36 protein-coding genes are annotated in these 42755 nt (G+C 69.9%); 16 read left to right on the top strand and 20 right to left on the bottom strand.

The annotated features are described in order from the left end of the window. Both VGC13_RS30930 and VGC13_RS30925 read right to left on the bottom strand, forming a co-directional pair. On the bottom strand, positions 1 to 1393 hold a 1393-nt coding region (locus VGC13_RS30930), incomplete at its 3' end, for an Ig-like domain-containing protein (protein WP_331129211.1). A 408-nt stretch (positions 1394 to 1801) separates the two neighbouring features. Further along, positions 1802 to 3622, bottom strand: a complete 1821-nt coding sequence (locus VGC13_RS30925) for a methyl-accepting chemotaxis protein (RefSeq protein WP_331129210.1) — start codon at positions 3620 to 3622, stop codon at positions 1802 to 1804. A gap of 430 nt (positions 3623 to 4052) precedes the next feature. On the opposite strand from VGC13_RS30925, the gene bla reads away from it, so the two are divergent. The 12 genes from bla (at position 4053) to VGC13_RS30865 (ending at position 18385) form a co-directional block, all read left to right on the top strand. Continuing rightward, complete coding sequence (gene bla / locus VGC13_RS30920; protein WP_331129209.1) at positions 4053 to 4970, top strand: subclass B3 metallo-beta-lactamase; 918 nt, start codon at positions 4053 to 4055, stop codon at positions 4968 to 4970. A 651-nt stretch (positions 4971 to 5621) separates the two neighbouring features. Then, a complete protein-coding gene (locus tag VGC13_RS30915; RefSeq protein ID WP_331129208.1) occupies positions 5622 to 7385 on the top strand; it encodes a DUF885 domain-containing protein in 1764 nt (587 codons plus the stop codon). Positions 7386 to 7863: 478 nt separating this feature from the next. After that, on the top strand, positions 7864 to 8631 hold the full coding sequence (locus VGC13_RS30910; protein ID WP_331129207.1) for a hypothetical protein: 768 nt from the start codon (positions 7864 to 7866) through the stop codon (positions 8629 to 8631). 338 nt (positions 8632 to 8969) lie between these two features. After that, positions 8970 to 10778 carry a DUF4153 domain-containing protein gene (locus tag VGC13_RS30905; RefSeq protein ID WP_331129206.1) on the top strand — a complete coding sequence of 603 codons (1809 nt, stop codon included), beginning with the start codon at positions 8970 to 8972 and terminating at the stop codon, positions 10776 to 10778. A gap of 76 nt (positions 10779 to 10854) precedes the next feature. Next, a complete protein-coding gene (gene meaB / locus VGC13_RS30900) occupies positions 10855 to 11922 on the top strand; it encodes a methylmalonyl Co-A mutase-associated GTPase MeaB (RefSeq protein WP_331129205.1) in 1068 nt (355 codons plus the stop codon). Between the two features lie 14 nt (positions 11923 to 11936). Beyond that, positions 11937 to 13673 (top strand): methylmalonyl-CoA mutase family protein, encoded by a 1737-nt coding sequence (locus VGC13_RS30895; RefSeq protein ID WP_331129204.1) that lies wholly within the window; start codon positions 11937 to 11939, stop codon positions 13671 to 13673. Between the two features lie 88 nt (positions 13674 to 13761). After that, positions 13762 to 14316, top strand: coding sequence for a Uma2 family endonuclease (locus VGC13_RS30890; protein WP_331129203.1), 555 nt, complete (start codon positions 13762 to 13764; stop codon positions 14314 to 14316). 15 nt (positions 14317 to 14331) lie between these two features. Then, positions 14332 to 14529 (top strand): type II toxin-antitoxin system HicB family antitoxin, encoded by a 198-nt coding sequence (locus VGC13_RS30885; RefSeq protein WP_331129202.1) that lies wholly within the window; start codon positions 14332 to 14334, stop codon positions 14527 to 14529. An 88-nt stretch (positions 14530 to 14617) separates the two neighbouring features. Further along, positions 14618 to 15355 carry a class I SAM-dependent methyltransferase gene (locus VGC13_RS30880; protein ID WP_331129201.1) on the top strand — a complete coding sequence of 246 codons (738 nt, stop codon included), beginning with the start codon at positions 14618 to 14620 and terminating at the stop codon, positions 15353 to 15355. 136 nt (positions 15356 to 15491) lie between these two features. Further along, positions 15492 to 16991, top strand: coding sequence for an acyl-CoA synthetase (locus VGC13_RS30875; protein WP_331129200.1), 1500 nt, complete (start codon positions 15492 to 15494; stop codon positions 16989 to 16991). A 308-nt stretch (positions 16992 to 17299) separates the two neighbouring features. Next, positions 17300 to 17704 (top strand): hypothetical protein, encoded by a 405-nt coding sequence (locus VGC13_RS30870; RefSeq protein WP_331129199.1) that lies wholly within the window; start codon positions 17300 to 17302, stop codon positions 17702 to 17704. 81 nt (positions 17705 to 17785) lie between these two features. Further along, positions 17786 to 18385 carry a M23 family metallopeptidase gene (locus tag VGC13_RS30865; RefSeq protein WP_331129198.1) on the top strand — a complete coding sequence of 200 codons (600 nt, stop codon included), beginning with the start codon at positions 17786 to 17788 and terminating at the stop codon, positions 18383 to 18385. 13 nt (positions 18386 to 18398) lie between these two features. On the opposite strand, the gene VGC13_RS30860 is transcribed toward VGC13_RS30865, so the two are convergent. The 10 genes from VGC13_RS30860 to VGC13_RS30815 all read right to left on the bottom strand — a co-directional run bounded on the left by VGC13_RS30860 (position 18399) and on the right by VGC13_RS30815 (position 26443). Then, on the bottom strand, positions 18399 to 18800 hold the full coding sequence (locus VGC13_RS30860) for a hypothetical protein (protein WP_331129197.1): 402 nt from the start codon (positions 18798 to 18800) through the stop codon (positions 18399 to 18401). Between the two features lie 51 nt (positions 18801 to 18851). Beyond that, positions 18852 to 19145: a hypothetical protein gene (locus tag VGC13_RS30855; protein ID WP_331129196.1), complete on the bottom strand. Its 294-nt coding sequence runs from the start codon at positions 19143 to 19145 to the stop codon at positions 18852 to 18854. A 64-nt stretch (positions 19146 to 19209) separates the two neighbouring features. Further along, complete coding sequence (locus VGC13_RS30850) at positions 19210 to 20397, bottom strand: pyridoxal phosphate-dependent aminotransferase (RefSeq protein WP_331129195.1); 1188 nt, start codon at positions 20395 to 20397, stop codon at positions 19210 to 19212. Positions 20398 to 20858: 461 nt separating this feature from the next. Next, positions 20859 to 21707, bottom strand: coding sequence for a polyphosphate kinase 2 family protein (locus tag VGC13_RS30845; RefSeq protein ID WP_331129194.1), 849 nt, complete (start codon positions 21705 to 21707; stop codon positions 20859 to 20861). Positions 21708 to 21785: 78 nt separating this feature from the next. Beyond that, a complete protein-coding gene (locus VGC13_RS30840; protein ID WP_331129193.1) occupies positions 21786 to 23201 on the bottom strand; it encodes an amidase in 1416 nt (471 codons plus the stop codon). After that, a complete protein-coding gene (locus VGC13_RS30835; RefSeq protein WP_331129192.1) occupies positions 23194 to 23439 on the bottom strand; it encodes a hypothetical protein in 246 nt (81 codons plus the stop codon). Before VGC13_RS30835 ends, VGC13_RS30840 begins: the two co-directional genes overlap by 8 nt. Positions 23440 to 23590: 151 nt before the next feature. Next, positions 23591 to 24823 (bottom strand): hypothetical protein, encoded by a 1233-nt coding sequence (locus tag VGC13_RS30830; RefSeq protein ID WP_331129191.1) that lies wholly within the window; start codon positions 24821 to 24823, stop codon positions 23591 to 23593. An 81-nt stretch (positions 24824 to 24904) separates the two neighbouring features. Then, complete coding sequence (locus VGC13_RS30825) at positions 24905 to 25357, bottom strand: RES family NAD+ phosphorylase (protein WP_331129190.1); 453 nt, start codon at positions 25355 to 25357, stop codon at positions 24905 to 24907. Next, the gene (parS, locus tag VGC13_RS30820; RefSeq protein ID WP_331129189.1) at positions 25354 to 25779 is read right to left on the bottom strand and encodes a type II toxin-antitoxin system Xre/ParS family antitoxin; all 426 of its coding nucleotides are present in this window, start codon (positions 25777 to 25779) and stop codon (positions 25354 to 25356) included. The genes VGC13_RS30825 and parS overlap by 4 nt, the downstream gene beginning before the upstream one ends. Before the next feature lie 70 nt (positions 25780 to 25849). Next, a complete protein-coding gene (locus tag VGC13_RS30815; RefSeq protein ID WP_331129188.1) occupies positions 25850 to 26443 on the bottom strand; it encodes a hypothetical protein in 594 nt (197 codons plus the stop codon). Between the two features lie 249 nt (positions 26444 to 26692). On the opposite strand from VGC13_RS30815, the gene VGC13_RS30810 reads away from it, so the two are divergent. The 3 genes from VGC13_RS30810 (at position 26693) to VGC13_RS30800 (ending at position 32147) form a co-directional block, all read left to right on the top strand. After that, complete coding sequence (locus VGC13_RS30810; protein WP_331129187.1) at positions 26693 to 28630, top strand: beta-propeller domain-containing protein; 1938 nt, start codon at positions 26693 to 26695, stop codon at positions 28628 to 28630. 428 nt (positions 28631 to 29058) lie between these two features. Next, a complete protein-coding gene (locus VGC13_RS30805) occupies positions 29059 to 30330 on the top strand; it encodes a hypothetical protein (protein ID WP_331129186.1) in 1272 nt (423 codons plus the stop codon). Between the two features lie 509 nt (positions 30331 to 30839). After that, positions 30840 to 32147 carry a hypothetical protein gene (locus tag VGC13_RS30800; RefSeq protein WP_331129185.1) on the top strand — a complete coding sequence of 436 codons (1308 nt, stop codon included), beginning with the start codon at positions 30840 to 30842 and terminating at the stop codon, positions 32145 to 32147. A 93-nt stretch (positions 32148 to 32240) separates the two neighbouring features. Here the strand turns inward: VGC13_RS30800 and VGC13_RS30795 are convergent, their stop codons facing one another. From VGC13_RS30795 to VGC13_RS30770, 6 genes are all read right to left on the bottom strand, one after another. Further along, a complete protein-coding gene (locus VGC13_RS30795; protein WP_331129184.1) occupies positions 32241 to 33788 on the bottom strand; it encodes a hypothetical protein in 1548 nt (515 codons plus the stop codon). A gap of 90 nt (positions 33789 to 33878) precedes the next feature. After that, positions 33879 to 35210 carry a hypothetical protein gene (locus VGC13_RS30790; protein WP_331129183.1) on the bottom strand — a complete coding sequence of 444 codons (1332 nt, stop codon included), beginning with the start codon at positions 35208 to 35210 and terminating at the stop codon, positions 33879 to 33881. Positions 35211 to 35561: 351 nt separating this feature from the next. After that, positions 35562 to 36188, bottom strand: coding sequence for an HAD hydrolase-like protein (locus tag VGC13_RS30785; RefSeq protein ID WP_331129182.1), 627 nt, complete (start codon positions 36186 to 36188; stop codon positions 35562 to 35564). Between the two features lie 313 nt (positions 36189 to 36501). Next, positions 36502 to 36765 (bottom strand): hypothetical protein, encoded by a 264-nt coding sequence (locus VGC13_RS30780; RefSeq protein WP_331129181.1) that lies wholly within the window; start codon positions 36763 to 36765, stop codon positions 36502 to 36504. 104 nt (positions 36766 to 36869) lie between these two features. Then, positions 36870 to 38156, bottom strand: a complete 1287-nt coding sequence (locus VGC13_RS30775; protein WP_331129180.1) for a hypothetical protein — start codon at positions 38154 to 38156, stop codon at positions 36870 to 36872. A gap of 236 nt (positions 38157 to 38392) precedes the next feature. Then, positions 38393 to 39142: a hypothetical protein gene (locus VGC13_RS30770; protein ID WP_331129179.1), complete on the bottom strand. Its 750-nt coding sequence runs from the start codon at positions 39140 to 39142 to the stop codon at positions 38393 to 38395. Between the two features lie 115 nt (positions 39143 to 39257). On the opposite strand from VGC13_RS30770, the gene VGC13_RS30765 reads away from it, so the two are divergent. After that, positions 39258 to 39527: a DUF2442 domain-containing protein gene (locus VGC13_RS30765; RefSeq protein WP_331129178.1), complete on the top strand. Its 270-nt coding sequence runs from the start codon at positions 39258 to 39260 to the stop codon at positions 39525 to 39527. Positions 39528 to 39531: 4 nt separating this feature from the next. On the opposite strand, the gene VGC13_RS30760 is transcribed toward VGC13_RS30765, so the two are convergent. Both VGC13_RS30760 and VGC13_RS30755 read right to left on the bottom strand, forming a co-directional pair. Then, a complete protein-coding gene (locus VGC13_RS30760) occupies positions 39532 to 40026 on the bottom strand; it encodes a hypothetical protein (protein ID WP_331129177.1) in 495 nt (164 codons plus the stop codon). A gap of 63 nt (positions 40027 to 40089) precedes the next feature. Further along, complete coding sequence (locus tag VGC13_RS30755; protein ID WP_331129176.1) at positions 40090 to 42297, bottom strand: GAF domain-containing protein; 2208 nt, start codon at positions 42295 to 42297, stop codon at positions 40090 to 40092. Positions 42298 to 42755: the final 458 nt, after the last annotated feature.

Genomic DNA, 42755 nt, shown 5'->3' with positions numbered 1-42755 from the left:
CGGTGGGGGTGGTGAAGCGCACCTCCAGCGAGTCCAGCAGCACCGCGCCCGCCGTGCCCGTCTGCGCCGCCCCGCCCGTGCGGGTCAGCACGCCGCTGGCGACCGCCGTGGCCGTGAAGCCCGCCGCCGGGAGCGTGCCGGACGTGGCGGACGCGGTCTGCGCCGCGCCCAGGCTGGTGCCCAGCGTCCACGCCGCGCGGGCGATGCCGTCCGTGCCCGTGGTGCGCGTCGCGGGCGAGACGGATCCGCCGCCGCCCGCGCTGAAGGCGACGGTGGCGCCGGGGACCGGGTTTCCGTGCGCGTCCGTCACCCGCACCGCCAGCGAGTCCGCCAGCGCCACGCCCGGCGCCCCGGTCTGCGCGTCGCCGCCCACCCTGGCGATGGCGGCGGGCGCGCCGGCGTTCGCGGTGGCGGTGAAGGCCAGCATCTCCGTCGCGCCGGAGAGGTTGGCCGTCGCCTGGTAGGTGCCCGCCGCGGTGGGGAGCCGCCACGCGGTGCGCGCGTAGCCGTTCGCGTCCGTCGTGGAGGTGGCGGGCGCCAGCACGCCGGGGCCGGCCCACTGGATGACGGCGCCCTGGATCGGCGCGCCGGTGGGGGTGGTGAAGCGCACCGCCAGTGAGTCCAGCAGCAGCGCGCCCGCCGTGCCGGTCTGCGTCACGCCGCCCGTGCGGGCCAGGGTTCCGCCGGCGACCATCGTCGCCGTGAAGGGCGCCGCCGCCAGGGTGCCGAAGGTGGCGGACACCGTCTGCGGCGTGCCCAGGGCGGTGCCCAGCGTCCACGCGGTGCGGGCGAAGCCGTCCGCGTCCGTGGTGCGGGTAGCGGGCGAGACGGAGCCTCCGCCCGCCGCGGAGAAGGCGACGGACTGGCCGGAGATCCCGTTGCCGTGCTGGTCGGTCAGCCGCACCGCCAGCGAGTCCGCCAGCGCGACGCCCGGCGCCCCGGTCAGCGTGCCGCCCAGCACCCGGACCAGCGAGGCCGGCGCGCCGGGGGTGGCGACGGCGCGGAAGGTGGCAAAGACCAGCGCCTGCCCGGTGGCGGGATGGACGGCGCGCGCCTCCACCTTCTGCGTGTCGCGCGCGGTGGTGCCCAGCGTCCAGCGCTCCTGCGCCCGGCCGTCCTCGTTGGTCAGCGCGGTGCCGGCGAACACGGAGCCGCCGCCGGTGACCACGACGAAGTTGACCACCTGCCCCTCGACCGGCTTCCCCTTGTCGTCCGTGACCTCCACCACCAGCGGCTGCGGCAGCTCCGTGCCGGCGGTGGCGGTCTGCAGGTCGCCGGAGACGATGTCCAGGCTGGCGGGCGGGCCGGCCGGGTCCGGTCCCGTGCCGTCGCACGCCATCAAGCCAAGGCCGGCCAGGGCGAGCAGAACGGAGCGGATCGATGAAAGGCGCATGTCTACATGGAGGCTGGTGTGGCGGGATTCCGACGGATGAAACCTATCGGTCGTGGAGGCGCAGGGTAAGCCGCGGGCTGCAAGGGGCCATGCCGTTCCGCCTCGCCGTGCGTCTTTGGCGTGGCGCGCGATTGCGTCCGCTCCCGGCCGCGGCGTCGCATCCCCCGATTCCGCCACAATGCAAACGACAATGAAGGCCGCACGCAGAAACGCGGAGGATGCGGAGAGAAGCTTTTCTCCGCGTCCTCCGCATCCCCGCGTGATCCCGAATCCGGGAAAACAACCCCTTCACAGGTACAGAGGAACAGAGTCAGACAGAGGAGCCCGGATGGAATTCATCTCGCTTTCTCTGTCTGACCCTGTTCCTCTGTACGATTGTTCTTTTTCAGGAGCCGGACGAGTCCCCGATCAAGCCGCGGCCACCAGTACGGGAGTGCCGGCGCGATGAGGGGCGGGCTGCCGCGGCGCCTCGTCCTGCAGGCGGAACGAGGCGGCCAGGGCGTGCAGCCGCGCCGCCAGGCCGTTCAGCGACTCGTCCGCGCCGTCGGCGGGGGCGTGGCCGGAGCCCGCGAGCGCGGCGATGGTGGCCAGGGCGACTTCCAGCTGCTCGGCCAGGGCCGACATCTCCTGCGCGGCGGCGGCGTTCTCTTCGGCCACGGCGGCCACGGATTCCAGCATGGCCGCCGACCCGTTCACCTGCCCGGCGATGCTGCGCGTTTCCCCCGACAGCATCTGCACCAGCGACTCGCTGTTCTCCAGCGCCTGGAAGATGGTGTCGAGCGCCTGGCCCACCTCGGTGGCGCGCGCGGCGGTCGCCTGCACGCCGGCCGCGCTGTGCTCCATCTCGGCGACCGTCTGGTCCACGTCGCGCCGCAGCTCTTCCACCACCACCACCGTGCGCCGCGCGGCCGCCGCCGCGCTCTCCGAAAGCGCCCGCACCTCCGCCGCCACCACGGCAAAGCCGCGCCCGGCGTCGCCCGCGCGCGCGGCCTCGATGGCCGCGTTCAGCGCCAGCAGGTTGGTCTGGCTGGCGATCCCCGTGATGGTCTGCGCGAACTCGGCGATCTGGGCCGAGTGGCGCTGCAGCCGGCGCACGCTCTCCACGTTCCCGGCCACCACCTGGCCGGCCTCGGCGGTGCCGCTGGCCACCGCGCGCACCCGGCCGCCGCCCTCCCGGGCCGTGGCCACGGACTCGCGCAGCGCGCCCGACATGCGCTCCGCCCCTTCGGCGATGCTGGCCACCGAGGCGGACATGGCGCCGGTCTGGTGAAATGCCTCCTGCGCGGCGGCCGCCTGCTCCTCGGCCCCGGCGGTGATCTGCCCCAGGGCCTCGGTCAGGTGCTGCACGGAGTCGCGCGTCTCGCCGGAAAGCACGGTGAGCTCGGCCGCGTGGCCGGCCAGCGCGCCGCCCGCGCCCTGGATCTGCCCCATCACCCCGCGCAGGTCGCCGGTCATGCGGTTGAAGGCGCGCGCCATCTGCCCCACCTCGTCGTCGCCGGCCACGTGCACGTCCTCGCCCGTCAGGTCGCGGGCGGCGATGCGCTCGGCGCGGGCGGCCACGCGCTCCACCGGCCAGGTGACGGCGCGGTTCATGGCCCTCGCCACCGCCAGCCCCGCCACCAGCAGCGCCGCCAGCAGCAGCAGCCCGGTGAGCTGCGTGGCCGATTCGCCCGTGTCGACCGCGGCCGTCAGCTGGTCCGCGGCGGCGTGGTGCCCGTCCTCCAGCGTCCCCAGCGGCTCGCGCAGGGCGTCCAGCTGCCGCACCATGGCGGCCAGCTCGCCCTCCACGTCCGCGGTGCCGGGCGCGGCGGCGGCCACGCGCGCGGCGATCCGCGCGCCGGCCGCGGCGTAGGCGTCGCGCGCCTGCGCGGCTTGCGCGGCCATCGCCCGGCGCTCGGCCGAAAGGCCGGGAAGGCGGCCGTACTCGGCCATGCGGTCGCGGACCTGCCCCGCGTTCTCGGCATGGAAGTCCAGCCAGTGCGTGCGCTGCGCCGCGTCGCCGGCGCGGGCGGCGTGGTGCAGCGCCACCAGCATCTGGTACGCGTCGCGGTCCACGTTCAGCACCAGCGCCAGGCCCGCCATCTCGCGCCCGGACAGGTCGCGGGTCAGGGACTGGGTGCGGTTCGCGTACAGCAGCATGCCCGCCACGCCCACCGCGGTCACCAGCACCAGGGTGAGCATGGCGCCGCGCAGCTTCCACGCAAAGGACCAGTCACGGATGGCCCGCATGCGTGCGCGCGGCCGCGGAGCCGTGTCGCGCGGGGGAGAAAGAGACTGCATCGGATGATTGGACGGCTGGAGGGGGCGGCGAAAGACGGACGCGCGCCGGACCTGCGTGCCTGAACGCAGCGGCGCGAACGGGATGGTCACTGACGCGGTGAGCGCGCGGCGTGGGCACTGCTGCCGTCCGCGCGCGCTTGATTTGTGTCTCGGAGTGCTACGAAAATAGTCGCACCGCCCGGTTCCGGCAAGGTGTCGGCATCCGGGAGGCGACAGGGATTGTCCAGACAGCGGACACGTGGCCGTCCGGCTCGGGAGCGCCGCCGAGGCGCCGCGGGTGGACGCGCACGCACGCTCGCGGCACTGGCCGGCCGTGCGTATCTTTCACCCTCCTGGCCAGTCGAGTCGGCCTTTTCCATCACGTCAGCCCCGACTCCGCATGACATCCGTCTCCGTCCGCACCCTCGCCACCGCCGGCGCGGCGCTCCTGGCGCTCTGCGGCACCCCTGCCGCCGCGCAGGCGGGCGATCCGCTCACCCGGCCGTATTCCGCCGCGGATTGTCCCAGCTGCGCCGAGTGGAACGTGCCCCACGCGCCCGTCCGGCTGCACGGGAACACCTACTACGTCGGCACGCACGGGCTGACGGCGCTGCTGATCACCTCTCCCCAGGGCCACGTGCTCATCGACGGGGCGCTGCCGAGCTCCGCGCCGCTGATCCTGCGGAACGTCCGGGCGCTGGGGTTCGACGTCCGGGACATCCGGCTCATCCTGAACTCGCACGTGCACTATGACCACGCCGGCGGGCTGGCGGCGCTGCAGCGGGCCTCGGGCGCGCGGGTGGCGGCGAGCGTGGCCAGCGCGCCCGTCCTGGAGCGGGGCACCTCGATGGAGGGCGATCCGCAGCACGGCATCCTGCTCGATTTTCCGCCCGTGCGCGACGTGCGGCGCTTCGCGGACGGGGAAACGCTCCGCGTGGGCCCCATCGCCGTGACGGCGCACCTTACGCCGGGCCATACGCAGGGCGGGACCACCTGGACGTGGCGCTCCTGCGACGCCGCGGGGTGCGTGGACGTCGTCTACGCCGACAGCCACTCTCCCATCTCCGCCGACGGCTTCCGCTACTCCGACAGCCGCGCGTACCCCTCGGCCGTGGCCGACTTCGAGCGCGGCTTCAGGACGCTGGAGGCGCTGTCCTGCGACATCCTGGTCACCCCGCATCCCAGCGGCTCCTCGCTCTGGGAGCGCCTGGAGCGGGGATCCCGGGGGCTGATCGACCGGGACGCGTGCAAGCGGTACGCGGCCGCGGGACGCCAGCGCCTCCAGCGCCGGCTTGAAACCGAGCGCGGAACCCGCTGAGCGGCGCGGGTCCGAGTCCGCAAGAAGGTTGATCTCACGCAGAGGAAACAGGGGCCGCAGAGAACGGCTCCGCTTCCCTCTGCGGCCTCTGTGTCCTCTGTGTGAGAAATTCTTTTGCGGAGCCGGATTGATGGCGCAGGTGCTTCCGCGCACATCTGTGCGGCGGATGCTTCTCAAGATCGCGCATCAGGGGGTGCCGACTGCCTGTTTCCGTGCGCTGCGGAGATGATCCGACGATCCGCATCCCTCTCCAAAAAACGCGGATGGCTCCCTGCCGCATTCCATCTCTTTCTCGTTCCCGACACCCCACGCCGGCTCGTGCCTCGTCGACGTGCGCGCCATGCCTCCGCTCACTACGGATCAGCGGTTCCGACACGGAGCGCAGAGGAAACGGCACGAGAAAACTCCGTTGACTCCGTTGACTCCGTGTGAGGCCCATCTTTTTTGCGCGCCTGGTATGATTCCCCGCCATCTCCGCGCATCTTGCGCTGAGTGCGCTTTGCCAGCACCCTGATGCGCGCCGACCCATGATTCCAGCCGCACTCACGCACTCACGCACTCACGCACTCACGCACTCACGCACTCACGCACTCACGCACTCACGCACTCCCGCACTCCCGCACTCCCGCACTCCCGCACTCCATCACGCCCATGACCTCCATCCGCCACCTTCTCCTTCCCCTTGCCGCCCTGGTGCTGGCCGTGCCCGCGGCGGCGCAGCAGACCGCTTCCGAGCGGCTGCGGCAGCTGATGGAGGACGAATGGGAGTTCCGCCTGCGCGAGAATCCCACCTACGCCACCGCGGTGGGCGACACGCGCTACAACGCCCTGCTGGACCGCGTGGCCCCCGCCGACGTGCAGCGGCAGGCGGCGCAGAACCGCGAGTTCCTGCGGCGCCTGGCCGCCATCCCCCGCGATTCGCTGTCGCCCGCGGAGCGCATCAACTACGACATCTTCGGCCGCGGCCGGCGCGACGCCGTGGCGGACGTGGAGCTGGGGCTGCACCTGATCCCCATCACCAACCGCGAGGGGTTCCACACCTGGTTTCCGCAGTTGGCCGACGACGTGCCGCTGGCCACGGTGGCGGACTACGAGAACTACGTGGCGCGGCTGGCGGCCTTTCGCGGCTGGGTGGGCCAGCACGTGGAGCTGATGCGCGAGGGAATCCGCACGGGGATGGTGCTGCCCGGCGCGTCGGTGCAGGGGATCGAGGGCACGCTTCAGCCCCACATCGTCGCCTACCCCGCGCAGAGCATGCTGTGGAAGCCGTTCGCCGACTTTCCGGCCGCCATCGGCCCGGCGGACCGGGCGCGGCTGTCGGCGGCGGGGCGGCAGGCCATCGAGCAGTCGGTGGTCCCCGGCTTTCGCGACTTCCTGGCCTTCATCCGCGACGAGTACGTCCCCGCCGCGCGCACGGGGATCGCCGCCTCGGAGCTGCCCAACGGCCGCGCCGTGTATGCGCACCTGGTGCGCGGCTACACCACGCTGGACCTGACGCCCGACCAGGTGCACGAGACGGGGCTGCGCGAGGTGGCCCGCATTCGCGCGGCCATGGACACGGTGATCGCCTCCACCGGCTTTACGGGCACCTTCGCCGAGTTCATCCACTTTCTGCGCACGGACCCGCGCTTCTACGTGCAGACGCCGGACGAGCTGATGCAGCGCACGGCACTGGTGCTCAAGCGGATGGACGGCGAGCTGCCGCGGCTGTTCGGGCGGCTGCCGCGCATGTCGTACGGCATCAAGCCCATCCCCGACTACATCGCGCCGCGCACCACCACCGCGTACTACTCGCGCCCGGCCGGCGACGGCACGCGCAGCGGCACCTACTGGGTAAACCTGTACGACCTGCGCAGCCGGCCCACGTACGAGATCGAGGCGCTGTCGTTCCACGAAGCCGTCCCCGGCCACCACCTGCAGATCGCGCTGGCGCAGGAGATGGAGAACATGCCGCCGCTGCGGCGCTTCGGCTCGTTCACGGCGTTCGTGGAGGGGTGGGGGCTGTACGCGGAGCGGCTGGGATACGACGCCGGCTTCTACACCGATCCGTACAGCCGCTTTGGGCAGCTGAGCTACGACATGTGGCGCGCGTGCCGGCTGGTGGTGGATACGGGGATGCACTGGAAGGGGTGGACGCGGCAGCAGTCCATCGACTTCATGGCCCAGAACAGCGCGCTCACGCTGCTCAACATCACCAACGAGGTGGACCGCTACATCGCCTGGCCCGGGCAGGCGCTGGCCTACAAGACGGGGCAGATGAAGATCAGCGACCTGCGCGCCGAGGCCGAGGCGGCCCTGGGCGGCCGCTTCGACATCCGCCGCTTTCACGACGTGGTGCTGGGCTCCGGCGCGGTGCCGCTGACGGTGCTGGAGGAGAACGTCCGCGGGTGGATCGCGGAGGAGCGGGCGCGGTAGGGCGGGGGAGTGCGGGAGTGCGGGAGTGCGTTAGTGCGGGAGTGCGTTAGTGCGGGAGTGCGGGAGTGGGTGATGTCGACTCCGCAAAAGGAATGGCCTCACACGGAGTCAACGGAGTCAACGGAGTTTTCTCGTGCCGTTTCCTCTCGCCCCTGCGTGATTTCAAGTGAGCGGAGGCATGGCGCTCCAGTCGACGAGGCACGAGCCGGCGTGGGATGTCGGGAACGGGAGAGGGGTGGAAGCGCGGCAGGGGGCCATGAGAATTTTTTTGGGGACGATGCGGATCGGTGGATGATCTCCGGAGCGCGCGGAAACCGGCCGCCTGCACCACCTGATGCGCGATCTTGAGAACCTTCCGCCCATGCCGCCGCCGGGGGAGCGACACCGTTTCTGAACCCGGGATGAAGATGTTTCCTTGCGCCGGGCGGTGTGGCGGATGATCGTATTCGATCCATCCATCCTTTCTCCATCCCCGATCATGCACACACATCTCCTGGGCCGGCTGGGGCGTGCGGCGGCGGGTGCGGCGCTGGTGCTGCTGGGCGCGTGCGCCCCCGCGATGGCGAACCCCGGCACCCGCCCGGCGCCCTCGACCGCGCAGGCGCAGTATGCGCGCGCCCTGGCCGAGGCCGCGCTCTACGAGCCGCGCAACGTGCTCCCGCTCAAAGGCGTGGACGCGGACCCGGACGGAACGGTCCTGGTGGTGACCCTCAAGGCGGGCGCATGGCCCCAGCGGGACACCACCCTCGCCAGCGAGGTGTGGGTCACCGTGGTGCCCGAGGTGCGCGATTCGTGCGACGACTGGGCGGACGAGGACAAGGCCATGCGGCTGCGCCAGCTGCTGGGGCTGCAGCCCACCCAGCCCGTGGCGTACTTCATGGAGATGCGCGTCCCCGCCGCCAGCATGTTCCGCCCCGCCGCCGATCCCGCCATCCACACCGACACCCTGTGCGACGTCGCGGCGAACCCCGACTGCGCGCTGCGCTTTCCCGACGGCGTGGACGCGGCGCACGTCCAGTGGATGGCCAACCAGATGCTTTCCGCCTGGAAGCTGCCCAACGGGTACCCCGGCGAGAACGCCGGCCAGTGGCGGCAGCTCGGCTACCCCTGGACCCGTCTGGGGTACACCTACAACTGGCACCCCGGCTCGCCCCGCTACGGCGCGTCGGAGTACGTGGTGCGCCCCGGCACGCGCGCCGTGGTGACGCGGGTGCTCCCCGTCGCCGACTACTGCCGCCGCGCCTGAGAGGGTGTTGCTAAACCTCGCCCGGTAATTGACTTCCTGAGGGAGGCGCCGCTCCTCGATCTGCGCACACGAAAAGCCATGGCGCCGACCGAAGGATCTCGCCGGCACAACCGGAGGGCCGGCTCCCGCGCCCGGAGGCCAGCCCCTTCGCGGAGGCGGACGAGATCCTTCGGTCGCGCACAAGCGGTTGTGTGGCTTACGGTTACCCGTGGCGCGCTCCCTCAGGAAGTCACCGCTTCGTTGTGAGTTCGAGGGTTGGCAACACCCTCTGACGCAGTGCTCCGCCCGGGGCGCCGGCCTTCGCCGCGCGCCCCCCTCTCCCCTCCGCCGACACACCCGTGCCCAACCCGCTGAGCCGTACCCTGCGCGCGTACGCCGCCGACGCGCGCGCCGCCTTTTCCGCCGCGCCGGTGGAGGTTGCGCTCGGCGTGTTCCTGGCCGTCATGCTCTCCATTCAGGTGCGCAACGAGGGCTTTACCGAAGACGATTTCGCCCGCATCGCCGCGTCCGTGGCGCTGGCGTTTCCGCTGGTCTTCGGGCTGAGCGTGCTGCGGGCGCGCGGCGTCGTCTCCGCCGCCGCGCGCTGGGCGGGGACGCTGGGGATCCTGATCGCCTCCGCCGCGTTCGGCTACCTGGCGCTGGACACGGACCGCGAGGCCGAGGGGTGGCGGTGGTTCCTGCTGGCCGCCGCCGCCGTGCTGCTGCTGACGATGACGCCGTCGCTTCCCTGGCGCACCCGCGACCGGCGGGCGTCGTGGGCGTTCGCGTGGCGGCTGGCGGTGCGGGTGGTGGGGATCGGGCTGTACTCCGCGGCGCTGTACGCGGTGCTGGCCGGCGCGGTCGCGGCCGTCATCTCGCTGTTCGACCTGGGCAGGCCGGAGCACCTGTACACGGACCTGGCCGGCGCGGTGTTCTTCGCCTTCGCGCCGTGGATCCTGGTGGGCGGCATCCACCGGCTGTTCGCGCCCGCGGAGCCCGGCGTGCCGCTGGCCGTCAGCCGGCTGGGCCGCTGGCTGTACACGCCGGTGCTGGTCATCTACCTGCTGATTTTGTACGCCTACGCCGCCAAGGTGCTGGCCACGGGCGAGCTGCCCCGCAACCTGGTGTCGCCGCTGGTGATCGCGGCCGGGCTCATCGGCCTGCTGGGCGCCGTGCTGCTGGAGCCGGCGCACGACGACGATGAGCACCGCGGCGTCTCGCTGCTGGCGCGCGCCGTCCCCGCGCTGCTGCTGCCGCTGGTGCCGCTGGCCGCGTGGGCGCTGACGGCCCGGCTGGGGGAGTACGGATGGACGGAGTTCCGCTACGTCCGCCTGGCCGCCGTCGCCGCCATCGGCATCCTGGCGGTGCTGGGGACCATTCGCCTGGTCCGCCGCCGCCCGCCGCTGCTGACCACGGTGCCGGCGGTGTTCGCCGCCGTGCTGCTGCTCTCCGCGGTGGGCCCGTGGAGCGCGCCCGCCGTTTCGCGCCGCGACCAGACGGCGCGGCTGCGGGCCGCCTTTCGCGAGGCGCGCGTGGACCCGAAGAACCTGCCGCGCGACACGGTGACGGTGGACAGCGCGTTGTTCGAGCGCATCAGCTCCGGCGCGCGCTACCTGGTGGACGCGCACGGCATCGGCGCGCTGCAGGCGGTGGTGCCCTCGCTGCCGGACAGCACGCGGGCCACCTACGCCATGGCGGCCGCCCTGCGCATTCGCGGCGGGTGCAGCGCCGGCCGGCTGGTGTCCGCCGACCTGGCGTGGCAGGGCGGCGTGCCGGTGATCGGCGGGGCCGCGCACGAGGTGCACCTGGTGGAGGGCGATTCCCTCGCGGTGAGCATCGGCGCCGTGGGCCTGCGCGTGTGGCTGGACGGCGACCGCCTGGTGGCCGCCGCGCCCGCCTGGCGCGCCGCCGCGGACCTGTCCGCGGCCCGGCGCGCGCTGGAGCCGCGCTCGGTGGAGTGCGACGCCGAGTGGCGGGGCACGCCGACGCCCCTGCCGCCCGCGCAGGCGGTGCTGGCCGTGCGCGACTCCGCCGGCGCGCTGATGGGGCAGCTGCTGGTGACGCAGCTGAGCGTGGGCGGGCCGCAGCCCGGCAAGGGCCCGTCCCCGCCGGGGATCCGCGTCCGCGGCGTGCGCGGCCTGCTGGTGCTTCCCCAGCCGCGTCCGTAGCAGGGCGGGGGCGAACGGTTTCGAACGGCCGTTCGCTCGCTTGACAGAAACCAGGCGCGGCGGGCACTTTCACCCCATGATCTCGCAAACCACCGCCGCCCCGCCCGACGACCTGCTGGAGCGGTTCCGCGCGGGGCAGCGCACCGCCCTGGCCCGCGCCATCTCCATCGTCGAAGACGGGCGCGCCGGCTTCGAGCGCCTGCTGCACCAGCTGCACGGGCAGATGGGCCGCGCGCACCGCATCGGCATCACCGGGCCGCCGGGGGCGGGAAAGAGCACGCTGACCAGCAAGCTGGCGCTGGAGTTCCGCAAGGCGGACGAGCGCATCGGCATCGTGGCCGTCGATCCCTCGTCGCCCTTTACCGGCGGCGCGCTGCTGGGCGACCGCATCCGCATGACCAACATCTCCACCGACCCGGGGATCTTCATCCGGTCGATGGCGGCGCGCGGGCACCTGGGCGGCCTGGCCACCACCACCAAGGAGGTGGCCGACCTGCTGGACGCCTACGGCTACGACCGCGTGGTGCTGGAGACGGTGGGCGTGGGGCAGAGCGAGCTGGAGATCGCCGGGACGGCCGACACCTCGGTGGTGGTGCTGGTGCCGGAATCCGGAGACTCCATCCAGGCCATGAAGGCGGGGCTGATGGAGGTGGCCGACGTGTTCGTCATCAACAAGTCCGACCGCCCCGGCGCCGACCGGCTGGCGCAGGAAATCGAGCTGATGCTGCACATGCGGCTGGGCGAGGCGCCGTCCAACGCCGGCCACCACGGCGTCAGCCTGAAGTCGGTGCAGAAGGCGGCGCGCGAGGGATTGAAGTCCCGCGCGGACGAGACGGGCGGCTGGGCCATCCCCGTGCTCAAGACGGTGGCGCAGAACGGCGAGGGGCTGGACGAGCTGGCCCGAACGCTGGACCGGCATCGGGTGTATCTGCACGATTCCGGCGAGCTGAGCCGGCGCAGGCAGGCCCGGCTGGCCGAGCGGGTGCGCGCCGTGGTGGAGCGCCGGTTGCAACGGCTCGTCTGGCGCATGGGGCCCGGCGAGGAGATCCTGGCCGGGTCGCTGGCGGAGCTGGAGTCGGGCGAGCTTTCGCCCTACGCCGTGGCGGACCGGATCGTGGCGGAACTTGGGGTTCACCCCCGATAAGCGAGATTCATACGATGAGCGTCGTCGAGCGTAACGTGCCCACCGCGGAACTGCTGGAGCGCATCCGCGAAAAGGAAAAGGAGCTGGAAAGCCTGCGCGCCGGCCTGGCCGCGTGGGAGGGCGCGTACGAGCGCACCGGCCAGCGCGACACGGGGTTCACCACCGTGTCGGGCGTGGAGGTGGAGCCGCTCTACACGCCGCTGGACCGGCCCGTGCCGTCGGCCGAGGAGGCCGCGTACCACAACGCGGCGCTGGGGATGCCCGGCGAGTTCCCGTTCACGCGGGGGCCGTACGGCACCATGTACCGCACGCGGCTGTGGACCATGCGCCAGTTCGCCGGCTTCGGCACGGCGGAAGAGACCAACGCGCGCTACCACTTCCTGCTGGGCCGCGGGCAGACGGGCCTGTCGGTCGCGTTCGACTTTCCCACGCTGATGGGCTACGACAGCGACCATCCGCGCTCGCTGGGCGAGGTGGGCAAGTGCGGCGTGGCCATCAGCTCGCTCGACGACATGGAAACCCTGTTCGACGGCATTCCGCTCGACCAGGTGTCGGTGTCCATGACCATCAACGGGCCCGCGATCATCCTGTTCTGCTTCTACATGGTCGCGGCCGAAAAGCAGGGCGTGCCGTTCCACAAGCTGCGCGGCACGGTGCAGAACGACATCCTCAAGGAGTACCAGGCGCAGCACGCCTGGGTGTTCCCGCCCGAGCCGGCGCTGCGCCTGATCGTCGACATGTTCGAGTGGGCCTCGAAGGAGGCGCCCAAGTACAACCCCATCTCCATCAGCGGCTACCACATCCGCGAGGCGGGGTCGACGGCCGCGCAGGAGCTGGCGTACACGCTCAAGAACGGGCTTGAGTACGTGCGCCGCGGGGTCGAGCGGGGGCTGGACGTGGACGACTTCGCGCCGCGCCTCTCGTTCTTCTGGGACGTGCACAACGACTTCTTCGAAGAGATCGCCAAGTTCCGCGCCGCCCGCCGCATCTGGGCGCGCCACCTGCGCGACGACTTCGGCGCGAAGAACCCCGAGAGCTGGCGCCTGCGCACGCACGCGCAGACGGCGGGCGTCACGCTGACGGCGCAGCAGCCGGAGAACAACATCGTGCGCGTGGCCTACCAGGCCATGGCGGCGGTGCTGGGCGGCACGCAGTCGCTGCACACCAACTCCATGGACGAGACGCTGGCGCTGCCCACCGAGCGCGCGGTGCAGATCGCCCTGCGCACGCAGCAGGTGCTGGCGTTCGAGACCGGGGTGCCCAACACCATCGACCCGCTGGCGGGCTCGTACTACCTGGAGTCGCTCACCGACCAGATGGAGGCCCAGGCCGAGGCCATCTTCGCCGAGATCGACACGCTGGGCGGCGTGGTGCCGGGGATCGAGGTGGGCTACTTCCAGCGCGAGATCGCCCGCAGCGCCTTCCGGCAGCAACTGGAGATCGAGCGCGGCGAGCGCACCATCGTGGGCGTCAACGAGTTCACCGTCGAGGGCGAAGAGCTGCAGATCCCGCTGCTCAAGATCACCGAAGAGGCCGAGCTGCGGCAGCGCGAGCGGATGGCCGCCATGCGCGCCCGCCGCGACCAGGCGCAGGTGGACGCCACCCTGGAGCGCCTGAAGCAGGCCGCGCGGACCACCGAGAACGTGGTGCCCGCCATGCTCGACGCCGTGCGCGCCTACGCCACGCTGTACGAGATCCGCGCCGCGATGGAAGAGGTCTTCGGCGCCTACCAGGAGCCGGTGTTCTTCTGATCCCGTGCCGGGACGATGACGACGATCAGGACGGCCTCGCGTTGTTTCGCGGGGCCGTCCTGCGTTCTGGATCGGAGGTCACCGCGAGATGACAGCCTCACCTCGGTCGCGGCCGGTCACGGTCGATGAGCTGTGCGCGATGCCGGACGACGGCCTTCTGCGCGAACTGGTGGACGGAGACGTGTGGGTCACGCCGGTGCCGGGGGAAGAGCATGGCCTGATCGCGGCGGAGATCCTGATTCGCCTCGGAAGCCACGTCCTGGCGCATGATGCTGGCAACGTGTACGCAAGAACGGGCTTCCGTCTCTCGTCCGCGCCGGATACCTTGATGGCGCCGGACGCCGCGTTCGTAAGCCGGGAGCGGATCGAGCGTGCGGCGATCGGACGCGGATACCGCGCGGGCGCTCCGGACCTGGCGGTGGAGGTGGTGTCGCCGGGCGATTCGTTCGTGGAGGTGGAGGCCAAGGTGACGCGATGGCTGGCGGCGGGGTGCCGGATGGTCGTCGTGGTCAACCCGGCCCGGCGCGCGGCGACGGTCTACCGCTCCCGCGACGACATCGCCCTGCTCACCGAGGGCGACGTGCTGGACGGCGGTGACGTCGTCCCCGGGTGGACGCTTCCCCTGCGCGAGCTGTTCGTCTGATCTGGAGCGTCTAAATTGCGAGTCATCGTCCATGAGGCGGAAGAGGGCGGGTACTGGGCCGAGGTGCCCGCCATCCCCGGCTGTGCCACGCAAGGCGATACCTTCGAAGAGCTGCTGAGCAACCTCTACGAAGCGGTAGAAGGCTGCCTCTCGGTCGATGTAGATGAGCCGGAGCAGGGAACGGGCTCGCGCGTGCTGGAGATCGCCGTGTGAGGCCCTTGACGGGCAAGGAGATGTGCCGGCCAATCCAGCCTTCTGAAGATTGCGGGGATCGATCCCGAGAGCGTTTGATCCGCGTCGTGTGACGACATCGACGGCGCCCGGCCTGCTGGACCTGTGGCGGGAGACGGGGGACGGCTGGTTTCCGCTCCTTTGTGAGCCGCTGCTGCGGATTGCGCTGGGCCACCTGCAGGAAGGGCTGTCCCCGGGCGCCGTGGTGCTGGACCTGGGCTCGGGGCGCGGATACCTGACGTCGGCGCTGGCGCGGTACGGCGCGCGGGCGGTGGGGGTGGATGCGAGCCCCGCGGAGCTGCGGCAGAGCCGCGCGCGCTATCCCTCCGGCCGCTACGTCGCCGCCCTCGCCGAGGCGCTGCCGCTGGACGACGCCAGCGTGGATGCGCTGCTTTCCGTCAGCATGCTGCAGTACACGGACCGGGCGCGCGCCCTGGCCGAATGCCGCCGGGTGCTGAAGCCCGGCGGCCGCTTTGCGGTGGTGGAGAACCTGTACGGCAGCCCGTGGGCGCGCACGTACCGCCTGGCCGAGCGGATCGCCCGGCCCTCCGCGCAGCCGCGCAGCCACCTGTCGTGGCAGGGGCGCCATCTGTACGAGGCGTACTTCGGCGAGGTGCGCTACCGGCCGTTCCACCTGCTGTCTCCGGGCCTGCTGACCTGGACGGGGATCCACCGCCACCCCGGCGGCGCGGCTGGGCGAATGCTGCGCGCCCTGTCGCGCGGGGTGCAGCGGGTGGACGATGCCCTGCTCACCGTCCCCGCGCTGCGGCCGCTGGGATGGCTGGTCCTCATCCACGGCACCCGCTGATCTCCGCACCAGGTCGCACGATCGCGGCCCGGCGGACCTCCGCGGGCGTCCTGCTTTTGATGCGGCCGGGCCGGCTCGGGATTAGGTTGTCCGCAGTGCCCCGCCGCTCTCAGGCCTCCACCGCCGAGTCCCGCCGATGTCCGCCCGCAACCCAGACCTGCCGATCGTCGCCCGCGCCCGTGAGCACGCGGCGCGCACCGCCGTGGTGGCGCCGGAGGGAACGTTCACGTACGCGGAGTTGCTGGACGCCTCCGCGCGGGTGGCGGCGGCGCTGCTGGCGGGGGGCGACGACCTGCGCGAGGCGCGGGTGGCGTTCCTGGCGCCGCCGGGGTGGGACTACGTGGCGGTGCAGTGGGGCGTGTGGCGCGCGGGCGGCATCGCGGTGCCGCTGGCCGTCTCGCATCCCCCCGCGGAGCTGGAGTACGTGGTCCAGGACGCGGATGCGGAGATCGTCGTCGCGCACCCGCAGTTTGCGGACGTGCTGGCGCCCATCGCGGAGCGGAACGGGCGGCGCTTCCTGCGGACGGAGGATGCGCTGGCCGGGGAGCCCGTGGCGCTGCCGTCGATCGACGAGGCGCGGCGGGCGATGATCGTCTACACCAGCGGCACCACGGGAAAGCCCAAGGGCGCCGTTACCACGCACCCCAGCCTGCGCGCGCAGGTGGCCGCGCTGGTGGAGGCATGGGGATGGACGGCGGACGACCGCATTCTCCTGGTCCTGCCGCTGCACCACGTGCACGGCATCGTCAACGTGCTCGCCTGCGCGCTCTGGTCCGGCGCCGTCTGCGAGATCGTCCCGCGCTTCGACGCCGGCGAGGTGTGGGAGGTGATCGAGAGCGGGCGCCTGACGCTGTTCATGGCCGTCCCCACCGTCTACGGCCGCCTGATCGGAGCGTACGACGCGGCGGACGAGGAGCGGCGCGAGCGGATGTCGGCGGGGTGCCGGCGGATGCGGCTGATGGTGAGCGGATCCGCCGCGCTGCCGGTGCAGACGCTGGAGCGCTGGCGGCAGATCAGCGGCCACGTCCTGCTGGAGCGCTACGGGATGACGGAGATCGGCATGGCCCTCAGCAACCCGCTGCACGGCGCGCGGCGCCCCGGCTTCGTGGGGGTGCCGCTGCCGGGCGTGCGCGCGCGGCTGGTGGACGAGGACGGCGCCGAGGTGGAGCCCGGGACGCCGGGGGAGATCGAGATCGCCGGGCCCGCCGTGTTCCTGGAGTACTGGCGCCGGCCGGAGGCCACGGCCGGGGCGTTCCGCGACGGCTGGTTCCGCACCGGCGACGTGGCGGTGGTGGAGGATGGATCCTACCGCATCCTGGGCCGCCGCAGCGTGGACATCATCAAGACCGGCGGCTACAAGGTCTCCGCCCTGGAGATCGAGGAGGTGCTGCGCACGCATCCCGGCATCCTCGAGTGCGCCGTGGTGGGGGTGGAGGACGTGGACTGGGGCGAGCGCGTCTGCGCGGCGGTGGAGGCGCGCGACGGGGCCGCGCTCTCGCTGCCGGAGCTGCAGGCGTGGGCGCGCGATCACCTGGCCCCCTACAAGCTCCCCCGCGACCTGCGCACCGTGGATTCGCTCCCCCGCAACGCCATGGGCAAGGTGCTGAAGCCCGAGGTCGCGAAGCTGTTTCTTTGATCTGCCCACGACTGAAATGGCCTCACACAGAGTCAACAGAGTTAGCAGAGTCAGACTCTGTTGACTCTGCTGACTCTGTGTAATCGTGATGCCTTCTCCGGAAAAACAACGGCTTTAAGGGTACAGAGGTACAGAGTCAGACAGAGGAACCAGGATGATATTTCAACTCGCTTTCTCTGTCTGACTCTGTTCCTCTGTACGATTATTCTTTTTCAGGATTTGGGTATGAGAATGAGGCCAATCAGCCCTGCCTGCTACCCACTACACTCCCGATATCTTGATGCCGCCTCCTTTACCCGGGCGGTGGGATGACGATGGGTCACAGGGACGATCCCCGCGTGCGGGTTCGCGAGACGCTGACGCTACCCGTGTGCGACGTGTGTGGTGACATGGCGCTGAACGCGGAGAACACGGAAGCGCTCGAGGCGGCGCTGGAGCGGTCGTACCGGCGCAAGCGGCTGCGGCAGCAGCGGGCGCTGATCAACGATCTGCGGCGCGCGGGGCTCTCGCAGGTGCAGATCGAGCGATTCGCCAACCTGTCGCCCGGCTACGTCTCCAAGCTGCGGAAGGGAAAGCTCGCCTCGGGGGCCACGTTCCGGCTGCTGTACCTGCTGCATGCGTTTCCCGCGGAGGCCATGCGCGCGGTGAGCCGGCTTGATCCCACGCTGAGAGAGGCGTGGGCGAAGCTGGAATTCAGCCTTCCCGCCAGCTGACGTTCCGACCGCCGCGCAGCCGCCGGGTCCGCTTCGTGCTCCCAGGAAGTGGGTTCATCCCTCGAAAGCACTGGAGATCGGATGCGGCGGCCACGCCTGTCGTTCCGGAACGTCGTCATCGCGGCCGCGCTGGTGCAGGCGGGGCTGCTGCTGGGGCTGTTGATCTACCTGGCGGCGTCGGACCGGGCGCTCGTCGTCTCCATCCCCTCGCGCGAGGAGCGGTGGCGCGCGGAGGCGTCGGCGGGGCTGGTGATTCCGGTGGCGGGGGTGCGGGCGGCGGAGCTGAAGAACACGTACGGGGCGGCGCGCTCCGGCGGACGCGCGCACAAGGGCGTCGACATCTTCGCGGCGAAGGGCACGCCGGTTGTCGCGGCGGCGGCGGGCGTGATCGTGAAGCGCGACTCCAACGCGGTGGGCGGGGTGTCGGTGTACCAGCGCGACCTGGACGCCCGCACCATCTACTACTACGCCCACCTGAACGGCTGGCGCGCCGGCCTCAAGGAAGGCGACCTGGTGCGCCAGGGCGAGGTGATCGGCTACGTGGGGAGCACGGGCAACGTAAGCGGCAGCCCGCACCTGCACTTTGCCGTCTTTACCGTCACCGACCCCAACCGATGGTGGAAGGGGCGCGATCTGAACCCCTACACGCTCCTGCGCCCGCCCGCCTCGGCCGCGCGCTGATCGCCGGGCCGGGCTACTGCCGCTGAAAGGTGTACGCGTACCCCGCCGGCACCCGCAGCGTCAGCCGGCCATCTTCCTCCAGGGCATACACGAGGGGGACGGGCTCGGAGCCGTCGTCCATCTCCAGGAACAGCGTGTCGCCCTCTACTCGATACGTTCCCGTGGCCTGCCGGTGCTCGATGCGGACGTGGTCCCCCATGCTCGTCTGCAGCGCGAACGTGTATCCGCCGTCTTCCCCGAGCAGGAGCGCGGCGGCGTGCACGGTCACGTTGTCCTCGTCCGGCGACGGCGCGGGGAGCACCCGCCCCTCCAGCTGCGTAAGCGTGTACGCACCCTGCACCTGCACCTGTGCGGCGGCGGGAACGGCGGGCGTGAGCGCCAGGAGGGTGAGCAGGAGCAGGCAGATTCGGCGCATCGTGTACCTCGGGATGAAAGTGGAGAGGGCACGCGGTTTCGGGTAGAGCCGCTACGCGCCGGGAAGAAAGCGCGAGCGGGCCATCAGCAGCGCGGCCTCGGCGCCGCCGGGGAAATCGTTGGAATCAGCCAGCGCCCGGGCTGCCTCTTCCAGGCTCTCGTGCATCTGGTTGCGGATGGGCTCGGGAATGCCGTCCAGGTTCAGCCCGCGCCACTCCTCCGTCTCCAGCGCCGCGCGCGCGTCGTTCACGCGCCCGTCGCGCAGGTCCATCAGCACCCCGTCGATCCACTCGATGAGGTGCGCCGAGCCCTGTGACCCGGTAAAGATCGGTTCCGCGTCGCTCATCATCCCTCCTCACCCACCGTTTGATGCGGATCGCGGCTCTCCGCGAGTCGCCGGAGACTCCTCCTTACGACAGCTTCGCCAGCCGCTCCACGGCGGCAAGCAGCGTCTCGTCCTTCTTGCAGAAGCAGAAGCGCACCTGCTGCGCGCCGTCTTCGGGGCGGTGGTAGAAGCTGCTGCCGGGAACGCACGACACGCCCACCTCGCGCACCAGGTGCATGGCGAACTCCACGTCGTTGGCGAACCCGAAGCGGCTGATGTCCGTCATCACGTAGTACGCCCCCTCCGGCCGCGTAACGCCGAAGCCCGCCTTTTCAACCGCCGGCAGAAACAGGTCCAGCCGCGCCTGGTAGTCCGTGCGCAGGTGGTCGTAGTACTCGGGCGGCAGCGACAGCGCAAAGGCCCCCGCGGCCTGCAGCGGGGCGGCGGCGCCCACGGTGAGGAAGTCGTGCACCTTGCGGATGGCGGCGGTGATGTGGGGCGGGGCGATGCAGTAGCCCACGCGCCACCCCGTCACCGAGTACGTCTTGGACATGGAGTTGATGACGACCGTGCGCTCGCGCATCCCCTCCAGCTGCGCCATGCACACGTGCCGCGCCGGCGTGCCGTCCGCGTGGGCGTAGAGGATGTGCTCGTAGATCTCGTCGGTGATGCACAGCGCGTCGTGCTCGATGCACAGGTCGGCGATGAACTGCATCTCGTCCCGCGTGAACACCTTGCCCACGGGGTTGTTGGGGTTGCAGAGGATGATCGCCTTGGTCCGCTCCGTGAACGCGGCGCGCAGCTCGTCCGGATCGAAGCTCCAGGTGGGCGGATGGAGCTTTACGTACACGGGCTTCGCGCCGGAGAGGATGGCGTCGGGCGCGTAGTTCTCGTAGAACGGCTCGAAGATCACCACCTCTTCGCCGGGGTCCACGGTCGCCATCAGCGTGGCGATCATGGCCTCGGTGCTGCCGCAGGTGACGGTGACTTCGCGCTCGGGGTCGATCTCCAGCCCCAGGTGCCACGCGGTCTTCTTTGCCAGCGCCTCGCGGAAGTCGCGCGCCCCCCAGGTGATGGCGTACTGGTTGACGTCGGCGGCGATGGCGTCCATGGCCGCGCGCTTGATGGGCTCCGGCGCGCCGAAGTCGGGAAAGCCCTGCGCCAGGTTCACGGCGCCGTACTTCATGGCCTGCCGCGTCATCTCGCGGATGACGGACTCGGTGAACCGGCTCGCCTTTTCGGATACGCTGGACCTGCGGGAAACCGTCGTCATTCGGGATGTCGGGGGTCGATGGGTGTGGTGGATGCGGTTCGGGCGCGTGTGGGCAAGCGAGCAGGGCGGAAAGGCCGAGGCACTTCGAACGGGCATCGAACTGCGTCCGCGGGGTGCCCCTCCCCCGGCCCCTCCCCGTTCGTTCCTCACGGAGAGGGGAGAATTCGATCGCGTTCCGGCAGGCCACAACGTGTCGCTTTCTCAACCTGCGACGTGGCAGGTACTTGCCCTGCCCGGCAGCCGCCAGTCCGCCGAGGCGGCCTTCGTGTGGTTGTTGCAGCGAATTCATTCGCCCGTGCCGGCGGAGCACCCGCCCGCTCGGGTGAAGGCGCCCCCGGACGCAGCGCAATCCTGTTCGAAGCCTCCTCGACCCTCCGCCTCACATCGACCTCCCCCAGCAGTTTTGGGGGAGGTGGGCGCGTGGTGCGCGCCTGGAGGGGGCGCCCGCCGGGCTCTCCGGGTCAGACCTGCCTGCCGGTTTCCTTCAGCAGGTTCCGGTAGGCTTCCAGCTCCGCCAGCTTGGCCTGGCTCAGGTCCTCGAGCGCGCCGCGCCAGTGGTCGCGGTATCCGCGCAGCGTATCCACCAGGACCTCGCTGATGGCCAGGTTGCGGAACCACTTGCGGTCGGCGGGGACGATGTACCAGGGCGCCACCTCGGTGCTGCACCGGCTGAGCGCGTCCTCGTACGCCTCCTGGTACTGGTCCCACAGCTCGCGCTCGCGCCAGTCGCCGGCGGAAAGCTTCCAGGCCTTGCCCACCTCCTTCTCGCGCTCGTGCAGCCGCTGCTCCTGCTCGTCCTTGCTGATGTGGAGGAAGAACTTGAGCACGATGGTGCCGCTGTCGGCCAGCAGCGACTCGAAGGCGTTGATGTGGTCGTAGCGCGCCTTCCACACGGGCTCCGGCGCCAGCCCGTGCACGCGCACCACCAGCACGTCCTCGTAGTGCGAGCGGTTGAAGACGCCGAAGATCCCCTTGCCCGGCGTAACCTTGTGCACGCGCCACAAAAAGTCGTGCGCCAGGTCCTCGTCGGTGGGCACCTTGAACGATTCAACCCGCACGCCCTGCGGGTTCAGGTTGGTCATCACGTTGCGGATGGCGCCGTCCTTTCCGCTGGTGTCCATCCCCTGCAGCACCATCAGCACGCTGTGCGTTCCGGCGGCGTGCAGCTCTTCCTGCAGCGCGTCGAGCTCCGCGTTCAGCTCGGCGAAGCGCGCCTGCCCCGCCTCCTTGTCCAGCCCGCCGTTTTCGCGCGTGTCGTAGTCCTTCAGCCGTACGCGGGTGCCGGGCTTCACGAGGTGTGCATGGGGCATGCGGGCTTTCTCCTGGTGGATGGACGCGCGGTCCGCGAAGTTCGTTTTCGGTGGATCGGGATCGATCGGTTCCGCCGCTCAGCCCGCCGACAGGATCGGCGGCCGCGGCAGCGGCCGCAGACGCTGCACGATTCCCGCCGTGGCGAGCGCGTGCTCCTCGCCCTGCGGACGCGCGACGATCTGCAGGCCCACGGGCATCCCCGCGGAATCCAGCCCGGCCGGGACGGACGCCACCGGCAGCCCCGTCATGCTGAGCACGAAGGTGGGCGCGACCCAGTCGATGTACGTCTCCATCTCGCGCCCGGCCACCAGGCGGGGAAAGTTTTCTTCCACGGGGAACGGCGGCACGGCCATGGTGGGCGTCAGCAGCTGGTCGTAGGTGCGGAAGAGGTCGCGGAACTGGTCCCAGATGCGCTTTCTCGTCACCTCCGCCTCCGCCAGCTCCACCGGCGTGACCTTGAGGCCGGCGCGCACGTTGTTGGCCACGTTCACGCCAAAGTGCTCCAGCTTGTCCAGGTGCGGATACAGCTGGCTGACGAACCAGTGCCCGCGCAGCGCCAGGAACGGCCTGCGCGCGTACGCCAGGTCCAGCTCGATCTCGTCCACCGTGGCCCCCGCGTCGCGCAGCGCGAACGCGGCGTCGCGGCAGACGCGCTCCACGTCCGCGTCGATGCCGATGCCCGCGATGTCGCGGCAGTAGGCGAAGCGCTTTCCCCGCACGTCCGCGCCGCGCACCGCCGTCTCGAAGTCGCGGCCCAGGATCGGCTGCGCGAGCGGCGCGTACTCGCCCGGGCCGGCGACCGCCTGCAGCCCCAGCGCCACGTCCTGCGCCGTGCGTCCCATCACCCCGGTCACCTGGATGGGGTCCCACGCGTACTCCTGCGGCCAGGTGGGGACCAGGCCCACGGAGGGCCGCAGCCCCACGACGCCGCAGAAAGACGCGGGGATGCGCAGCGAGCCGCCCAGGTCCGTGCCCTGCGCCAGCGCGAACATTCCCGTCACCAGCCCCGCCGCGCCGCCGCCGGTGCTGCCGCCGGGGCTGCGGTCCGGGTTCCACGGGTTGCGCGTGACGCCGAACACGTCGTTGAAGGTGTTGCCCCCCGCCGCGAACTCCGGCGTGTTGGTTTTTCCGAGGATGATGGCGCCCGCCGCGCGCAGCCGCCGCACCACCTCGGCGTCCTCGGTGGGCACGTGGTCCGCGAACAGCGGCGAGCAGTAGGTGGTGCGGACGCCCGCGACCTCGGTCACGTCCTTGATCCCCACCGGCACCCCCGCCAGCGCCCCCACGTCCTCACCGCGCGCGATGCGCCGCTCCAGCTCCGCCGCCTCGTCGCGCGCCCGCGGGTTCAGCGTGACCACCGCGTTCAGCCGCGGGTTGTGCGCGTCCACCTGGGCCATGCACGCCTCCAGCACCTCCACGGGCGAAACCTCGCGCGCACGCACGCGCCGCGCGATCTCGTGCACGGAAAGAAGGGCGAGGGAATCGTCAGGCATCAGGATGAACGTCGAATTCTGGGGGCATGGTATCGAAGCCGTCCGCCATGTGGATGATGAGCCCGCGTTCGCTGCCGGGCTGGCGCGGCGCACGGGCGCGCACACGAGGCAGGGGGACGATCTTCGCGACGGCATCTCCCTCATGGGTGAGCACCATCTCTCCATGAAGCCTGGCCTCTTCCACCAGTTCCAGCAGTTGAGGCGGCATGTCTTTAAGATCGACGGCGGAACCACTCATCCCGATCGCCTCCGCGCTTGATACCCGTGGATACGGCACGAGAAAACTCTGCTGCCTCTGACTCCGTGTGAGACCATTCCTTTGCGATTCGGCACAGAAGCCGGCTTGCGCGGCCGGATCGCACAAGGCACGCCTGCACAAAAGCCGACGCTCACTGCAGCAGGTCGTGCTGGGGGCCGCTGCCGGAGAGGATGACCACGGCGTCGAAGCCGTACAGCACCTTCCGCGTTTCGTCCGGCAGCGTGCCCAGCCGCGGGACGCGGGCGCGGATGGCGCGCAGGTCGAACACCGTCCAGCGCCCCGGGTCCGCGGCGTCGTAGAAGGGCTTGATCCACTCCTCCACCTCCACCGGCGCCTCGACGGTGGTGAAGGCGCGCGGGTCGATGACGGCGTGCGTGGTGCCCGCGCCGCCCAGCATCAGCACGCCGAACGAGCGGCTGCCGTTCACCTCGGCGATCTCGGACGCCAGCGTGCCCAGGTCGAAGACGTTGGTAAAGCTGCGGCCGCGCACCATGTGGCTGCTGCCGAACTTCATCATTACCCGCGGCATGCGGCCGTCGCGCTGCGTGGCGGCCTGCAGGTAGTGCATGAACTGCCGCTTGTTCAGCAGCGCGCGGTGATGGTTTGAAAGGTAGCCCTGGTTGCGGCCCCAGAAGGCGTTGATCTCGCGCGTTCCCTGCATCAGCGAGATGATGCGGTCGGCCTCGGAGCCCGGCTCGGGCGCGTAGGCCGCGCGCAGCGGCGCGTACACGTCGTCCGCGCCGCCGAACATCATCAGCAGGCCGGGGTTCTGCGTGGCCAGCGCCTGCGCCAGGGCGCTGTCGGCGCGCAGGATCACGGCCTCGGCGGCGGCGCGGGCGGCGGGGGTGGGGGCGATGTCGCGCAGGCGGCGCAGCGTGTAGCGGTCGGCCACGATGTCGTAGTCCAGCCCCCACAGCACGTCCTCGCGCCCGCCCGCCGCGGCGACGGCCGTGCGCAGCAGCGCCGCGTCCTCGCGCCAGCGGTAGAAGGGCGCGCCCGGAAAGTATTCGCGCTGGAACGCCGTGTACGCGGCGCCGCTCTCATCCGCCAGCACCGCGCGGTTCAGCGCCGACGCCAGCAGGTCGCCCGTTTCGATGGCCAGGTGCCGGTACCCGTGCGGCGCCAGCGTGCGGAACAGGTCCGCCGCCACCAGCGGGATCTCGGCCACCCCGTGCTCCTCGCCGATCAGAAAGAACTGCGCGTCGCGCCCCGCCGTCACCAGCAGCTCCGCGCCCGCGCCGGACAGCCGCCCGTTCGCGTCCGCCGCCATCGGGTGCGCGTTGGCCCGCAGCCACACGGTGAGCGAGTCCTGCGCCTGCACGTCACCCGCGCCCAGCATCAGCGCGGGAATCGCGAGCGCCATCCACCGAGGGCGGGTCGGGTTTGATCTGGACATGGAGAGGATTTGGGAGGAGGATGGTTGGGCGGCGCGGGCGCACGTGGGTCATGGCGGGGGCCGCAGCCGGGGGTCGAACTCAAATGGCTGCTGCGAGATCACCCGGAGCTCGCCCGCTCGCGGATGCAGCGGATTGAGCAGCAGATTGCTGCTGTGAGGCAGAACCGCGCTCGGCACCTCCAGCGCCAGGGTTCTGAGATCCGACAGCCACGCGTCCCCGATCATGCGCGTGGCCGCCAAGTCGTGCCGCCAGTCTGAAGCGAGCGAGTGGGCGTCGATGACTTCGACCGAGTCGGATGGCACTCCGATCTCGAATGCCACGTAGTCGGTCGGAAGGCGTCCTGGCACGTGCACCAGACACTCCGCCAGGCAGAGCGCCAGCGATCCGGACGTGTAGACCAGGGGCCTTCCCGGCGAGTTCCAGCGTCCACCGACGAGCCGGGCGCCCTCACCCGCCAACGGAGGAAAGCGCCCGCTGGCCAGCCTCCACGATACCCTCACTCGTACACACCGTGTTCGATCCGGATGAGCACAGCCTCTACCAGCCGGGCCCCGCTCCCCGTCCGCAGCATTCGCAACGGTGCCTGGTGCTCGAGCGCGGGATTGGGGGCGAGCAGCCACTCCCGCGCGATTTCAGGATCCCCGAACACTCGCTGGGCAAGCGCGGCGATCCCGGCGGTACGTGCTACGCGGTCCGACTGCTCGGGGGTAAGCCGCTGTGAAGTGCGGAAGCTGGAGAAGGTCCGGCGTGGAATGACGGCGGTCAGATCCGCGTCGGAGAGATGGCTGTATCGCTTGAGCTGCGCCAGAACGCGAGTGGGCAGCCCTTCCTCGATCTGGTGGATGAACGCGGGGCCGGACGTAACATCATCCCCCAGCACCGCGGTGCCGCCGAGTGCGCGTGCGGTCTCGATCCATTCCATGATCCTCTCCTGTGCAGGTCTGCTCAAAGATGTGGGCAGATCTGCCGAGGGTCAATGCCGCAGGAATAGATCAGCGCATGGATTCGGCTCCGTCGCATCCGCCGCAGGCGCGGCCGGGAAGGTAGATCTCCAGCTGCGCGTCGGCAAAGAACAGGGGCCACAGCGTGGGCGAGACGCGGCGCCGGCCGTACTCCATCCCCTCCTCCGTCATCGCCCGCTCCTGCCCGATGCGCGCGACCACCAGCGCAAGCCCGCCCGCGTACGCCGCGTTGACCCAGCGCGGATACTCGGGGCGGCCGTCGTCGTCATCGTCCGGAATCTCGTGGTCCTTGATGCCCACGCCGCCCTGCACGAAAACCCAGCGCACCTCTTCGCGCCAGCCCGCCGGATAACGGTGGTGCGACGCGGGGATCAGCATCCCCACCTCGGCCACCACGAAGCGGTCCGCGTGGTCCAGCAGGTACAGGTGCGTGCCGCAGCTGACGCTGGAGGGAAAGATGGGGAGCCCGCCCGCCTTGCACACCAGCTGCACCTGGTCCGTCACCTGCGCGCCCGCCGAGATGGAGAAGCCGGTGCGCGTCCCCAGCCCGAACCCCACCCCCACGCCGATGGCCTGCGCCGGCAGCGCGGCGGGCAGGACCAGGGCCAGCAGCGCCGCGGCCATCCGTCCGCATCGCGGGGCGCGGCGGGACCGGCGGGGACCCTCGGGTCGGTCGGGCATGGGGAACGCTTCGCGGGGAGGGTGATCCGGCGCAGCCGCAGGGCCCATCTGCCTTCCATCGGCAATCTGCACCGGACATCCGCCGCCCTGCAACTGTTTTCGCCAACCGCCGCCGCGTCAGAGGGGCGGGCGGGCGCGCGTTCCATCCACGACCTCACGCAGGACGCAGCACCCGCAGACGGGAGCAGGATGATGAAGAAGATCACGGCCCTCGCGGCCTTTGCCGGTATCGCATCCGCCGCGGCGGGATGCGCCGAATCCCCCGGACGCACGGCGCTGGCCTCCGCGCCGGAGACGCGCACCCTTCCCGCGTTCGCGTCCGAAGACGCGCTTCGCGGCTACCTGGTGCGCCTGGCGAAGGAGCAGGCGGCCCGAGGGGAGGAATTCTCCGGCACCGGCATGAACGGAGGCGTGGCGGAGGCGGTTACGATGGAGGAGCTGCCCGCGCCGGCCGAGCCCGAGCCATCCGCCGCCGCGGACGTGTCGTCGCGAGCGGACGAGTCCGTCACCAACGTGCAGCACGCGGGGGTGGACGAGGGCGGCATCGTAAAGGTGCACGGCGACTACCTGGTGATGCTGCGCCGGGGGCGGCTGTTCACCGTGGCCATCGGCGACGGGGCGCTGCGGCCGATCTCGGCCGTGGACGCCTTTGGCCCCGACGTGGACCCCGCCGGCGCCTGGTACGACGAGCTGCTGGTGTCGGGCGACGCGGTGGCCGTCATCGGCTACAGCTACGCGCGCGGCGGCACCGAGGTGGGGCTGTTCCGCATCGACGGCGCGGGAAATCTTCAGCACCGCTCCACCTATCACCTGCGCGGCAACGACTACTACTCGTCGCGCAACTACGCCAGCCGGCTGGTGGACGGCAAGCTGGTGTTCTACACGCCCTCGTACATCGGACTGAACGCGGAAGACCCGTTCGGCGAGTTTCCCGCGGTGCGCCGCTGGCACCGGGGCGCGGGGCAGGACGAGTTCCGCCGCACCCTGTCGGCCACGCGCGTCTACCACCCCGCGCGCCCGCTGCACGCCGACGACCAGATCGCGCTGCACACGGTGACGGTGTGCGACCTGGAGCAGGCGGAGATGGCGTGCGAGGGGACGGCGGTGCTGGGGCCTCCGGGACGCGTGTTCTACGTATCGCCCGGCGCGGTGTACGTGTGGGTGAGCGACTGGCGGGGCGGCAAGGAGCGCACGGACCGCCCGTCCACCGTCTACCGCATTCCGCTGGACGGCGGCGGGCCCAGCGCGCTTGCGGTGCGCGGCAGCCCGGTGGACCAGTTCTCGTTCCTGGAGAGCGCCGACGGACACCTGAACGTCCTGGTGCGCGAGGGCGCCGACGGCGACGGGATGTGGCATGGCGAGGTGGCGGGAGGCGCCACGTCGCTGCTGCGCGTCTCCCTCGCGAGCTTTGGCGACGGGGCCGCGGCGGCGCCGGCGGAAAGCTACCGGGTGCTTCCCACGCCCGCCGGGCACACCTTTCAGAACCGCTTCGTGGGCGGCTACCTGCTCTACGGCACGGGGAGCGGGTGGGGGCCGCCGGAACAGCGGGCGGCGGCCACGCTGTACGCCGTGCCGTGGGTGGAGGGCGGCCCCAGCGCGCTGGTGCTGCCGCATGGGGTGGACCGCATCGAGCAGATGGGGACGGACGCGGTGGTGGTGGGCACCGACGGGCAGAACCTGCACTTCAGCGCCGTGCGATTGGGAGACCAGCCGCGGCTGGGGCAGCGGTACGTGAGCGCGGGCGCCTCGCAGGGCGAGCTGCGCAGCCACGGCTTCTTCTACAAGCCCGACGGACGCGACTCGGGCATCCTGGGGCTGCCCATCCGCGGGGGCGGCGTGCCCGGGTACGCGCACCTGCGCGAGGGCTCCGCGTCCATCCTGTTCCTGCGCAATCAGCCCTCGCGCTTCGAGGAGCTGGGCGAGCTGGCCGCCGTCGCCGACGGCTCGGCCGACGACGGGTGCCGGGTGAGCTGCGTGGACTGGTACGGCAACGCGCGCCCGCTCTTTCTGCGCGGCCGCATCTTCGCGCTGCTGGGCTACGAGATCGTGGAAGGCCGTCTGGACGGCGGGGCGATTCGCGAGAGCCGGCGGGTGAGCTATGCGCCGGGGGCGGTGCTGGCGGGGCGGTGAGGGTGAACGGGTGAACGGGTGAACGGGTGAACGGGTGAACGGGTGAACGGGTGAACGGGTGAACGGGTGAAGGGGTGAAGGGGGCGGAGGCCTCACCAGCCAGGCGCACCCGGGCCTGTCATTCCGAGGCCCTGCCGCACGGAACCGTCCGTTCGCGCTGACGGTCGCGGGGCCGAGGAATCTAGCGTCCGCCTGCTGGAGGGCGGACGCGGCAGCCCGCGCCGGGGCCGCGGACGGGACGGAGCAGGACGGGGCAGGACCGGCGGGGCGGCTCCCAGGGATTGGGGGCCGCCCCGTAAACGCATGTAGATGATGTGGATATGACGGGATCTGATCTGGATCGTCCTGTATGTCACGGAGCCGGTTGGGCAGAGTCTTGCTTCTGGACCCGGTGACGGCTGAATACACGGGCCACGGAGATGATTTCGATGAGCAGATTGGCGTTGATGATCGCGGCCGCACTCGCCACCGCGGCCGCGCAGCCGGCGGTGGCGGCGCCCGCGGCACGTGATGCACTCGCGATTGCGCCGGAAGAGGCGGCCTGGATGGCCGCGCTGCAGCAGGGCAAGGGGCAGGGTGGTGGGCAGGGCGGCGGCGGACAGGAAGAGCGCGGCGGGCGCGGGCAGGGCGGCGGCGGGCAGGAGGCCCGCGAGAGCCGCGGCCGCTCCGGCGGCGGTGAGGCGCGTCCCGCACGGCAGAGCGGGGAAGGGCGCGGACAGGCGGCGCGCGGATCCGGCGAGCGCCGCGAGCGCTCCGGGAACGCCTCCGCCGGCCGCTCGTCCGGCAACGGTGGAAGCGCGTCGTCCAACAGCGGGCGTTCGTCTGGCAGCGGCAACGGCTCCGGAAGCGCAAATGAGCGGGCGAAGGGCAACTCGTCCGGCGGCGCGGCGCGAAGTGAGAACCGGGGCAACGCGGGGAACGCGGATGCGCGCCGGGGCGAGGGTTCCTCGAACGCCTCCTCCAGCGCCGGTGAGCGCCGCAACGAGAACGCGGGGTCGAATCGCGCGTCCAGCGCGCGCGGGCCGCACCGGCTGAGCGGCAGCGACCTGCAGTCGCGCATCGCGGCGTTGCCGGCGGCGCAGCGTCGTCTGGCCACCAGCAGCCGCGCCGCCGAGCGCGTGGCGGTGGGCGCCATTGCGCGGGGGCACGCGCGCGGGCTGGCGGCCGACGCGTTCGACGTGCGCAGCGACAACGACCGTGTGCGCATTCTCAACCGCGCCGGCGCCCTGCTGTTCGACATGGACGACCGCCGCGCGGGCGAGCTGGGCGGTTGGCAGCTCCGCCGGCTGGGCGACCAGGCGCCGCGCGCCAACGCGCCCGCCTTCTGCCGCAGCGGCGAGGGGCACCCCGTGCAGGGGCGCCAGTGGTGCATCGACAAGGGCTTCGGGCTGGGGAGCCGGCAGGGGACGGTCTGGAGCCGCGGCGGCATCGGCGACATCATCTTCCGCAACCCCGACACCCGCACCCGCCTGGACCGCGGCGGCCTCATCGGCGTGCTGGGCGACATCGTCCTGGGGCGGCTGGCGCTGCAGGCGGTCTCGCTGGGCTACGACCAGCCGCTGACGGGCTACTGGGTCGCGCAGCCGGAAGGCCCGCGCCTCCTGCGCGTCCGCTCCGGCGAGTACGAGGTCGCCGAGTTCCACGACGGCGACCGCGACAACCGCGCGGAGGTGCTGTACGTGGTGCAGCCGGTCTGGTAGGGCGAGACCAGCTGGGAATCCGTCTGACTGCGCTGCGTCGGCTCTTCAGAGCCGACGCAGCGCCGACGTTTGACCTCCTGCATGCCTTGTGGCGATCCTAAATGAGTACTCTATCGAATGGCGACATCTCAGATCTTATGGAACTGCGCGGTCGTGTAACGCGGTCCATAGAGGATCTGCAGCGTGGTGTCCCGCTTGAGTGGTATCGTGCAGCAGTCTTGGAGATATTGCGCACGTTAGATCAAGCTCAGCTTCACATGATGGCAAATGGGGAGTGGCCGGAGCTTTGGTTGGAACGTGTGCGGTTCGGTATGGTCCGCTTGCTGGCTCTCTTCATGTCAAACACCGCAGACGGAGATCCGTCTGCGGGCCCTTCGTCTGAGCAACGTGCAGAGTGGGCCGGTTCAACGCTTGTAAGATGCGGAACACTGACGGTCATATCGCTATTGGCTGACTACGCCGCGACTGGCTTAGCCGCTCTTCGGAAAACTGCCCCGAACCAGTACACGATGAACATCCTGCATTCGGATGCAGGGGTAGAAGCGCTCGAGCGGGCGGACATGAACTGGTGGCGCAATCACATTGCAGCTTCGCAGCATTCCGAAGAAATGCAAATTTCAGGGCGAGAGGAAGAAATCCGTAAGCGCATTGCACTTGCGATACAGGCACGGATGAGCATCGATGAAGAGGACGATGAAAATGAAGACGATGCTGAAGTGGATGAGTACTTCGAATCATTAGCGGTGCTCCAAGCAGAACGGATGGTCGGGTACGACTACTTTCCGGATCACGTTTTGCTTGGCGGCGTAGAGTTCCTGAACTACAAACGTGCGGTTGTGGCTCTTGTCCGATGGGCTCTCTACGAATGCAATCGCGTTGACGTTTACCTCGAACTTCTGTCGACCCCGATCGATTCGGTACAAGCCCGCGAGATTGTCACGCCCACGATTAACCGGAAGCACGTTGTTGATCTGTTCTCTGAAGCCCTGAATATAGATGATGTTAGAGCTTCGCGGATCACCGAGATGTTCACGATGGATGAAGCATTCGCAACCACGAGGTATTCGGCAATACCTTCAGTAGCTGTTCCGCCCCTTGTATCTATAGGTGCCGATCATATCGCGGTTTCTCTCCACGGATGCCTGAACGCTCCATTTCAGTTTCTGCTCGCACGCTTGCGCGCGGCGTATCCAGAGGATTGGCGCTCTGCGGCTAACCAGAACGAAGCCGTGTTTCGCGGCGAGCTTTACGACTTGTTTCCGGGTGATCGCTTCCTTTGCGTCTCGCGTGAAATCAAGCTGTACCACGAAAAACGCGAACTGACTGACATCGATGCTTTCATCCTAGATCGTGAAACCGGTGCAGTAGGGATTTTTCAGTTGAAGTGGTGGTTTACATTTGGCGCGGGGATGCGAGAGCGATCCAGCGGTGCCAAGAATCTGGCTGAAGAAGCTGCAGAATGGATTCAAAGAGTGCAGTGGTGGATCAGTCACTACGGTCTTGATGCCCTCGCCAATGTGGCGGGTCTACGTCGGTCAGATCGCAAGCGCCTGCAAAGGCCTCGTTTGTTCGTTGTCGGACGGAATTTCGTTCACTTCTCGGGGCAGGCTCCAGCCGAGGATGCAGTTGCTCGCGGGACTTGGTATCAGATACTTCGATTGACCGTTGAGGATTTTGCTTCGGATATCTCAGTAGACACGCTATGGGAAGCCCTTCGGCGGGATAGTCCTCATCGGCGTATCCGCCCTGGCGCGCCGCGCACGATTATCAGCGCCGGGGATTTCGAGGTCGTTATCGAGGGGTACGAGGGAGGGTGATTGGGAGCGCGAACGGGGAACTGGAACGGCCGCCGCGAAATATCCGCGGCGGCCAATCTGTATCACCATCACACAATCCACACCATCACACTCCTACACCAGCGCCACGGGCAGCGGGTGCGTGGAGCCGGAGTGCAGGTACGCGTTGGGATCGTAGTGCAGCGCGTTCTCCGGGAGCCACTCCCACAGCGGGCCCAGGTGCTGCTTGATGGTGTTCGTCATCACCGTGGGGATCTCCGGCGTCACCCCCTCGAAGAAGTCGCGCACCTCCGCATCCTCCTTGAGCCAGTGCAGCATCTTGCGGTGGTGCTTGAGCCGGTTGTTGCGCTCGGACGACACGCCGCGGAAGAACTGCTCGATTCCCAGCAGCGGCTTGGGGTTCGCGAGGAGCCGCCGCGTGAGCGCGCGCGGCGAGAAGCAGTAGTCGAACGTCTCGCATACCAGCGTATAGAACTCGACCCACCCGTAGTTCGCCGGCTTTACGTTCATCGCCTGCACCAGGTCCAGGAAGTGGAACGGCACCGGCAGCACGCGGCCGTCGCGCTGGTACTGCAGGTTGAGCTCGGCGTTGCGGCCAAAGGCCGAGAGCAGCGCCAGGTGCGGGTACACGCCCGGCGCCTTGTCGATGAAGCGCTTCGTCAGCTCGAACGGCTCGGGCCCGTCGTCGGAATCGAGCCCGAAGATGAGGTTGCACTGCGTGTATGGGATGTACGAGTTCACCAGGTTGGCGTGCTCCGCCATCCGGTTCACCTTTTCCATCCCCTTTACGTTGCGCATCCGCGACTTGTCGCCGATGTCGAACCACGACTCGATTCCGGGCGCGATGGCCTTGAAGTTGTTGCGCTGCAGGCGCTTGAGATTGTCTTCCTTGAGCAGCGCCAGCGACATCTCGGCAAAGAAGGTAATGCTGCCGCGCGGCACCGCCTCTTCAATGGCGTCCAGGTAGTCGTCGAAGCGGATGGCGAAGTTGGGGTCGTGCCACACCAGGCACGAGCGCGGCAGCCTGGTTTCCAGGAAGAACCGCATGTCGTCCTTCATGACGTCGTAGTCCAGCGCCACGTACGGCGTCACCGCGTCGATGCAGAAGCTGCACTTGTACGGGCACCCCAGGCTGCCGATCACCGGCACCAGGCGCAGCAGCTTCGCCTTTTCCATCGCCGGCCGCAGGAACTTCCACCGCTCGCGCAGCCCGGGAAGCACGTGCGGCTGCTTGCTGGCGCTGACGTACTGGCCCAGGGGACGGTGCTGCTCCGCGTCGTTCAGGATGTCGCGCAGCAGGTCCTGGTCGCACATCCCCACCACGTAGTCGAAGTACTGCTGCGCGTCTTCCGGATACGACCGCGCGTGCGGCCCGCCCAGCACGGTGATCACGCCGCGATGGCGGTAGTAGTTGCTCATGGCGTACGCCACCAGCGCCGCCTGCGAGAACGCGGTGATGAACAGCATGTCCAGGTCGTCCGGCAGCGAGCCCGCGATCAGCTCCGCGCCGGAGTAGTAGGCCATGTGCACCTCGTGGCCCTCCTGCTCGCACCACACGGCCACCACTTGGGGCATGATGCTGGCGTTGTTCATCCGCATGAACCGCGAATATCCGTTCTTTGGCGGTTCCTTGCCCAGCAGGTCGATGACTCCGATGCGCATGCCGTTCCTCCGCGGGTTCCGGGACGCACTGCCGAGAAGACCAGGATAGGAACAGTTATAGAGCGATGCGTGATTGTGCAACAGGAACGTTTAGTTTCCGGCATCAGGAGGCGGTTCAAGATTTGATTGTCGCTTCATGACAGTAGTGGTGGAAACGGGCCCTTTGTTTCCCGACGGCACATGCGCTCCGTCTTGGCTCGGCACGTAGTAGAATGTCCAGTCTCCGCTGACCAGCCAGTCGGCTTTGGCGGCCGCATTCCTCAGAGGCACGTATTGGCTCTTCCGCGGCTCAAAGCTGACAAGCGCATCGAACACGCTGCCGTGATCTGCGCACCACTTCTGCGCGTCCGTTTCTCCGGCTTTAAAAAGGGCGTCCAGCATCCGCTGCGCATCCGCTTTTTGTATCCGATTAGTCGGAATTTGCACCCGGTGCTGAATGGAAATGGTGCCTTTGCCACGCGCATCTGTGATGGTAAGTGCATCGATCAATGACGTCACAAGACGGGAACGGAGCTTCTCGCGCCACGGTTGTTGGTTGTGCGGGGATCTCATCCGCCGCAGCACGTCCGGAATTTTCATCCACTGAAGCAAGGTTGGTTGTGGAGCCACCCGCCGTGCCGGATTTACGCGATAGAATGCCCGTTTCCACCGTTTAGCCATTGCACGGGACGTGAGCAGCGCGGATAAGCTGAGTAGGGAGATTACGATCAAGAGGACGGCTTGTAACCAGAGGCTGCTGTTCACGTCAACGCCATACTGAGCGCCAACGTTTCGCGTGTGCCAGTTATTGGCGAAAACCCATAGCTGCACCCCTACCGGCGTAAAATAGATGAGCCCAAAGTGGCGGAGGATCCCGCGCCTTCGCCACCGTGCCAACGTGGGTGGGGAGGCTAGGACCTGACCCATCGCGAGCGCATGGTAGAGCAGGTTGGCCCTGCTGTCGCCGCGGGCGTACCCTTCTCCGTCTTCCATGCAGAGTTGCCGAACTTTGTATAGCGCCAGTTGCAGGTTTTCATGTTCTCGCAGAAGACAAAACAGCATAACCAGTGTGAGCAAGACGAGCGCGATTCCGCCGACCAGCCCTAGATCGTTTACGTCCATCGAAACACCCGGAATGGGCGAGGATGGCATCACAGCGCGGCCTACGAACTGCCTGAGGTATTCTTCCCGTGCAATCTTAATTACGACAGTATCACCACCGAAGAACGGCTGGTCGGCGAGATCGGTTCCGTACCACACTTTGATACGCCGGAGCGGCCAGCCTAGGCCATGGGCGTTGAGGGTGGCAATCCAGATCAGCACGCTAGTAACGGTGACTACATACAACGCATAGCGTGAACGGTTGGACGACGCACGAAATGCCTCAATGTATTCACGTAGATCTTCGATGGATGACTTTGACGGGGGATTGGAGGAACTCACCTTTACCTCCCAGCTGTGTCTTGAGCGGATTAATGAAGCCGACGGACCGGTGTGTAGCGATGTAGAGGGAGAGACACTCCTGAAATGTGGTGACTTGAGAATCGAGCCGCGAAGTGCCACGAAGTACAGAGTTTGTTCCTTGTTAGAACGCTCTTCTTTTATCCGCACACGTTGTTAACGGCTTCTCCTTGAGGGCCGAGAAGACCAGAACAGTTATAGAGCGATGCTCCATTGTGCAACGAAACGGTTGTTTGAGGGATGGTATTAAACCTAAAGGAGGACGGATTCGCAGCACACGTAGTCAACGGAGAGTAACTCCGCTGATGAGGGGATGCGCGCGGGTGCTGAGCACTACGCAGCGTCCTGCAGAATTTCGTCTACCCGCGAAAACACCTCGCGCGGGCCGTGGGCCAGCAGCGCGTCGGGGTGGGTGTAGCCCCACGACACCGCGCCGAACGGAATGCCTTCCGCGTGCGATGCGCGCAGGTCGCGGATCTCGTCGCCGATGCACAGGGCGTCGGCGGGGCGCACGCCGGCGGCGCGCAGCACCTTCCGCAGCCGCGACCGCTTGCCGAACAGCGGCGTGCCGCATTCGTAGTGCTGGATGAGCGGCGCCAGCCCCGGCCCCAGGATGCGGCGGATGTTTTCCTCGGAGTTGGAGCTTACGATGGCGAGCCGCACGCCCTGCCCGGACAGCCGCCGCAGCAGCGCGTCCACGCCGGCGTACAGCGGGATGCTCGCCACGTCCATGGCCATGCGCCGCCGCATGAAGCGCGCGACCAGCGGCAGCTTCCACAGCGGCATGCCCAGGTGGCGGATGATCTGCCGCGCCTCCTGCCCACGCAGCATCTCGCGGTCGGCGTCCTCGATGCGCCGGAACCCGTACCGGTCCGCCGCCTCGTTCGATGCGTCCATGAACCACGCAAACGAATCGGCCAGCGTGCCGTCGAAATCGAAGATGGCGAGCTTGTAGGACATGGTGGCGTGAAAGACGGATAGGCGCCGCGTCTGAATCAACAGATCCACAGAGAGATACGGCCGCCGGCCAGGTGCCGACCGCCGCGGATGCCAGACGGCCGGGCGCGATCATCGCGGAAAACCTGTCTGCGATCCCGCGGAGAACGCACGTGAGATGGAAACCGCCACGACCCTGTCCGCGAAGGCGGACGTCGCGTTTTCCCAGCCGCGAATTCATTCGCCCCTGATGCGGCGGCGGAATGATCCATCCAGGCTCCGCCACCCCATGCATTCACGAACCAGCGTCCCTGCTCCGCGCCCCGTCGCGCCGGGTTCAGGAATGCGGGCGCGGCTGGCTGTCGCGTCCGCGGCCCAAAATCCGCCGGCCCAGGGCGACGATCGCGCCTCCCGCCGCCGCGGCGACGGCTGCGACGAGCAGCAGCACGATGCCGATGATGATCCACGCACCCGCCGACGCGCCCGTGCTTTGCGGCGTGGAGCGCATCGAAAGGACCGCGAAGGCAACGGGGCCCAGGGTGCCGAGCGCCAGGAGCGCGGCGACGGCCATTCCGATGACGGTGCTGCGGCGGAATCGCATGGAGACGGTGGATGCGTGCGGGTGTGGCGGGCCTGCCGGAATTGCGAGCGGCGGAATCGGCGGAAGCCGAACGATCTCGACCTCATTCGACTCCGCCGACAGGATCAGTCGGCCAGGCGGTACTTGACCACCTGGTTCTTGTTGCGATGGGAGGCGAGCAGCTCGTCGCGGTCGTTGAAGGCCAGGCCGAACACCACGTCGCTGCCGCCGAACGTGCCGATCACCCGCCCCGACGGATCGAAGACGCGGATGGCCGTACCCATGTCGCTGACGTAGACGCGCCCGCGGCCGTCGATGGCGATGTCCTCCGGGGTCATGGCGCCCCCCGAGCCGCCGTCCCCGCCCGCGAAGCGGTCGATGAACTTGCCGTCGGGGTCCAGGTGATAGACCTCGCCCTTCCAGCGGTCCAGCACGAACAGGTGCCCGTTTCCATCCACCGCCACCCGCTCGGGCGACGCGTCCTCGTCCACCGCCCGCTTGAGGTCCACCGTCCGCCGCACGCCGCCGTCGCGGTCCAGGTGCACCACGCCGTTCTGCGTGGCGGCCCACAGCGATCCGTCCAGCGCCACCGTCACGTCGTCGTAGCCGAACCGTTGCGGGCGGGGAAACTCGCCCAGCGCGCGGCCGGTGGCACCCTCGTAGCGGCGGATGCGCCCGGACTGCACGATGTAGACGGTGCCCCCGCGGTCCGCCGCCATGTCCACCAGCGGCATCCTGGGATCCGCCATCCACTGCGTCACGAAGGTGCCGGCGGAGTCGAACACCTGCACCCGGCCGCCCGAGTACTCCGCCACGTAGATGCGCCCCGCGCCGTCCACCGCCACGCTGCGCGCGTCCTCGAAGCGCCCCGCCCCCGTCCCCTCGCTGCCGAACCGCAGCACCGGCTCCGCGAACGGCGGCGGCCCGGCATCCACCGGCGGCGCGGGCACCGCGGGCGCCAGAAGCTCGGTCGGCGCGGGCCGCGGCGTCGCGGGCGCATCCGCCGGATCGCGCGTTTCGAAGTAGATCAGCGTGAAGATGGTGAGCACGGCCAGCCCCAGCCCGAACATCCGCGGGCCGCGGGTGCTGGCGGTCCGGGTTCGGGGGGGAACCGGGCCTCCGGACTGCCCGGCCTGCAGGCGCTCCACCGCGTGCCTGGCCTCCGCCAGCCCCACGCCAAAGTGGTCGCGGTACACCTTGATCGCGCCGATCATGCTCCCCGCCCGCAGCTGCGCCAGCACGTCGGCGATGGCGTCGGCGTGGCGCTGCTGCGCGGCGGCGGCCTGCACGTGCCCGCCGCGCTCCGTCAGCAGGACGCCCGCGCCGCAGTACGAGCAGCGGGCGGTGGTCGCGTGCTCCGGGGGAATGTCGAGCGGCGCGTGGCAGGTGGGGCAGCGCAGGGGTGCGGGCATGTGCGGATGCGGGGCTGGATTCCGAAGGGGCGGTGCGGGGCAGGCTCGCACGTACGAAAATCGCCGCCGCCGCGCCGGCACGCAACGGATTCGTCGCCGGACGTGGAATTCGCTCCGTGCCAGCTCCAGCAAAAGAATGGACTCACGCAGAGACGCAGAGGCCGCAGAGAAAAATTCCCCTCTGCGGCCTCTGCTCCCTCTACGTGAGAATCGTTCTTTGGAGATTCGTGATCGGATCAGCCGCAGACGGAGAAGAACGTGGAGGCGCTGCCGACGTTGCCCTCCGCGGGCTGCACGGCGTTGACGACGAGCTCGTAGTTGCCGGCGCCGGGAGGCAGCTTGATCGGCAGGTGCGTCGCGAAGGTGCTGGTGGCGCGGTACTCCAGCGGCGCCTCGCTCACGAAGTCGCCGCCCACGGCGCGCACCCGCGCGTGCACGCGGAACTCGTCCGGCACCCACGGCAGCGCCGGGTCGATCTTGCAGCCGCACATCATCGCCACCCACGCGGTCACGTTCAGCGGGCTGGTGGGCGCGCTGGCCACGTCCGGCGCCAGGATCCGCACGCTGAGCCCCGGCATCAGCAGCACCACGCCGGGCTCCTGGTCCAGGTGCAGGCCGGGGGTAAGCCACATCCGCTGCGTGGCCGTGTGGCCGTTGGGAACACCGTTGGTCAGCGCCGCCGCGGAGAACTCCACCAGCATGGGCGCGTGCAGGTCCAGCGTGGCCAGCACCCCCGCCGTCGGCTGCCCCGGTGTCGCGGAGAGCCACTGCACCGAGTCGGCGCCCCCGCTGCGCGTCACGATGGCGTCGCGCGTGGCCTCGCGCGAAAAGCCGGGCTTCAGCTGCCCCGATCCGCCCGTGGCCAGCTTCTGCGCCAGCAGCTCGCCCGAGACCGCGTCGCGCAGCGTGACCAGCGAGTACCCGCCGTCCGGGCCGATGAACTTGCCGCCCTTGGCCTGCACGCGCACCAGCACTCGTGTTTCCATCGGCTTCCTTTCAGGTTCGTAGGAGGAGTTGGAGGGTGCCGGCCGGGCGTCTGGCGCGTCGTGCCGAGCATCGTGTACCGTAAAGCTGGAGGGACCGGGAATCAGGAGATGATGGATGAACAGCCATTCAGATTCCGGGACGCGGATCTCGTCCATCCGCGTAACGGACGAGACGATTACGGCTGATCTGGCCGATGGCAGGACGGTTAGCGTCCCATTGGCGTGGTCGTGGCGGTTGGCGGATGCAACGCCCGAGCAGCGCGCGAACTGGCGCCTGATCGGCTCCGGGCACGGCGTTCACTGGCCGGACGTGGACGAGGACATCAGCGTGCGGGGGATGCTCGACGGAATCCCCGCCGCGCGTCCCCATCCTCGCGGCGCGTGACGGTCTACAGCGCCGCCAGCAGCAGGTAGACGGCGCCGGCCGCCAGGCACACCCAGCCGGCGACGCGGTTCCACCGGAACTCCTGCCGCGCCTCCTCCCCGCCGAACCAGTCTCCCCAGCTGCCGCCGCGGGCACCCGGCGTTCGGCCCGACGGCGGCGGCACCGGCGCCAGCAGCAGAGAGATGCCGATGCCCGCGGAGATCAGCCCGTGCAGCAGGTTGTCCGTGCCCGCCGCGCCGCCGCCGCGAAACCAGGACACGACGATCAGCATGATCACCACCGCCACCACCACCCCGCGCAGAACGGCGCGCGCGGCAGGCGGGGCGGCCGTGCGGTCCGCGCCGGCCAGCGGATGCCGCCGCGCGCCCGGACGCGGGACGTCCGCCACCGGGCGCGGCGTCGGGTGAACGGCGAGCGGACCGGGCCGGCCGCAGTGGATGCAGGCCGGCGCGGCGTCGGAAACCTGGCGGTGGCAGTCGGGGCAGGGGACCAGCGGCACGGTGGGATCGGCGGGGTGGATGTGGGGCCGCGGGGGCGAGGCGGGGGAAGCCTCGCCGTCAGTCTATTGCGCGGCGGGCGCCGCGGGAAGGACCAGCGTAAAGGTGGTGCCGGCGCCCACCTCCGTCTGCACGCGCACGTCGCCGCCGTGCGCCTCGGCGATGCCCTTGACGATGGACAGGCCCAGCCCCACGCCGCGGCGGTCGGACCGGTTGGCCTGCCAGTAGCGGTCGAACAGCCGCGGCACCTGCTCCGCCGCGATCCCCACGCCCGTGTCGGCCACGTCGATCAGCACCGTGTCCTCTTCACCGCGGCGCACCGAGACGGTTACGGTGCCGCCCGCGGGGGTGAACTTGAGGGCGTTGCCCACCAGGTTGCCCAGCGCCTGCACCACGCGGTCCCGGTCGGCCAGCACCCGCGCCTCCGCGTCCATCTCGCCCCGCCGCAGCGTGATCCCCCGGTCCGCCGCCAGCATGGCCGCCTGCTCCAGCGCCTCGTGGGCAATGGACGACGCCGAGTGCCGCTCGCGGTCCAGCGACAGCCGCCCGCTCTGGATGTGGCTGATGTCGAGCAGGTCCTGGATGAGGCGGTTGGCCCCTTCCGCGGCGCGGCGGATGATGGCCAGCTGCGTCCGCTGCACCTTTGCGCCGTCCGGCGGAAGCAGGTCCTGCAGGAACGCCGCGCTCATGAACACGGTGTGGATGGGGTTGCGCAGGTCGTGCGATACCACGCCCAGCATGTCGTCGCGGGCGCGGGTGGCGCTGCGGGCGCTGTCGTACAGCCGGGCGTTCTCGACCGCCAGGGCCGCGCGCAGCCCCAGCTCCTTCGCCAGCTCCAGGTCCGCCTCGTCGAAGCAGGGCCGCGCCGCCGTGCGCACCAGCGTCAGCGTGCCCAGCACCTGCTCGCGCGCCATCAGCGGCACCGCCATCAGCGACCGGATCCCCAGGTCGCGCACCAGCTGGGCGTGCTCCGGGCCGCGGTCCAGGCCCTGGATCCACCCCTCGTCGATGTCGCGCATCAGCAGCGAGCGCCCCGTGCCCATCACCTCCGCCTGCGGGCCCCCGTCGCCAATGCGGGGCGGGAACTGGCGCGCGCGCTCGAACAGCGCCGCCGTCGCCTCGTCCGCGTGCGACGCGGCGATGCGGCGCACCGCGCCGTCCTCGATCACGTCCACCATCGCCATCTCCGCCAGCTGCGGCACGGCCAGACGGGCGATGGCCTGCAGCGTGTCGTCCACCTCCAGCGACGACGAGAGCACGCGGCCCGACTCGGCCAGCAGCTGCAGCCCCTCGGCCGCTCGCTTCTGCTCGGTGACGTCGGTAAAGCGCACCACCGCGCCGATCACCTCGCCGTCGCGCCGCACCGGCGACGAGGCGTAGGCCACGGGAAACGAGCTTCCGTCGCGGCGCCACAGCACCTCGTCCTGCACCTGCACGGCCCGCCCCGCCACCGCGGCCACCCAGATGGGGCACGCCTCCTTGGGAAACGGGGTGCCGTCCGGGTACGAGTGATGAAAGAGCTCGTGCCCGTTCTGCCCCCGCATCTCGCGCACGTCGTAGCCCAGCTGCTCCGCCGCCGCGCGGTTGACGAAGCGGATGAGCCCCTCGGCGTCGATGGTGTACACGCCGTCGGTGGTGGCGTTGAGGAACTCGTCGCGCTCGCGCGCGCTGCGCTCCATCTCTTCCGCCGTTTGCCGGGCCCGGGCCAGCGCGCGGCGCAGCTCGATTTCGCGCTGGGCGCTGGCGGCCAGCTCGCGCATCACCTCCACCTCGTCGTGCGTCCACCCGCGCGGCTCCACGTCGATGGCGCAGAACGAGCCGATGGCGTGCCCGTCCACCACCAGCGGCACCCCCACGTACGCGGCCACGCCCAGCGTGTCGACGGTGGGCACCCGCCGGTACGCGGGATCGGCCCGGGTGTCGGCGATGACGAGCGGGTGCTCGGGGGTGGCGCCGGCGATGCTGAAGTGGCAGAAGGTGCGCCCCGCCAGCTCGCGCGCCGATGCCAGCGGCTCGCCGAAGCCGGTGGCGGACAGGTAGAAGTCGCGCTCTTCGTCCACCAGCGACAGGAAGGTGGCGGGGACGCCCAGCAGCCGCACCGCCAGCCGCGTCAGCCGGTCGAAGGGCGGCTCGGCGGGCGCGTCCAGCAGCCCCGTGCCGCGCACGGCGGCCAAGCGCGCGGGGTCGCGCACCACCGCGTCCACGTCGGCCGGCGCGGCGGTGTCGGGTGCGGGCACGGGGGATGAGGAGTCGCGGGGCGGCTCGCTCGCCATGGTCGTTTGCTGCTCCGGGAATGCGTCTTGGAATTCGGCGGCGGAGGGGAGAGGCAAAAACCGGGCACTCCCATCGCGCCGTCGCCTTGGGAGCGTGCGGGCGAGTTCCGTCCCCCGGCCTCTACCGCCGCAAACGGCGCGGGGAGAGGGGAGAATTCGATGGTGCTTCGGAGGGGTCGAGCTGCACCGGCCGGCGCCCCCTCCGGGCTCGCATTACTCGCCCACCTCCCCCAAAACTGCTGGGGGAGGTTGGGGTGGGGCTGAGGGCAGTGGCTCGGCGAATGGGTTCGGGCTGCGACCGGCTGAGGGCCCCTCCCCCGGCCCCTCCCCGTTCGTTCCTCACGGAGAGGGGAGAATTCGATGGTGCTTCGGATGGGTCGAGCTGCCCCGGCCGGCGCCCCCTCCGGGCTCGCATTACTCGCCCACCTCCCCCAAAACTGCTGGGGGAGGTTGGGGTG

The sequence above is a fragment of the Longimicrobium sp. genome, from assembly GCF_036399255.1.
Taxonomy (GTDB): domain Bacteria; phylum Gemmatimonadota; class Gemmatimonadetes; order Longimicrobiales; family Longimicrobiaceae; genus Longimicrobium.
Note: the sequence above shows the minus strand (reverse complement) of the source record. Positions and strands in the feature narration are given on the sequence as shown.

Coding starts and splice junctions, on each gene's coding strand:
- VGC13_RS30840 (WP_331129193.1), bottom strand. CDS start 23,201: ATGCCTGACGATTCCCTCGCCCTTCTTTCCGTGCACGAGATCGCGCGG.
- VGC13_RS30800 (WP_331129185.1), top strand. CDS start 30,840: ATGAACATCCTGCATTCGGATGCAGGGGTAGAAGCGCTCGAGCGGGCG.
- VGC13_RS30895 (WP_331129204.1), top strand. CDS start 11,937: ATGAGCGTCGTCGAGCGTAACGTGCCCACCGCGGAACTGCTGGAGCGC.
- parS (WP_331129189.1), bottom strand. CDS start 25,779: ATGGAATGGATCGAGACCGCACGCGCACTCGGCGGCACCGCGGTGCTG.
- VGC13_RS30860 (WP_331129197.1), bottom strand. CDS start 18,800: ATGCGCCGAATCTGCCTGCTCCTGCTCACCCTCCTGGCGCTCACGCCC.
- VGC13_RS30830 (WP_331129191.1), bottom strand. CDS start 24,823: ATGGCGCTCGCGATTCCCGCGCTGATGCTGGGCGCGGGTGACGTGCAG.
- VGC13_RS30785 (WP_331129182.1), bottom strand. CDS start 36,188: ATGTCCTACAAGCTCGCCATCTTCGATTTCGACGGCACGCTGGCCGAT.
- VGC13_RS30870 (WP_331129199.1), top strand. CDS start 17,300: ATGACGATGGGTCACAGGGACGATCCCCGCGTGCGGGTTCGCGAGACG.
- VGC13_RS30850 (WP_331129195.1), bottom strand. CDS start 20,397: ATGACGACGGTTTCCCGCAGGTCCAGCGTATCCGAAAAGGCGAGCCGG.
- VGC13_RS30855 (WP_331129196.1), bottom strand. CDS start 19,145: ATGAGCGACGCGGAACCGATCTTTACCGGGTCACAGGGCTCGGCGCAC.
- VGC13_RS30815 (WP_331129188.1), bottom strand. CDS start 26,443: ATGGCCGCGGCGCTGCTGGCCCTGGTCCTGCCCGCCGCGCTGCCGGCG.
- VGC13_RS30775 (WP_331129180.1), bottom strand. CDS start 38,156: ATGCCCGCACCCCTGCGCTGCCCCACCTGCCACGCGCCGCTCGACATT.
- VGC13_RS30810 (WP_331129187.1), top strand. CDS start 26,693: ATGAAGAAGATCACGGCCCTCGCGGCCTTTGCCGGTATCGCATCCGCC.
- VGC13_RS30875 (WP_331129200.1), top strand. CDS start 15,492: ATGTCCGCCCGCAACCCAGACCTGCCGATCGTCGCCCGCGCCCGTGAG.
- VGC13_RS30780 (WP_331129181.1), bottom strand. CDS start 36,765: ATGCGATTCCGCCGCAGCACCGTCATCGGAATGGCCGTCGCCGCGCTC.
- VGC13_RS30805 (WP_331129186.1), top strand. CDS start 29,059: ATGAGCAGATTGGCGTTGATGATCGCGGCCGCACTCGCCACCGCGGCC.
- VGC13_RS30765 (WP_331129178.1), top strand. CDS start 39,258: ATGAACAGCCATTCAGATTCCGGGACGCGGATCTCGTCCATCCGCGTA.
- VGC13_RS30865 (WP_331129198.1), top strand. CDS start 17,786: ATGCGGCGGCCACGCCTGTCGTTCCGGAACGTCGTCATCGCGGCCGCG.
- VGC13_RS30755 (WP_331129176.1), bottom strand. CDS start 42,297: ATGGCGAGCGAGCCGCCCCGCGACTCCTCATCCCCCGTGCCCGCACCC.
- VGC13_RS30890 (WP_331129203.1), top strand. CDS start 13,762: ATGACAGCCTCACCTCGGTCGCGGCCGGTCACGGTCGATGAGCTGTGC.
- VGC13_RS30835 (WP_331129192.1), bottom strand. CDS start 23,439: ATGAGTGGTTCCGCCGTCGATCTTAAAGACATGCCGCCTCAACTGCTG.
- VGC13_RS30770 (WP_331129179.1), bottom strand. CDS start 39,142: ATGGAAACACGAGTGCTGGTGCGCGTGCAGGCCAAGGGCGGCAAGTTC.
- VGC13_RS30925 (WP_331129210.1), bottom strand. CDS start 3,622: ATGCGGGCCATCCGTGACTGGTCCTTTGCGTGGAAGCTGCGCGGCGCC.
- VGC13_RS30910 (WP_331129207.1), top strand. CDS start 7,864: ATGCACACACATCTCCTGGGCCGGCTGGGGCGTGCGGCGGCGGGTGCG.
- meaB (WP_331129205.1), top strand. CDS start 10,855: ATGATCTCGCAAACCACCGCCGCCCCGCCCGACGACCTGCTGGAGCGG.
- VGC13_RS30845 (WP_331129194.1), bottom strand. CDS start 21,707: ATGCCCCATGCACACCTCGTGAAGCCCGGCACCCGCGTACGGCTGAAG.
- VGC13_RS30915 (WP_331129208.1), top strand. CDS start 5,622: ATGACCTCCATCCGCCACCTTCTCCTTCCCCTTGCCGCCCTGGTGCTG.
- VGC13_RS30795 (WP_331129184.1), bottom strand. CDS start 33,788: ATGCGCATCGGAGTCATCGACCTGCTGGGCAAGGAACCGCCAAAGAAC.
- bla (WP_331129209.1), top strand. CDS start 4,053: ATGACATCCGTCTCCGTCCGCACCCTCGCCACCGCCGGCGCGGCGCTC.